The sequence below is a fragment of the Streptomyces sp. NPDC046303 genome, assembly GCF_055588085.1.
Genome location: NZ_JBVJFA010000026.1, coordinates 55,983 through 107,392, shown reverse-complemented (window position 1 = coordinate 107,392; position 51,410 = coordinate 55,983). Strand labels below are relative to the sequence as shown.

Sequence of the window (51,410 nt, the reverse complement as noted above, 5' to 3'; positions counted from 1 at the left end):
AAACGCTCGGCTGGGAAACCCCAGCCGAGCGCCTGCATAAACTCCTCGCGGCCTAAACAACCGACCACGTGTTGCAACGACCGCTAGAAACCGCCTGAGGGGGGCCCGGCCCTTCGTGCGGGGAGGTGCGGGAGCCGCTCCTGCGCGGGCTACGCCCCGGCCAGGATTTCCGCTGCGGCGCGGCCGCAGGCGGCGGAGGCGCCGTGCGTCGCGATGTACAGGCGGCCCCGCGGCTCGGCCCTCGGGAGGCCCATCTCGACCACGACCGTGTCGGCCCGCGCCGCGACCAGCTCGTCGAGCACCTCCGTCATCCACGGGTGCCGGTGCGCGTCGCGCACCACCGCGACGACCGTACGGTCCCCCGCCGCCGCCAGGACGTCGCCCGCCGACGCACCCTGCGGGTACACGCCCGAGGCCGTACCGGGCACCAGCGCGGCCAGTTCGGCGGCCACGCCCCACGGGGTCTCGTCGCCCACCGCGATGTTCGCGACCGGGGCCAGCGTGGCCACGTAAGGGGCAGCCCCGGCAGCCCCCAGCGGGCTCGCCGCACCGGTGACGGCCACCGCCCGGCGGGCCGCCTCCAGGCCGATGCCGGACGCGCGGCCCCCCTCCGGTCGCGCGTCCGGCCTGGCCCGGCGGGTCCACTCGGCCAGCGCGCGGACCCGGGCGGCGGCCTCGGCCAGCCGCTCCTCCGGCAGCACGCCCTCCCGTACGGCCGCGACCAGCGCGTCCCGCAGCCGGAGCACGGTCGCCTCGTCGGCGAGCCCGCCGCCGACGCAGATCGCGTCGGCGCCGGCCGCGACGGCCAGGACCGAGCCGCGCTCGATCCCGTACGTCCCGGCGATGGCGTTCATCTCCATGCCGTCGGTGACGATCAGCCCCTCGTAGCCGAGCTCCTTGCGCAGCAGACCGGTCAGGATCTGCGGGCTGAGGGTGGCCGGGCGGGTCGGGTCCAGGGCGGGCACCAGGATGTGCGCGCTCATCACCGCCTTGGTGCCGGCCTCGATCGCCGCCCTGAACGGCACGAGCTCGCGGGCCTGGAGGGTGTCCAGGTCCACGTCGATGCGCGGCAGCGCGTGGTGCGAGTCGACGTTGGTGTCGCCGTGGCCGGGGAAGTGCTTGGTGCACGCGGCGACGCCGGCGGCCTGGAGGCCCTCGACGTACGCGGCGGTGTGCCGGGCCGTGAGGTGGGTGTCGGCGCCGAAGGACCGTACGCCGATCACCGGATTGTCCGGATTGGAGTTGACGTCCGCGGACGGGGCCCAGTTGAGGTTGACCCCGCACTCGGCGAGGCGCCGGCCCAGCTCGCGGGCCACGTCCCGGGTGAGGGAGGTGTCGTCGACGGCGCCGAGTGCCAGGTTCCCGGGGAAGGACGAGCCGCCGCGGACCTCCAGGCGGGTGACGTCGCCGCCCTCCTCGTCGATGGCGACCAGCACGTCCTCGCGCTCCGCGCGCAGCTGCGCGGTCAGCGCGGCGAGCTGCTCGGGCGAGGCGATGTTGCGGCCGAACAGGCCGACGGCGGTGAGGCCTTCGGAGACCTGGCGGAGCAGCCAGGCGGGGGCGGTGGTGCCCTCGAAGCCGGGCTGGAGGACGGCGAGGGCGTCGCGGGTGACGGTATCGGCCTTGTGCGCAAGGACAGTCATGGGCCGTTATCCCTTCACGGCGCCGGCGGTCATGCCGCCGACGGCCTTGCGCTGGAGGAAGATGAAGATCAGCAGGACCGGTACGGCGAACAGCGAGGACGCGGCCATGGTGGCGCCCCAGTCGTTGCCGAAGGCGGTCTGGAACTCGGTGAGCCAGAGCGGCAGGGTCTGCGCGGACTTGTCCTTGTTCAGGATCAGGACCATCGCGAACTCGTTCCAGGCGGTGATGAAGCCGAAGAGCGAGGTGGACATCAGGCCGGGGGCCAGCAACGGGAAGATCACCTTGCGGAAGGCCTGGCCGCGGGTGCAGCCGTCGATCTGGGCGGCCTCCTCCAGGGTCACCGGGACGGCGGCGATGAAGCCGCGCAGGGTCCAGATGGTGAAGGGGAGGACCATCACGAAGTAGATCGCGGTGAGCAGCGGCAGGCTGTTCAGCATCTCGCTGTCGCGGGCGATCATGTACATCGCGATGACCATGACCTCCCAGGGGGCCATCTGCGCCATCATCACGGCGAGTACGAGGCCCTTGCGGCCCTTGAACTTCATGCGGGCGATGGCGAAGCTCGCGGCGAGGGCGACGATCAGGGCCAGCAGGACGGCGCCGACGGTGACCAGGACGCTGTTGGTGACGTACGTCCAGAACTGGTCGACCCCGGTGGCCTTGGTGAAGTTGTCCAGCGTCGGGGTGAAGACGAAGACCGGGTCCTTGGTGAGGATCTCGCTCGACGGCTTGAGCGCCGAGGAGAACATCCAGTACACGGGGAAGACGAAGACGAGGGCCAGGAGGAGGGCGCCGAGGTTCTTGGCGACGGCTCCGGGGCGGAGCGGCCGGCGCGTACGGAGCTTCTGCGCGGGCTTCGCTGTCGGCGCGGACGAGCCGGACGAGCCGGACGGGCCGGACGGCGCGGGCTTCGGGGCGGTGGTCGTGCTCACTGCTCCTCCTCCTGCTTCAGGATCAGGCGGAAGTAGAAGGACATGACGATCACGAGGATGACGATCGTCAGGACGGAGATCGCGGCGGCGAGGCCGTAGTGGGCCTGGCTCTGGCCCTCGACGTAGGCGAAGACCGGCAGGATCTCGGAGGCGCGGTCGGGGCCGCCCTTGTTCATCGCGTAGACCTGGGTGAAGGCCTTGAAGACCCAGATCACCTCGAGGAACGTGGTGACGAGGAAGAACGGCTTGAGGTTCGGGAAGACGATCTTCCAGAAGGTCTGCCAGCCGTTGGCACCGTCCATCCGGGCGGCCTCGTACAGCTCGGAGCTGACGGTGGTCAGGCCGGCGTACATGTTGAGCGCGACGAAGGGGATGGAGCCCCAGACCACCAGGATCGTGACGATCACCAGGGTGGAGAGGCCGGTCTCCATCCAGTTGTGTTGTTCGTAGCCGGCGAACCCGGCGGTGCGCATGAGCCAGTTCATGACGCCGAACTGCTCGTCGAACAGCCACTTGAAGACCTGGACCGAGGCGACGATCGGCATGGCCCAGGCCATCACCAGCGCCATGGACAGGACCAGGCGCATCTTCGTGCCGAGCTTGTTCAGCAGGATGCCGATGAGGCTGCCGAGCACCATGATCAGCGCGACGTTGGCCAGGGTGAAGCCGAAGCTCCGGACGACCACGGTCCAGAAGTTCGCGTCCGCGAGCAGCTCGGTGTAGTTCCCGAATCCGGCGAAGGGGTACTTCCGCTGGATGAACTCGATCTTGTTGATGTCCTGGAAGGACAGGATCACGTTCTTGATCAGCGGATACAGCAGGAGGGTCGCGAGGCTGAGCACCGCGGGCCCGATCAGCAGGTAGGGAAGCCACCCCGACGGGAGCGGCCTTCCGGCTCCGCGAGGAGACCTACGGCCGCGGTCGTCGCTTGCGCCGGCCGGTGCCTTCGGCGGCGGCACGGCGGACTTCATCGGTGCGTCCTGTGGAGCGCTGGTCGCCGCCCCCTGGGAGTGCACAGTCATGGTCTTCGTTTCCTCGCGGTTGACTGTGGAGTCACATGCGCGACCGGGGGCGCGGCGGGCGCTGCGGGCGCCTGCCGCACCCCCCGGTGCGTTCACACTGCTGGGTACTGCGTGTGCTGCGTGTGCTGCGCGTGCTGCGCGTGCAGCCGGTACTGCGGGGTGGGCTACTTGTTGATGCGGTTCGCGATTTCCTTGTCCGCGTCCGCGCCCGCCTTGGCGGCGTCCTCACCCTTCAGGACCTTGGTCATGAACTCCTTGATGGGGTTCGGCTCGGTCTCCACGTTCGCCCAGCCCGGGGTGACCGGGGTGATCTTGCCGTTGACGCCGGCCTTGCCCATGGCCTCCGCGAAGGAGCCCGCGGCGGGGGTGAAGTTGGCGCCGGCCTGGTTCGGGAGCAGCGCACCCTTGGTCTCGGCGGCGTACTTGGTCATCTGGTCCTTGCCTGCGGCGAGGGCCAGCCACTCCTTGGCGAGCTCCTTGTTCTTCGAGCGCTCGGCCACCGCGAGGTTCGAGCCGCCGAGGAAGACGGTGCTGGTCTTGTCAGCGGTCTTGCCGGGGATCGGGAAGTAGCCGAAGTCGGCCTCCTTGCCCGCGTCCTTCAGGGCCTTCTCGGCGCCGCCGGCCTCCCAGCCGAGACCGATCCAGGAGGACACGCCGCCCTTGGGAACGATGTCGGTGGACTGCTGCGGGTTGGCCTCGTCCTTGTCCTTGGGGGCGGTGGAGAAGGACTGGAGCTTCTTGTAGAACTCCATGGCGGAGGCGGCCTGCGGGGTGCCCAGGGCGCCCTTCCACTTGTCGCCGTCCTTGACGGCGAGGTCGCCGCCCTCGTCCCAGATCAGGCCGGCGAGGACGTACCAGCTCTGGCCGGGCAGGTAGATCGGCTGCGAGGCCGGGTCGGCCGCCTTCAGCTTCTCGAGGCCGGCGATCCACTCGTCGCGGGTCTTCGGCGGGGTGACGCCCGCCTTCTCGAAGGCCTTCTTGTCGTAGATGACGACGCGGTTGGCGGCGTACCACGGGGCGGAGTAGAGCTTGCCGTCGACCTCGGCCGAGGCGAGCATGCTCTTCTGCCAGGCATCGGCGCCGAGCTTGGCCTTGTCCTTGGTCAGGTCGGCGAGGCCGCCGGTGACCGCGTAGCCGGCGGTCTGGGTGTTGCCGAGCTCAAGGACGTCCGGAGGGTTGTTCTCGGAGAGCGCCGTGGTGACCTTCTCCTGGATGCCGGTCCACTTCTGCTCCTCGACCTTGACCGTGACACCGGGGTGCTTGGCCGAGAACTCCTTGTTGACCTCGTCGATCCAGGCCTTCGGCGCGGAGCCGTCCATCACCCAGACGATGATCTCCTTGGGGCCCGCGTCGGCCTTGGCCTTGCCGTCGTCGCCGTTGCCGCACGCCGCGACACCCGCCAACATGCCCGCGACACTGACCGCCACGATGAGCTTGCGCTTCACGCCACCCTCCTCAGGGATGCCTGCCTGCACTTCCCTTGCCCGCCGCGGTGACATACGCGAAGTACTGCCGTGGGGCCGGGATCTGATCCATATTGGTTTAGACCAGTAGCTGGAGCTTGGCCTAGACCTTTAGGGGTGTCAAGGGTCTAATGAGCGGGTGCTCGGTCCGTTATCGGACCGACACCTGGGGAGAGAGAAGGCCTGTCCCCCCGCACGTGTCACGATGTGACCGCACATATCGGAGGAGCCGGTGACGGCAGCGAAACTGGAGTCGGGAAGGCGGGCGGCGATGGCCACCGAAGGGGCGATCACGGAGCCGGAAGGCGGGGCGGCCACCCGCACGGCGCGTGTACCCAAGTACTACCGACTCAAGCGGCACTTGCTCGACATGACCGAAACCCTGCCGCCCGGCACCCCGGTGCCGCCGGAGCGCACGCTCGCGGCCGAATTCGACACCTCGCGGACCACCGTCCGGCAGGCCCTGCAGGAGCTCGTCGTCGAGGGACGGCTGGAGCGGATCCAGGGCAAGGGCACCTTCGTCGCCAAGCCCAAGGTCTCCCAGGCCCTCCAACTCACCTCGTACACCGAGGACATGCGCGCCCAGGGACTGGAACCGACCTCCCAGCTGCTGGACATCGGGTACGTGACGGCCGACGACACCCTGGCCGGGCTCCTCAAGATCAACACCGGTGGGCGGGTCCTGCGCATCGAGCGGCTGCGGCTGGCCAGCGGTGAACCGATGGCCATCGAGACCACCCACCTGTCGGCGAAGCGCTTCCCCGCCCTGCGCCGTTCGCTCGTCAAGTACACCTCCCTGTACACCGCCCTCGCCGAGGTCTACGACGTCCACCTCGCCGAGGCCGAGGAGACGATCGAGACCTCGCTGGCCACCCCGCGCGAGGCCGGCCTGCTCGGCACCGACGTCGGCCTGCCGATGCTGATGCTCTCCCGGCACTCGCTCGACGCGGACGGGGAGCCCGTGGAGTGGGTGCGGTCGGTGTACCGCGGCGACCGGTACAAGTTCGTCGCCCGGCTCAAGCGGCCCGCGGTCTGAGAGCGGGCTCGTCCCTATATACCGGCAACCGGAATACCGGAATACGGACGGGGTCTTACGTTTACCAGGCAATCCCCCGTAGATTCCCTGCGCTTACGCAGATGATCGACGAGGGGACGAGGGTCATGCCTGAACCGGAAGCAACTGGGACACAAGGGAACACGGCGGGTCCGGGCAGCAGGCCGGGCTCGCCCTCTCCGAAGTCCATCGCCGCATGGGTGCTCGTCGGACTCGTCGGGGCCATCGGCTGGGGCGTTCTGGCCCTTTCGCGCGGCGAGGAGATCTCCGCCGCGTGGCTGCTCGCCGCCGCGCTGGGCTCGTACGCGATCGGCTACCGCTTCTACTCGCGGTTCATCGCCCACCGCGTACTGAAGGTGGACAAGACGCGGGCCACCCCCGCCGAACGCCTTGACAACGGTGTCGACTTCCACCCGACCGACCGGCGGGTTCTTTTCGGCCATCACTTCGCCGCCGTCGCCGGCGCCGGACCGCTCGTCGGGCCGGTGCTCGCCGCGCAGATGGGTTACCTGCCCGGCACCATCTGGATCGTCGTCGGCGTGATCTTCGCCGGCGCCGTGCAGGACATGGTGACGCTGTTCTTCTCCACCCGGCGCGACGGCCGTTCGCTCGGCCAGATGGCCCGGGACGAGATCGGCCCCGTGGGCGGAGCCGCCGCCCTCATCGCCGTGTTCGCCATCATGATCATCCTCCTGGCCGTGCTCGCGCTGGTCATCGTCAACGCCCTGGCACACTCCCCCTGGGGTGTCTTCTCCATCGGCATGACCATCCCGATCGCCCTCTTCATGGGCTTCTACCTGCGCGTCCTGCGACCCGGCCGGGTCACCGAGGTCTCGCTGATCGGTGTGGCCCTGCTGCTCCTCGCCATCGTCGCGGGCGGCTGGGTCGCGGAGTCCTCCCTCGCCGACACCTTCACCCTGGAGAAGGAGACGCTGGTCCTCTGGATGATCGCGTACGGCTTCCTGGCCTCGGTGCTGCCGGTCTGGATGCTGCTCGCACCGCGCGACTACCTCTCCACCTTCATGAAGGTCGGCACCATCGCGATGCTGGCCCTCGGCGTGTTCATCGCGATGCCCACCCTGAAGATGCCCGCGGTCACCGACTTCGCCTCGCGCGGCGACGGCCCGGTCTTCGCCGGCTCGATGTTCCCGTTCGTGTTCATCACGATCGCCTGCGGCGCCCTGTCGGGCTTCCACGCACTGGTCTCCTCGGGCACCACCCCGAAGATGATCCAGAAGGAGACCCAGGTCCGGATGATCGGCTACGGGGCGATGCTCACGGAGTCCTTCGTCGCCGTCATGGCCGTGATCACGGCCTGCATCCTGGAGCCCGGCCTCTACTTCGCCATCAACTCCCCCGGCGGCGTGATCGGCACCACGGTCGAGTCGGCCTCGCAGGCGGTCACGAACTTCGGCTTCGCCATCTCCCCCGAGGCCCTGGCCCAGGCCGCTAAGGACGTGGAGGAGACGAGCCTGCTCTCCCGCACGGGTGGCGCGCCGACCTTCGCCCTGGGAATGTCCGAGATCTTCGCCTCGGTGATCGGCGGAGGCTCGATGAAGGCCTTCTGGTACCACTTCGCGATCATGTTCGAGGCGCTGTTCATCCTCACCACGGTGGACGCGGGGACCCGGGTCGGCCGGTTCATGCTCCAGGACACCCTCGGCAACGTGCACAAGTCCTTCAAGGACGTCAGCTGGAAGCCGGGCGTGTGGCTCGCCAGCGCCGTCGTGGTCGGCGGCTGGGGCTACTTCCTGTGGGTCGGCGTGAAGGACCCGCTGGGCGGCATCAACCAGCTGTTCCCGCTGTTCGGCATCGCGAACCAGCTGCTGGCCGCAGTCGCCCTGGCGGTCTGCACCACACTGCTGGTGAAGTCGGGGCGGCTCAAGTGGGCCTGGGTGACGGCGGTTCCGCTGGCCTGGGACGCCACGGTGACGCTCACCGCCAGCTACCAGAAGATCTTCTCCGAGGACGTCCGGGTCGGCTTCTTCGCCCAGCGCGACAAGTACCAGGCCGGCATCGACGCGGACAAGGTGCTGCCGCCCGCCAAGAACATGGACGAGATGCACACGGTGGTCACCAACGCCACGGTGGACGGCGTCCTGTGCGCCCTCTTCGCAGTGCTGATCATCATCGTGCTGGCCGACGCGGCCCGCACCTGCTTCAAGGCGATCAGCAACCCGGAGTCGGCGAAGCTGGCCGAGGTCCCGTGGACGCAGTCGAAGATCATCGCTCCCGCGGGGCTGATCCCGACCGCCGAGGAGAAGGCCGAGCTCGCCGCGGCGGGCCTGGACTCGGGCGGCGGGCAGGTCAAGGAGCCGGTGGCCTGATGAGCCTGCGCAGCGCACTGGCGAGGGCGCGGTACTTCGTACGGGAGTTCTCGGGGGAGGCGGCCTACGACCGGTACGTCGCCCACGCCCGCGGCCACGACCCGGACGCGCAGGTCATGACCCGCCGCGCCTTCGAACGCGCCCGCACGGACGCCCGCGAGGCGGACCCGCGCGAGGGCTTCGGCTGCTGCTGAGCCCGTGACGGCCCGAAGGGTCCTACCGCCTGGCGGTAGGACCCTTCGGCTTGCTCAGCGCACCCAGTCCTTGAGGGGCTCGGTCTGGAGCGTGATGCCGACGGGGTCGGGAAGCTTGACTTCCTTGCCGAAGGGAACGGTGCGCACAGTCTCGTAGCCGACGCCATCCGGGTCGCTGTGGACGAGAACCTGGCACTTGAGCCGGTCAATGAGCAAGTACACGGGGATACCGGTCTGCGCATATGCCCGCGGCTTCTCGATCCGGTCGCGCCGCTCGGTATCGGAGTCCCACGAGGTCACCTCGACGGCCATCAGGATCGGGCTCGGATCCACCCAGTCGCCCTGCCCTACGAACGCGTCCTCGTGCGCCAGAACCCCGTCCGGAATAGCGCGGCCCTCCCGGTACTGCTCCGCCTTGATCCCCTGCCCTGCGTGCAGCCAGAGCTCCGGGTGGTGCTGCATGCAGATCCGCGTCAACCACTGGATGATCCGCCCGTGGTCCCCGTCTGGCATGGCCTTGCTCCTCAGCACCCCACCGATGAATTCCAGTCGCAGCCCCTCCTCCTCGCGGGCCGCTATGCGGGCCAGGGACTCGAACCGTTCGATCGTCATGTGGGGCCGGTCGGTCATCACGGTCATGCCTCACTCACCTTCATCGACGGTGCTGTCTCCGACGATAGCGCCGGGCACCGACACCCGTCCTGCACACTCGACCCCATGGACATCGTGATCAGGGAAGCACTGCCTGCGGAGTACGAGGCGCTCGGGGAGATCACCGCGCAGGCCTATCTCGGGGACGGGCTGCTCACCTTCGGCGAGGCGGACCCCTACCTCGCCCGGCTGCGGGACGTGGCCGGGCGGGCCGCGGACAGCGAGATACTCGTCGCCGCCCACAGCGACGGGCAGCTGCTCGGGGGTGTGGCCTTCGCCCCGCCGGGAAGTTCGTTCCGCGACATCGCGGGGTCCGACGAGGCCGAGTTCCGGATGCTGGCCGTCGCCCGGGAGGGCCGCGGGCAGGGGATCGGCGAGGCGCTCGTACGGGCCTGCATCGACCGCGCCCGCGCCCTGGAAGGCGTCCGGCGCCTCGTGCTGTCCACGTCCGACGACATGCCGACCGCCCACCGGCTCTACGAACGCCTCGGCTTCGTACGGACTCCCGCGCGGGACTGGGAGCCCTTCCCCGGCCTCACTCTGCGCACGTACGGTCTCGAACTGTAGCCGCGGCGACACAACATCTAGGGGGTCGCACACGAGGCGGCCCCCACATGTATGCTCATGCCTGCTGTCGCCGCAGGGGAATCCGGTGCGAATCCGGAACTGTCCCGCAACGGTATGAAAAGTCCGAGGACCTGCCGACGGTGCGCCCGGGTCGACCGAACCGGGTGCCGATACGTCCGGGCCTCGCGGTTGGGCCGGTGGACGCCATGCGGTGTACGCGTTCCTGCCACGCCCGCATGCGCCTCCCCGTGCCCGTCCGCCGAAGACCGGGCCGAGCGAGGGAGAGCTCCCGCCGTGACCATCGCGCCTTCCGCACCGCGCGCCGAGTCCGTTTCTGGCGACACCACCGAGGGCCCGGGGGCCACGCTGCTGCGTACCCTCACCGAACTGACGGCGGACCTCCCCGACACCGACCCCGGCCGGGTCGCCGCCGCCGCGCTGCGCGGCCGCAGCTCCGCCGCCGACGAGGCCGAACTGCGGGGGCTGGCCACCGAGGCCGCCGCCGGCCTGATCTCCGAGGACCCGGCGTACTCCAAGCTCGCCGCCCGGCTGCTGACGCTGGCCGTCCGCGACGAGGCCGCCGGCCAGGGCGCCACCTCCTTCTCCGCGTCCGTCGAGGTGGGTTACCGCGAAGGGCTCATCGCCGACCGCACGGCCGCGTTCGTCCGGGCCCACGCGGCCCGCCTGGACGCGCTGGTGGAGCACACCCTCGCCGAGGGCGCCGACGACCGCTTCGGCTTCTTCGGCCTGCGCACCCTGCACAGCCGCTACCTGCTGCGCCACCCGATCACCCGCCAGGTCATCGAGACCCCGCAGTACTTCATGCTGCGCGTGGCCTGCGGTCTCGCCGAGGACGAGAGCGTCCAGGCCGTCGAGGAAGTGGCCTCGCTCTACCGGCTGATGAGCCGCCTCGACTACCTGCCGTCCTCCCCCACGCTCTTCAACTCCGGCACCCGGCACCCGCAGATGTCCTCCTGCTACCTGCTGGACTCCCCGCTGGACGAGCTGGACTCGATCTACGACCGCTACCACCAGGTCGCCCGCCTGTCCAAGCACGCCGGCGGCATCGGCCTCTCGTACTCCCGCATCCGTGCGCGGGGTTCGCTGATCCGCGGCACCAACGGCCACTCCAACGGCATCGTGCCGTTCCTGAAGACCCTCGACGCCTCCGTGGCCGCCGTGAACCAGGGCGGCCGCCGCAAGGGCGCCGCCGCCGTCTACCTGGAGACCTGGCACGCGGACATCGAGGAGTTCCTGGAGCTGCGCGACAACACCGGTGAGGACCAGCGCCGCACGCACAACCTGAACCTCGCCCACTGGGTGCCGGACGAGTTCATGCGCCGCGTGAACGCCGACGCCGACTGGTCGCTGTTCTCCCCGGCCGACGTGCCCGAGCTCGTCGACCTGTGGGGCGACGCGTTCGACGCCGCCTACCGCAAGGCCGAGGAGGCGGGCCTCGCCCGCAAGACCATGCCCGCCCGCGACCTGTACGGCCGGATGATGCGCACCCTCGCGCAGACCGGCCAGGGCTGGATGACCTTCAAGGACGCCTCCAACCGCACGGCGAACCAGACCGCCGAGCCGGGCACCGTCGTCCACTCCTCCAACCTGTGCACCGAGATCATCGAGGTCACCAACGACGGCGAGACGGCCGTCTGCAACCTCGGCTCGGTCAACCTCGGCGCGTTCGTGGTCAACGGCGAGATCGACTGGGAGCGGATCGACGAGACCGTCCGCACCGCCGTGACCTTCCTCGACCGCGTGGTGGACATCAACTTCTACCCGACCGAGCAGGCCGGCCGCTCCAACGCCCGCTGGCGCCCGGTGGGCCTGGGCGCGATGGGTCTCCAGGACGTCTTCTTCAAGCTCAAGCTGCCCTTCGACTCCCCCGAGGCGAAGGCCCTGTCCACCAAGCTGTCCGAGCGCATCATGCTGGCCGCGTACGAGGCCTCCTGCGACCTCGCCGAGCGCAGCGGCCCGCTGCCGGCCTGGGAGCAGACCCGCACCGCCCGCGGCGTCCTGCACCCGGACCACTACGACGTGGAGCTGAACTGGCCGGAGCGGTGGGAGGCGCTGCGCGCCCGGGTCGCGACGACCGGCATGCGCAACTCGCTGCTGCTGGCCATCGCCCCGACGGCCACGATCGCCTCCATCGCCGGCGTGTACGAGTGCATCGAGCCGCAGGTCTCCAACCTCTTCAAGCGCGAGACGCTGAGCGGTGAGTTCCTCCAGGTCAACGCGTACCTGGTGGACGAGCTGAAGCAGCTGGGCGTGTGGGACGCGCAGACCCGCGAGGCGCTGCGCGAGTCCAGCGGCTCCGTGCAGGGCTTCGGCTGGATCCCGGCCGAGGTGCGCGAGCTGTACCGCACGGCGTGGGAGATCCCGCAGCGCGGTCTGATCGACATGGCGGCGGCCCGTACCCCGTTCCTCGACCAGTCGCAGTCGCTGAACCTGTTCCTGGAGACGCCCACCATCGGCAAGCTCAGCTCGATGTACGCGTACGCCTGGAAGCAGGGCCTGAAGACCACCTACTACCTGCGCTCGCGCCCGGCGACGAAGATCGCCCGCGCCGCGTCCGGCTCCGCCGTCCCGGCCGCCGTGACCCCGCTCCCGCAGGCCGTCGACGCCGACGCGCTGGCCTGCTCCCTTGAGAACCCCGAGTCCTGCGAGGCCTGCCAGTAATGAGCTCCACCGACACCAAGAACCTCCTGGACCCGGGCTTCGAGCTCACGCTGCGGCCCATGCGCTACCCGGACTTCTACGAGCGCTACCGGGATGCGATCAAGAACACGTGGACGGTCGAGGAGGTCGACCTCCACTCGGACGTCGCGGACCTGGCGAAGCTGACGCCGGCCGAGCAGCACATGATCGGCCGTCTGGTCGCGTTCTTCGCGACGGGCGACTCGATCGTCTCGAACAACCTGGTGCTGACGCTGTACAAGCACATCAACTCCCCGGAGGCGCGCCTGTACCTGTCGCGCCAGCTGTTCGAGGAGGCCGTGCACGTCCAGTTCTACCTGACGCTGCTCGACACCTACCTGCCCGACCCGGACGACCGGGCGGCCGCCTTCGACGCGGTCGAGGAGATCCCCTCCATCCGCGAGAAGGCCCAGTTCTGCTTCAAGTGGATGGACTCGGTCGAGAAGATCGAGCGGCTGGAGACGCAGGCCGACCGCCGCCGCTTCCTGCTGAACCTGATCTGCTTCGCCGCGTGCATCGAGGGCCTGTTCTTCTACGGCGCCTTCGCGTACGTGTACTGGTTCCGCTCCCGCGGCCTCCTGCACGGCCTGGCCACCGGCACCAACTGGGTGTTCCGCGACGAGACCATGCACATGAACTTCGCCTTCGAGGTCGTGGACACGGTCCGCAAGGAGGAGCCGGAGCTCTTCGACGACGCCCTCCAGCAGCAGGTCACCGACATGCTGAAGGAGGCCGTGGAGGCGGAGCTGCAGTTCGGCCGCGACCTGTGCGGTGACGGCCTGCCGGGCATGAACACCGAGTCGATGCGCGAGTACCTGGAGTGCGTCGCGGACCAGCGCCTGGTCCGCCTCGGCTTCCCGGCCGTGTACGGCTCGCAGAACCCGTTCTCCTTCATGGAGCTGCAGGGCGTCCAGGAGCTGACCAACTTCTTCGAGCGCCGGCCGTCGGCGTATCAGGTCGCCGTCGAGGGCACGGTCGACCTGGACGAGGACTTCTGAGCCGTGTGAACCGTTGATCGGCCGGCAGCCGCCTTGTGCAGCTGCCGGTCGATTCTGCGTTCCCGGGCCATGCCGTACAGGGAGGGACCGAGGAGCAGGGCGGCGAGGGCGAGGACGGTGAGGTAGTTCAGGAAGGTGCTCATGGGTCCACTCTCGCCAGAGTCGATCACACCGGACAGTGGCAGGACTGTCATCAAAGAGCGAATTACTGCCACACTGGGGTCATGCTCACCAACGTGGCCGTGGCCCTCGTCGACGGAGTGGCGCCCTTCGAGTTCGGGATCTTCTGCGAGGTGTTCGGGATCGACCGCAGCGCGCAGGGTCTGCCGGTGTACGACTTCGCCGTGTGCGCGGCCGAGGAAGGCCCGCTGAACATGGCCGACGTCGGCTTCGCCATCGCCCCCGCGCACGGACTGGAGCGACTGGAGGAGGCGGACCTGATCTGCCTGCCCGCCGACCGGCGGGCACCCGTACGGGAGTACCCCGAGCCGTTCCTCGACGCCCTGCGCCGGGCCGTTGACCGGGGCGCGCGCGTGCTGAGCGTGTGCAGCGGGGCCTTCGTGCTGGGCGCGGCCGGGCTGCTCGACGGCCGCCGCTGCACCACGCACTGGATGCACGCCCCCGCCCTGTCCCGCCGCTACCCGCGGGCCGTCGTCGACCCCGACGTGCTGTACGTGGACGAAGGCCGGGTGATCACCTCCGCGGGGACCGCTTCGGGCATCGACGCGTGCCTGCACCTCGTACGGCAGGAGCAGGGTGCCGAGGTGGCCAACACCATCGCGCGGCGGATGGTCGTACCGCCCCACCGGGACGGCGGGCAGGCCCAGTTCATCCAGCGGCCGCTGCCGCGCACGGCGTGCGACACGGTGGGCGAGGTGATCGGATGGATGGCCCGCCACCTGGAGGACGAGATCACCGTCGAGCAGCTCGCCGAGCGCGCGCACATGTCACCGCGCACCTTCGCCCGCCGCTTCCTCCAGGAGACCGGCACCACCCCCTACCAGTGGGTGCTGCGCCAGCGGGTCCTGCTCGCGCAGGAGTTGCTGGAGACCACCGACCACACCGTCGACACGATCGCCGGCCGCTGCGGCTTCGGGACCGCGGCCGCGCTGCGACACCACTTCCTGCGCACGCTCGGCACCACCCCGAACGCCTTCAGGCGGACCTTCCGGGGGCCACGGGCCGTGGCCTGAACCGCCCGGGCCGCCGACGCCCTGGCCGAGAACGCGCCTTGGCCGAGAACCGGCAGCCTTTGGCCCAAACCAGCCGCCTGTGTAGTCAGGCGGTGTCGTACCGTGATGATGCCCGGTCAGCGCTCCCGCACAGCGCCCGGCGGGGCACCGCTCATCACAGCTCAGGAGGACCCGTATGTCCCGTACCGACAGCGGCTGGACCGCCGTACCGGCCGACAGCGGCTGGGGCTGCGCGCAGAAGTAGCTGCGGACCACACAGCAGTCCCACGCGGCAGGGCCCCGCTCCCTCACGGGAAGCGGGGCCCTGCCGCGTGCGCGCAGCGAGTGCGGAACGCATGCGGAGCGCATGCGGAGCGCTGCGGAAGATCAGTCGTTGGGGACCGTCTCGTAGCGCGGGGTGCCCTCCGCCATCTGCCGCAGGGCGTCCTTGCGGTCGCGCTTCGAGAGCCGGTCGATGTACAGGTAGCCGTACAGGTGGTCGGTCTCGTGCTGGAGGCAGCGCGCGAAGTAGCCGGTGCCGCGCACCTTGATCGGGTTGCCCTGCGCGTCCTGGCCCTCGACCTCCGCGTAGTCCGGGCGGGCCAGCGAGGCGTACGCGGTGGGGACCGACAGGCAGCCCTCGTTGGAGTCGTCCAGCACCCGCGCGCCGGCCGGCAGCTCGACGAGCTTCGGGTTGACGACCACACCGGTGTGCCGCACGCCCTCGTCGTCCGGGCAGTCGTAGACGAAGACCTTGGCGTCCACGCCGATCTGGTTCGCGGCCAGGCCCACGCCCTCGGCGGCCCGCTGGCTGGCGAACATGTCGTCGATCAGCTGGGCCAGCTCGTCGCCGAACTCGGTGACGTCCTTGCACTCCCGGTGCAGGACCGGGTTGCCGACCACCGTGATGGGGCGGGCGGTGCCGCGCTCGCGGTGGGCGAGCTCGCGCTCCGCACAGTCCACGGTGTCCACGACGTACCCGTCGCCGTGCACCTCGGGGTGGGCCTCGCCCGCGACCTCGACAACCTCGTTCTCCTGCTGCGCCATGTCCGCCGTACGCCTTCCGTAAGTCACCGATGTGCCCGTACAGCCTACGGCCCCCGGCTCAGCAGACTTCCTCGAGATCCCGCCACTCCCGGGTGTCCGGACTGTCGGCGACCCAGCCGTCCAGCAGCCCGCGCACCAGACCCGCCGGGGCCGCGATGCCGCACTCCCGCTCGGGCACCCACAGCGAACCGGAGCCGGCCGTACGGTGCCCCAGCGGCCCGGGGTGCCCCGGCTCGCTGTGGTCGTGCGGATCCAGGTGCTCCCCGTCGCCCTCGTCGCTCGGCATCTCGCTCTCCGAGCAGGTCCGGCACAACAGCCGCACCGACGAGGACCAGTCCTCCGCGGCGAAACCCGCGTCCGAGGCCAGCTGCTCCAGCGCGTTGCGGTCCGCCTCGCCGGCCGCCTCCAGGAGCACCACCCACGTCGGTACGGGCGACGGCGCCCACAGCTCGATCTCGTCGAAGACGGGGTACGAGGGCCCGGCCGCGGTGACCCGCTCGCCGTGCGGGACCCCGTCGTGGAGCACCACCTCGCCCCAGCGGCGCCCCGAGGAGGGCAGCGGGATCGAGAGGACCTCGATCCGGGCCGGATCCAGCCGGCGGCCCCAGACCACCTCGGCCTCGCCCTCGGGTGAGAGGCGTACGGCGGCGCTGCCGAGCTCCATGCCCACCGGTTCGCCGCTGTTCTTCCCGTTCACGCCCGCGCCGTGCGCGTCTCCTGGCACCTTCAGCCCGTACGCCTGCCAGGCCCGCCGCGCCAGCGGCCAGTCCTGGAGGGCGGTCGCTGCGATCCCGACGTTCCACCAGTCCGGGGCGCCCGTCTCGCGGTCCAGCAGGGCCACGGCGCGCAGTCCGGCGGCCCGTGCCTGCTCCCAGTCGTGCCGGAACTTGTGCAGCAGGGCCAGGTTGAACCAGGACTCGGACAGCCAGGGCTCCAGATCCGCGGCTCTGGTCAGGAGCGCGCCCGCGTCCTCGTACCGCCCGTCCCCGATCAGCGTGAACGCGCGGTCGGTGGCCTGCCGCCACGAGGCGGAGGGCCGATGCCGTACCTTCCCGAAGATCCTCACGATTCCCGCCTGCTTTGGGGGCACCACCCAGCGGTAGCCGGGGGACAACGGTGCAGCCTTGCGGACACTCTCTATCCCACTCTTACTGGCATCCAACCATGCCCGCTCGGACGGCCGCTCATTACCCATGGGTTACCCACGTGGGACGGGAACAACTCTGTCACGTCCGCCCCTGGCCAGAACCCTCGCCAGACACTCCACGACCTCCGGCTGGTAGTCGTGCCCGGTCCCCAGGCGGAGCTCTTCCAGGGCGGCCAGTGAGCCGCTCGGGTGACGGTCCCGGCCCACCAGGTCGTCGTACGCGTTCACCGCGCGCACGATGCGGGCGGCGACGGGCTGCTCCCGGTACGGATCCGCCTGCCGCTCCACGACCACGGCGACCTCGGCGGGCACCCCGGTCTGGCGGGCCACCTCCCCGCCGAGCTCGGCGATCCGGCGGGCCTCGGCGGCGGGCAGCACCGCCGTGGCCCCGTCCGGGACCGGGTCGACGAGGGAGAGCTGCCCGATGTCGTGCATCAGCGCCGCGTACTCCAGGACCGTCAGCTCGCGCTCCGAGAGACCCAGCTCCCGGCCGACGGCGCAGCTGAGGGCGGCGACCCGGCGGGAGTGGCCGGGCGGGGTGTAGCCGGCGATCTCCGTGGCCCGGGCCAGGGAGGTGATCGTCTGGCGGTAGGTGGTGCGGATCGCGGTGATCCGGTGGAAGGACATCTGGGTCAGCAGCAGGGGCACGCTGAAGACGGGCAGGGCCCACAGCCCGGCTCCCGCGACGCCGAGGGCCATCACCACGCCGGTGGCGCAGATCGCCGCGCCGATGCCGAGCTGCGCGCGCAGCTCGTCGCGCAGCAGGGGTCCGTACGGCCAGCCGGTGCGGGCCCCGGCGAGGACGGCGGCGAGGACGGCCTCGCACAGGGCGGTCAGGCCGAGGAGGCAGAGCAGGAACAGGACGAGGTACGGGCCCTGCCCGACCCGTTCCCCGAGCCGGCCGGAGTTGTAGAGCGGCTGGAAGCAGACGGCGGCGAAGGCGACGGTGAGGACCCGGCGGGCGACGTGGTCCACGGCCGGGCCGCGGCCCCGGGCGATGTGCGGGACGCTCCCGGCGAGGGCGGCCGCGACGACCACGGCGACGATCTGGAACACCCCGTGGTGGGTGGGCTGCCCGGCGTTCTGGCCCAGCAGGGCATAGGCGAGGGCTCCGGCGGAGCCGAGGGGGGCGGGCCGGCGGTCGGTGGGGGCGTGGTGGTCGCGGTGGTCGCGGCGGGCGAGCTCGCCGATGGTGATCAGGATGCCGAAGGCCAGGGCGATACCGGGCTCGACGAGGCCGTTCCACAGGGTGTGGCCGAGCCCGGCGGCGGTGAGCGCGCCGGCCGCGCCGCGCACGGTCCACACGGCCCAGGCCCTCACTGCGCCCCCCTGGCTCGCGCGCCGCCGTCGGCGGCGCCGGGCCGTGAGCCCTGGGCCGGGAGCGCGGGCAGCTCCGGCGCGGGTGGACCGGCGGGCAGGACGGCCGTCCGGGGCGGGAGGCCGGAGTCCGGGCCCGCCCCCGCGGCAGCGGCAGCGGCAGCGGCAGCGGCGTGGGCGGGGATCACCTGGAGGTCCTCGTCGGAGGTGACCGTCGGGTGCCAGCCGTGGCGGCCGATGGCGGCCGTCAGGGCGCGGACCATCGCGGGGTCGAACTGGCCGCCCGCACACCGCTCCAGCTCGGCGAGGGCGGTCGGCACCGGCCGGGCCCGGCTGTAGGACCGGGTCGAGGTCATCGCGTCGAAGGCGTCGGCCACGGCCACCACGCGCGCCAGCACCGGGATCTGTTCGCCGCTCAGCCCGTACGGGTATCCGGAGCCGTCGACCCGCTCGTGGTGGTGCAGGATCGCTGCCCGCGCCTCCCCGAGGAAGCCGATGCCGCGCACCATCTCGTGCCCGTACTCGGGGTGCAGTTCGATGATCCGGCGCTCTTCCGGGGTGAGCGGCCCGTCCTTGCGCAGCAGCCGGGTCGGGACGCCGAGCTTGCCGACGTCGTGCAGGATCCCGGCGATCCGGACGACCTCGAGGCGGTCCTCGGACATGCCCAGCTCGCGGGCGATCATCGCGGAGGCCTGGCCGACCCGTTCGCTGTGGCCCCGCGTGTAGCGGTCCTTGATGTCGACGGCCTGGACGAGAGCGCGGATGGTGGCCTGGTGGGCGGCGCGTTCGCGGTGGTACTGGGCGAAGACCCAGCAGGAGATGTACATCGGCAGCAGCACGAGCAGCGCGGCCGGGAGTCCGTACGGGCTGCGCCACATGACGGCCATCATCAGTCCGGCGAGGCCGTGGACGCAGTGCGGGGCGAGGGACCGGGTGAACAGTCCGCGCCAGGCGGTGGCCGCGGGCCGGCGTTCCGCGGCGGCCAGGATGCCCCCGTCGAGGGCGGTGAGGACCAGGCAGAAGGCGACGGCCGCGGCCGCCGCGGGGAGCAGCACGTACGGGAAGTCGGCCACCCAGACGGGCGGGTCCGCCGATCCCGGGGGCCCGGACTGCGCGGAGGAGCCCAGCGCGGCCGGGCCGCGCAGCAGCCGGAACGTTTGCCCTGCGACCCAGGCGGCGATCGCCTGCTGCGCTCCGTGCCACACCCGGCGCACCCAGGCGGGCCGCTGGACCACGGTCCCCGCGAGCCCGCCGGGCAGCGCCACGAGCGCGGCGGCGGGCGGCGGCAGCAGGAGGACGGCGGCGAGGACCACGGGGAAGAAGGAGCCGATGCCCTCGGGCACCCGGCTGCCCAGCAGCGGGCAGATCTTCACGAGCTCGCAGCCGAGGTAGAGCACGGCGAGGACGGCGACGGCGGCCCAGGGCGTACCGGAACCGGCGAGGGCGGGCGCGGCGCACGCGAGGGCCGCGAGGACGGCGCACAGGATGGAGGCGCGCGCCGCCGGCGGAAGTACCCGCATGGCGCTCTCCTCCCGTGCGTGCAAAGCAAGCCAGGTACCGAATCAAACCAGCACCGAATGGGGAGAATAAGTGGGGCCCCTTGAGAAGTGGGCCACATTGTCGGATTGCGGCATACGGACGCCCCCGGATTAGCACCTTCGGGTGAACGAAGTGCCGTTCCGGGGGCGGTTGTTGAATCGGTCGGCCGAACGGGCCGCAGAGGTGTCAGCCGGTGGCGGGGTTCTCCGCGGTGACGTCGGCCGCGACGTCGGCGGTGACGTCGTGATCGGGAACGGCCTGTCCCGACCGGATCAGTTCGATCCGTCCCATCACCTTGGAGCGCAGGTCAGTGGGCACGTCGTCGGATCCGCAGCAGCGCTTCACCAGCTTCTTCACGGCCTGTTCCAGGCCGTACTTCTCCAGACAGGGGCTGCACTCGCCGAAGTGTGTTTCGAACTTCGTGCAGTCGCTGTCGGGCATCTCCCGGTCGAGGAACTCGTAAAGGTGGTCCAGGACCTCAGAGCACTCCGTCTCGTGCGGCTCTCCGCAACTCATGAGCCCGAGCCTTTCCGGTCGTTCGACTCTCCCGCGCCCGCGGGAACCAACCCGCGTTCACGGGCATAGTCCTCCAGCATTCCGCGGAGTTGACGGCGGCCACGGTGCAGTCGCGACATGACCGTACCGATGGGTGTACCCATGATGTCGGCGATCTCCTTGTACGCAAAGCCCTCTACGTCGGCAAGGTAGACCGCGATGCGGAACTCCTCCGGAATGGCCTGGAGCGCTTCCTTCACATCCGAATCGGGCAGGTGGTCGAGCGCCTGCGACTCGGCGGAGCGCAGCCCGGTCGACATGTGCGACTCGGCGCGCGCCAGCTGCCAGTCCTCGATCTCCTCCGCGGCGCTGCGCTGGGGTTCGCGCTGCTTCTTGCGGTAGGAGTTGATGAACGTGTTGGTCAGAATGCGGTACAGCCACGCCTTCAGGTTGGTGCCCTCGCGGAACTGGTGGAAGGACGCGTACGCCTTCGCGTACGTCTCCTGGACCAGGTCCTCGGCGTCGGCCGGATTGCGCGTCATGCGCAGTGCGGCCGAGTACATCTGGTCGAGGTAGCCGAGGGCGTCCCGCTCGAAGCGCGCATTGCGCTCCGGGGTCGTCTCCTCCGCGTGGCCTTCGTCGGTCCCAGCGACAGGACCCACCTCCTCCGACTGCGTGGCGATTCCGAAAGCGGAGCCGCTCGAATCGGAGAATAGTCGACCATCCCGGCCCTCCGCCGCCCGAAGCGTGCTGCGCTTGGGGCTGGGGAGAACCGTCCAGTCCAGGTCAGCGGCCTGCCGACGGTTCTGACTGATGACCTGGGTCATGCGCTCCCTCTCCTCCGACAAGTTCCCGTACGTACCGACACCCGGCACAACAGACGGTGAGGGCGGCGCATTCCCCCGTGGGGGCGCGGTTTCGGGCCCGCGCCGGGGCCTGCGCAGGAGGGGTGATCCGGGGGTGATCCGGATCACGCCGGGATCTGCCGGGCCTCGATCAGACCTCGAGTGCGGAGAGCCATTCGGCGACCGATCCGGTGATCAGGGCGAGGGCCGCCTCCTGGGTGACGCCGGCCTTCTTGGGCACGGCGAAGCCGTGGTCCCCGTGCGGGATCTCCACCAGCGTGTACGCGCCGCCCTGCGGGAACTCCTCCGGGCGCCCGAAGGGGTCCCGGCCGCCCTGGACCACGAGCGCGGGCAGACCGGCGCCCAGCAGCTCCTCGGCCCGGGACTTCTCCGGCTTGCCCGGCGGGTGCAGCGGGAACGCCAGCGCCAGCACCCCGGCCGCGCCCAGTGCGGCGGCGGTCCGGCAGGCCACCCGGGCGCCGGCGCTGCGGCCGCCCGCGACCACGGGCGGGCCGGGCTCCGCCAGGGCCGGCCACAGGCCGCGCCATCCCTCGTCGAGCACCTTGGGCGCGGCGGCGACCTTCTTCCCGGCGACCCGCCAGGGCTGTTCGACGAGGGCCACGGTGATCCCGTGGGCGGGCAGGGCGGCGGCCAGCGCCTGGAGGTCTCGGGCCTCGATGCCGCCGCCGGCGCCGTGGCTCACGGCGAGCACCAGCCGGGCCGTGCGGGCGGGGTGCCAGGTGATGCGGGCCTCGCCCGCCGGGGTGTCGACGCTCTGCGTGCGCGTGCTCATGCTCCCCATCCTGCCCGGGTCAGAAGAGGGTGCCCTCTTCCGGCGCGGCCAGTTCCGCGAGCAGCTCCGGCGCGTTGTTGCGTACGTTGCTCACGGCGGTGGACACCGGGTAGGCCCGCATCAGGCCGCCCGGCGGCGCGGACAGCAGCTCCCGCAGCGAGCCCTCGGTGTCGGTGTCGGCGGGGTCCAGCCAGGCGTCCCAGCGGTCGGGGGTCAGCATGAGCGGCATCCGCGGGTGGATCTCGGACAGCGAGCGCGGCCCCTCGGCGGGTGCCACTCCCAGCGGCCCGGTCTCGGCCTCGGTGGTGATCACCGAGCAGGTGACCCACCAGGCGAGCGGGTGCGCGTCGGGCAGGGTCCGGTCGCGCCAGAACTCGTATATCCCGGCCATGGCGAAGACGGAGCCGTCGGCGGGGAGCACGAAGTAGGGCTGCTTGCGGGCCCGCTTCTTCTTCCCCTCCACCTCCAGCTGCCGCTCGTCGTGGGCGGTGACCCACTCGTAGTAGCCGTCGGCGGGGACGATGCAGCGGCGCTGCGCGAAGGGGCGGCGGAAGGAGGGCTTCTCGGCGAGGGTCTCCGACCGTGCGTTGATCATCCGGGCGGCGCCGTCGGGGTTCGCGGCCCAGGACGGCACGAGCCCCCATTTCAGCGTGCGCAGCTGGCGAACCGGACGCGGGTCGGAGGCGTCTTTCAGGGGGCGGTCGAGGACGACGTGGACCTGCTTGGTCGGCGCCACGTTGAAATCGGGGGCCAGGGTCTCCTCGGGCTCCCACTTCTCGATGCCGAAGGCCTCCACCAGGTCCTCGGGCTTACGACTCGCTGCAAACCGTCCGCACATGCCTGCCACACTGCCATGTCACCAACACCCCACCGCAAGGAGTCCGCCCCTCCATGGACAGCAGCACGACGGCCGGCCTGTGGGACCGGCTCACGGGTATACAGACCGCGCCCGCCCTCTGGCTGGTGGTCGGGACCGGCGTGGCCGCCCTGGCCGCCGTGGGCCCGCGCCCGCTGTGGCGGCTGTCGCGCAACGCCGTGACCATCGCGCACGAGGGCGGGCACGGCCTGCTGGCGCTGCTGACCGGGCGGCGCCTCGACGGCATACGGCTGCACTCCGACACCAGCGGGGTCACCGTCAGCCGGGGCAAGCCGACCGGCCTGGGCATGATCCTGACCGCCGCGGCCGGTTACACCGCGCCCTCGCTGCTGGGGCTCGGCGGGGCCGCGCTGCTGTCCGCGCACCGGATCACGCTGCTGCTGTGGGCGGCCACCGCCCTGCTGGTGGCGATGCTGGTGATGATCCGCAACGCGTACGGGGCGCTGACCGTGGTGCTGACCGGCGGCACCTTCCTGCTGGTGTCCTGGCTGGCCCCGTCCGAGGTCCAGGCCGTCTTCGCGTACGCCGTGGTGTGGTTCCTGCTGCTCGGCGGCGTCCGGCCGGTCTTCGAGCTGGGGGCCAAGCGCCGGCACGGCGGAGCGCCGGATTCGGACGCCGACCAGCTCGGCCGGCTCACCCACGTGCACCCGGTGGTGTGGCTGCTCCTCTTCCACGTCGTCGCGCTGTGCTCCCTGGTGGGCGGCGGGCGCTGGCTTCTCGCCCTCTGAGACGGCTCAGCGATCAAGATCCGGGGCCGGGGGGAGCCACTAAAGTGGGGGCCATGACCGAGACCCCCGCGCTCCCCGCCCTCTGGCCCGCCCCGATCGCCGACGCTGCCGTCCACGCCACCGTCACCGTGCCGGGGTCCAAGTCGGTCACCAACCGCGCCCTGGTGCTCGCCGCGCTCGCCGCCGAGCCGGGCTGGGTGCGCCGGCCGCTTCGCTCGCGCGACTCCCAGCTGATGGCGGACGCCCTGCGTGCGATGGGCGTGGGCATCGAGGAGACCGTCTCCTCCAGCTCCGCCGGGGCCGGCGCCGGGGGCGAGGCCTGGCGGGTCATCCCGGCCGCCCTGCACGGCCCGGCCACGGTCGACGTCGGCAACGCGGGCACGGTCATGCGCTTCCTGCCGCCGGTCGCCACCCTGGCCGACGGCGACATCCGCTTCGACGGCGACCCGCGCTCCTACGAGCGCCCGCTGGGCCAGGTCATCGACGCCCTGCGCACCCTCGGTGCCCGGATCGACGACGACGGCCGGGGCGCGCTGCCGCTGACCGTGCAGGGCGGCGGGGCCCTGGAGGGCGGGGTCGTGGAGATCGACGCCACCAACTCCTCGCAGTTCGTCTCCGCGCTGCTGCTGTCCGCCCCGCGGTTCAACCAGGGCGTCGAGGTGCGGCACGTGGGCACGAACCTGCCGTCGATGCCGCACATCCGGATGACGGTGGAGATGCTGCGCGCGGCCGGCGCCCAGGTCGACACCCCGGAGTCGGGCGGCGAGAAGAACGTGTGGCGGGTCGCCCCCGGCGCCGTGCTCGGCCGGGACCTGGTGGTGGAGCCGGACCTGTCCAATGCCCAGCCGTTCCTGGCCGCGGCGCTGATCACCGGCGGTACGGTCACCATCCCGGACTGGCCGCGCCGCACCACGCAGCCCGGCGACGCGCTGCGCCGGATCTTCACGGAGATGGGCGGCTCCTGCGAGCTGACCGACGCGGGCCTGGTCTTCACCGGCACCGGCAAGATCCACGGCATCGACGTGGACCTGGGCGAGGTGGGCGAGCTCACCCCGGGCATCGCGGCGGTGGCGGCGCTGGCCGACTCGGAGTCGGTCCTGCGCGGGGTCCAGCACCTGCGCCTGCACGAGACGGACCGGCTGGCCGCTCTCACCAAGGAGATCAACGCGCTCGGCGGCGACGTCACCGAGACGGCGGACGGTCTGCACATCCGGCCGCGCCCGCTGCACGGCGGCACCTTCCACACGTACGACGACCACCGGATGGCCACCGCGGGCGCGGTGATCGGCCTGGCCGTGGAGGGCGTGCTGATCGAGAACGTGGCGACGACCGCGAAGACCCTGCCGGACTTCCCGAAGATGTGGACGGACATGCTCGCAGGAGATTCCGCAGCGGGAGCGGGAGCGTAGGGCCGGTCATGCGCAGGTACGGCAAGCACACCGACGAGGACGACATCCGCCAGCGCCCCAACCCCAAGGGCAACCGGCCGCGGACGAGCATCCGGCCCAAGCACGAGGACGCCTCCGAGGGCTTCGTCCTCACCGTCGACCGCGGGCGGCTGACCTGCCTGGTCGAGGACCGCACGGTCCACGCGATGAAGTCCAGGGAACTGGGCCGCAAGGCGGCGGTGGTCGGCGACCGGGTCTGGATCGTCGGTGACCTGTCCGGCAAGAAGGACACCCTCGCCCGGATCGTGCGCATCGAGGAGCGCAAGTCCGTCCTGCGGCGCACCGCCGACGACGACGACCCGTACGAGCGGGTGGTCGTGGCCAACGCCGACCAGCTGGCCATCGTGACGGCGCTGGCCGACCCGGAGCCGCGGCCCCGGATGATCGACCGCTGCCTGGTGGCGGCGTACGACGCCGGGCTGGAGCCGCTGCTGGTGCTCACCAAGTCCGATCTGACCTCCGCCGACAAGATCCTGGAGATCTACTCGACGCTCGGCGTGAACTACGTCGTCACCAACCGCGAGGAGCTCGCGACGGGCGACGCCGCCGACAAGGTGCGCGAGCGCCTGGAGGGCCGGATCACCGCGTTCGTGGGGCACTCGGGCGTCGGCAAGACCACCCTGGTCAACTCGCTGGTGGCGCCGGACCGCAAGCGGGCGACCGGCGTGGTCAACGCGGTCACCGGGCGCGGCCGCCACACCACCACCTCGGCCCTGGCGCTGCCGCTGCCCGGGATGGACGGCTGGGTCATCGACACCCCGGGCGTGCGGTCCTTCGGCCTGCACCACGTGGACCCGTCGCGGGTGATCCTGGCCTTCCCGGACCTGGTGCCGGGCACCGAGGAGTGTCCGCGCGCGTGCAGCCACGACGAGCCGGACTGCGCGCTCGACAAGTGGGTGGAGGACGGCCACGCGGACCCGGCGCGGCTGTATTCGCTGCGGCGGCTGCTGGAGACGCGGGAGCGCCGCGAAGGCGACTGACACGTCGTCGGGTTTGCCGAAGATCGCGTCTGGACAAATGCATAATCGCACCAAGTGACGAGAATTCACGTGACGCGGGGAGGCATACGACATGGCGTGGCTGCTCGTCGTGGTTGCGGGAATCCTGGAGACCGGGTTCGCGGTCTGCCTCAAGCTGTCGCACGGCTTCACCCGGCTGTGGCCGACCATCGCCTTCGCGTGTTTCGCCCTCGGCAGTTTCGGCCTGCTCACGCTGGCCCTCAAGAAGCTGGACGTGGGTCCGGCGTACGCGGTGTGGACCGGGATCGGCGCCGCCGGGACGGCCATCTACGGCATGGTCTTCCTCGGCGACCTGGTCTCCACCCTCAAGCTCGTCTCGATCTCGCTGGTGATCATCGGGGTCATCGGGCTCCAGCTGTCCGGTTCTGGGCACTGAGCAGCCGGAGCAGCTCCCCCGCTCCCGGCTCCTCCCCGGGGGCCACCACGTAGGAGAGCGCGAGCCGTACCGCGAGCTCGCACCGCTGGACGTCCTCCGCGGGCATGAGCGCTGCCGCCGCCCGGTCCCGTACGGCCCGCGCCAGCTCCCCGGGCCCGGGTGCGCGGCCCGCGGCGGGCAGGTCCGGATCCCAGAACCCGGTCAGCAGGGCCCGTACGAGGGGGTGCGCGCGGGCCGCCCGTACGGTCCACTCCGCGACCGCGGCGAGCCGCTGGGCGGTCGGGGCCGGGGTGGACAGGGCCCGCTCCACCCCGTCGAGGTACCACTGGCCCTCGCGCCGGATCAGGGCGCGGCCCAGGCCGCCCTTGCCGCCGAACTCGTTGTAGAGGGTCTGCCGGGACACCCCGGCGGCCGCCGCCACGTCGACCATCCGCACGGCCGGCCAGGGGCGCGCGGAGAGCGCCGCTCCCGCCGCCTCCAGCAAGGCCTCCCGGGCTGCCGGCATCGTCGCCTCCACTGGGCCGTTCCCGCTGGGCTCCCCGGCCAGAGTTGACGGGCCGACAGATCCTGTCAAGGGCGCGTCCCGGCCGCCGGGGCCGCCGCGATACTGTTCGGCCATGTCCGAGTATGACGATGACCTGCGCCTTGCCCTCGAACTCGCCGACGCGGCCGACGCCGCGACGATGGAGCGGTTCCGTGCCCTCGACCTCAAGGTCGAGACGAAGCCGGACATGACCCCGGTGAGCGAGGCGGACCAGGCCGCCGAGGAGATCATCCGGGCCGGCATCGAAGCCGCGCGGCCCGACGACGCGATCCTCGGCGAGGAGTACGGCCTGAAGGGCAGCGGCCCGCGGCGCTGGGTCGTCGACCCGATCGACGGTACGAAGAACTACGTCCGGGGGGTCCCGGTCTGGGCGACCCTGATCTCCCTGATGACGCAGGACGCGGACGGCGTCTTCCGCCCCGTGGTGGGCGTGGTGTCCGCGCCCGCGCTGGGCCGCCGCTGGTGGGCGGTGCGGGGCGGCGGCGCGTACGCGGGCGGCGCGCTCGGCGAGACCGCGCCGATCGGCGTGTCGAAGGTGGCCTCGCTGGGCGACGCCTCGTTCGCGTACTCCTCGCTGAGCGGCTGGGAGGAGCAGGGCCGCCTCGCCGGCTTCCTGGACCTGACCCGCGCCTGCTGGCGGACGCGCGGCTACGGCGACTTCTGGCCGTACATGATGGTCGCGGAAGGCTCGCTGGACCTGTGCGCCGAACCGGAGCTGAACCTGTGGGACATGGCGGCCATCGCGGTCGTGGTCCAGGAGGCGGGCGGCCGGTTCACCAGCCTGGACGGGGTGGACGGGGTGGACGGCGGGAACGCGGCGGCCTCGAACGGCCTGCTCCACGAGGAGATGCTGGAGCTGTTGCGCCCGCGCTCCTGAGTGCGCCCGAGCGCCGGGCCGCGTCCTGTGCGTACCCCCTTGTTGACGGTGCGTGTCCGTGGGAATCTGAAAATCCCGCCGCTTGTGCGCTTGTGAATCCTTTCTCTAGGATTCCCCGGCGCACCACACCCAAGCGGAGGGATTCACCCCAGGAGGTGGCTCTCTTCATGCTCGTCCGTGACGCAATGAGCACCGTGATCCTCACCCTCGGACCAGCGCACACCCTGCGCCAGGCGGCCTGCCTGATGTCGGGGCGGCGCGTCGGCGCGGCCGTCGTACTCGACCCGGACCACAGCGGGATCGGCATCCTGACCGAGCGGGACATCCTCAACTCGATCGGCGCGGGACACGATCCCGACCAGGAGACCGTGGGCGCGCACACCACCAACAACGTGGTGTTCTGCACCCCGGAGGCCTCGCTGCAGGAGGCCGCCGAGGCCATGGCCCACGGCGGCTTCCGGCACCTGATCGTGCTGGAGCACGGCGGCCCGGTGGGCATCGTCTCCGTGCGCGACATCATCCGCTGCTGGGTGCCCGCGCGGCGCACCGTCGCGGCATAGCGCGACGACGGGCCGGAACCCGTGGGGGTTCCGGCCCGTCACCCTGCCTCGGCAAGCGGTCCCCGCCGGCCGCGGAGGGCCTGGACCGCGGCGTCGAGCCGCTTGCCGAAGTCTCCGGCCGCTGGATTTTGTCTAAGTCAAGTCAATATCCAAGTCCATATTGGTTCGGGAGTTACACCCGATACCCCTCGCTGTTAGGCTGGCGTCCATGAGTGACCTGCTGGAACGACTTCGCGGACGCGGATGGCGCATGACCGCACAGCGGCGTGTCGTGGCCGAGGTGCTCGACGGTGACCACGTTCACCTGACGGCCGACGAGGTGCACGCGCGCGCCGTGGCGAAACTGCCGGAGATCTCCCGGGCGACGGTCTACAACACGCTGGGCGAGCTGGTGACGCTCGGCGAGGTGCTGGAGGTCTCCACGGACCGCCGCGCCAAGCGGTACGACCCGAACGCCCACCGGCCCCACCAGCATCTGGTGTGCGCCCAGTGCGGCGCGATCCGCGACGTCCACCCGGCGGGCGACCCGCTGAGCGACCTGCCCGACACCGAGCGCTTCGGCTTCGTGGTCTCGGCGGTCGAGGTGACGTACCGCGGGATCTGCCCGAACTGCGCGGCCGCCTGAACCAGAAAAGCAGCAGGGCCCGGACTCCCCCACGGGAGCCCGGGCCCTGCTGCTTCTCACCTGAGAAACGACTCAGGGCCCGGATCCATGGATCCGGGCCCTGAGTCTTCAGTAGCGGGGACAGGATTTGAACCTGCGACCTCTGGGTTATGAGCCCAGCGAGCTACCGAGCTGCTCCACCCCGCGTCGGTAAACACGACTTTACGTGAGGCCGCACGACAGATGCAAATCGGTTAACCGACGACGGCCGGAGCCTCGGCCCGGGATCAGGCCGAGAGCTCCTCGGCGAGGGCGTCGCGGAGCCGGGCCGCGCGCTCAGAGACCTCCGCCGGGCCCAGTTCCATGGCGCGCACGCACCACTTCTGCCCCTCGGCGAGGTCCCCGTGGCGCGCCGCCAGGAGCCCGAGCCGCAGCGCCGCCCGGCCGTGGCCCGCCACCGCGGCGCGGGTCCACCACAGGGCGGCCTCCGGCTCGCTCCCCTCGCGGGCCAGCAGCAGCCCGAGGTTGAACGCGCCGTTGCGGGATCCGGCCTCGGCCGCTTCCCGGTACCAGCGCGCGGCGGCCGTCAGGTCCCCCCGGGCGGCGGCCAGCATGCCGACGCGCACCTGCGCCCTGCGGTGCCCCAGCTCGGCGGCCCGCTCGTACCACTCCTCGCTCTCGGTCCGCGGTGCGCTGCCCACCGGCTCGCCCAGCGCCACCGGCTCCGGCGGCGGAGCCAGCGACTCCAGCAGCGAGGCCAGCCGGAAGGCCGCCTCCGCGCTGCCGCCGCCCGCCGCGCACCGCAGGTGCCGCTCGGCCGCCCGCTCTTCGCCGTCGCGCACCAGCGCGATGCCGACCTGGAGCGCGGCGTCGGTGTGACCCGCCGACGCGGCCCGCTCGTACCACTTCAGCGCCGTACGGTCCTCGTCGCGGCTGGCGAAGAGGATCCCGAGGTTGAAGGCGGCGTCCACGCTGCCCGCTTCGGCCGCCTTCGAGAACCACGGCTCCGCGCCCGCCGCGTCCCCGCCCTGCAGCAGCAGGATGGCGAGCGCGTTGGCCGCCTCGCGGTGGCCGGCGTAGGCCGCCCGCCGGTACCACTGCTCGGCCTGCGCGGTGCGGTCCTGTGCGACGCACAGCAAAGCAAGGTTGTACGCCCCGTTCTGGTCGCCCGCGTCCATGGCGGCGCGGTACCAGCGCTCCGCGGTCTGGGTCTCGCCGCGGGCGGCGTGCAGGGCGCCCAGCGCGTTCGCCGCGTTGCCGTCGCCGTCCTGGGCGGCGCGGTGCCACCACGCGGCGGCGCTGTCCTCGTCCCCGGCGTCGCGCAGCAGGAAGCCCAGCGCGCAGGCCGCGCGGGCCTCGCCCTGCTTGGCGGAGGTCAGGTACCAGCGCCCGGCCTCCTTGAGCTCACCGCGCGCCTCCAGCAGGGCGCCCAGGTGCAGGGCGGCCCGGCGGTGCCCGCGTGCGGCGGCCTGCCGGTACCACTGCTCGGCCTCGGCGGGGTCGCCCTTGCGCAGGTGCCGTGCCAGCCGGTACGCGGCTTCGCGGTGCCCCTGTTCCGCCGCGGCGCGGAACCACCGCTCCACGCCCTTGTCCCCGCGGTGCTCGAGGAGGTCGGCCAGACCGTACGCCCCCAGCGCGTGGCCGGATTCGGCCGCCTGGCGGAGCCAGTACTCGGCGGCGGGCTCGTCCCCGCGCTCGCGGAAGTGGCGTCCCAGGGCGTGCGCGGCCGGAGCGGAACCGGCCACGGCCGCGACCCGCCACCAGCCGGCCGCCTCCTCGGGATAGCCCCGCTGGTGCAGCAGTACGCCCAGGTTGTTCGCGGCGGCGCGGTCCCCTTCCCCCGTGGCGCCGCGCAGGTACGGCTCAGCCGCGTCCAGGTCCCCGCGGCGCAGCAGCAGCGCGCCGAGCACGCTCATGGCGCCGGGGTCGCCCTTGTCGGCGGCCACCCGGTGCCGGGCCTCGAGCTCGGCGTCGCTCGCCGTGTCGGTCTCGGCGAACATTTCCTCCGTACTGTGCTTGTCCAAGAATTCCGCATCGGTCAGCGCGGTCTGCGCGTTGACAACGGGAGCCGAGTCACCGGCTCCCGTACCCGGCTCGGCATCCGTCCTCGCAAACCGCCCTGTCTCCAGCAGAGTTGACCTGTCCCCCATAAATCCCATCGTCGCATCACCTGCTACCCGCGTACACCTGGTATGTCGCAGCCAGTGAGGTCACTACAGCGTTTTGTCGACATGCCCATAGAGAGTCAAGTCAAACACGCTCCTACCCCAACTCACCCGTCTCAGCTACCGCGTGTCCACCGCGGACATGACGAAGGCCCGGATCCCATGGATCCGGGCCTTCGTCTTCAGTAGCGGGGACAGGATTTGAACCTGCGACCTCTGGGTTATGAGCCCAGCGAGCTACCGAGCTGCTCCACCCCGCGTCGGTGAAACCACAGTATCACGACGCGGGACGGAGCCATTACCGGTTTTGCCCGGTCAGCCGCCAGGCTTGGGGGCCGTCAGCTTCGCCTCCGCGTCGATCGCCCGCTTCAGCGCCGCCTTGATGTCCTCCTGGGCCTTGCCGAACGCCGCCCAGTCGCCCGCCTGCCGGGCCTTCTCGGCGTCCTCGATGGCCTTCTGGGCATCGGCGAGCGCCGCCTTGACCGTTGGGTCCTGGCCGGTGGCCGGGGGCGTCGTGGTGCCCTCGCCCGGGGGCTGGGCCGGCGGCACGGGGGTGGTCGGCGCCTCGGCCCCGAAGACCACGTTCAACGCCTTCTCCAGCGTGTCCTCGAACGCGGTCTGCCCGCCGTACGTCACCAGCACCTTGCGCAGCAGCGGGTACTTCAGCCCCGAACTGCGCACGTACACCGGCTCCACGTAGAGCATTCCGCCGTCGAGCGGGACCGTGAGCAGGTTTCCGTACTCGACCTCCGAGTCACCACCGCGCAGCAGGCGGATCGACTCGGCGATCTTCGGTTCGGACTGGAACTTGCTCTGGACCTGCTTGGGGCCGTCGACCGGCTTGCTCGTCGGCAGCTTCAGGACGCTGATCTTGCCGTAGTCGGGGGTGCCCGGATCGGCGTTGACCGCCATGAAGGCGCTCAGGTTGTCCCGCTCGTTCGGCGTGAACGTCGTGGTGAGTGAGAAGACCTGGTCCTTCTCCGTCTGGCCCGGCAGCTTCATCGACAGGTAGAACGGCGGAACCGCCGTGCCGGCCTTGGTGGTCGGGTCGTCGGGGACGGCCCAGGCCTCACTGCCGCTGAGGAAGGTCTGCGGGTCGGTGACGTGGTAGCGGGTCAGCAGCTCGCGCTGGACCTTGAATAGGTCCTGCGGGTAGCGCAGGTGGTCCATGAGCGGCTTGGAGATGTCGCTCTTGGGCTTCACCGTGCCCGGGAACGCCTTCATCCAGGTCTTCAGGACCGGGTCCTGGGTGTCCCACTGGTACAGGTTGACCGTGCCGTCGTACGCGTCGACGGTGGCCTTCACCGAGTTCCGGATGTAGTTGACCTGGTTCTCCTGCGCCACGACCGCGCGCTGGCTGTTGGTCAGCGAGTCCGCGGTGCTCTGCCCGAGAGTGGTGCGCGAGGCGTACGGGTAGCCGTTGGTGGTCGTGTAGGCGTCCACGATCCACTTGACCCGGCCCTCGACGACCGCCGGGTACGGGGCGCCGTCGATGGTCAGCCAGGGGGCGACGGCCTCGACGCGCTCCTTGGGCGTGCGGTTGTACAGGATCCGCGAACCGTCGCCGATGGCGCCGGAGTAGAGGATCTGCGGCTCGCTGAAGGTCAGCGCGTACGCCGCCCGGTTGATCGGGTTGTCGAGGCTGACGCCGGACTTCCCGGTGTAGCTCGTCTCCTTCTCGCCCTTGTCGTCGGAGTAGTCGAGCTCCTTCTGCGGTCCGCCGACGATCGAGTACTGCTTCGTCTGCTCGCCGTAGTAGATGCGCTGCTCGAAGTCCGTGCCGAACATGCCCTTGGAAGGCAGGTCGGACTGGGTGAAGTCCGGAGCGCCCTGGTCCCCGACGGTGGTTCCCTTGGCGGCGACCACGCCGTAGCCGTGCGTGTACTTGAAGTGGTCGTTGATCCAGTTGTTCTTCGGGATGCCGGCGATGTTCAGCTCGCGCAGCCCGATGACGGTGTCCTGGCCGTTGTACCGGTCCACGGCGAGCGTGGACGGGAACGCGTAGTAGCCCTTGACCTGCTGGAGCTGCTGGAAGGCCGGCGAGACGATGTTCGGGTCGAGGAGGCGGACGCTGGCGGTCGTGTCGGCCGCCTTGCGCAGCTGGTTCTTGTCCGTCCCCGCGGCCGGGACGCCCGGGTAGTCCTTGACCTCGGAGCCGGCGATCCCGTAGGCGTCGCGCGTGGCCTTGATGTTCTTCTCGACGTACGGCGATTCCTTGGCCTGCTCGTTGGGCTGGACCTGGAACTTCTGCACGATCGCCGGATACAGCCCGCCGATCAGGATCGCCGAGAGCACCATCAGGCCGAAGCCGATGACCGGCAGCTGCCAGGTGCGGCGCCACAGCGTCGCGAAGAACAGCGCGGCGCAGATCGCGGCGATGGCGACGAGGATCGTCTTCGCCGGGAGGTACGCGTTCGCGTCGACGTAGCGCAGGCCGGTCCAGTTGTCCGCGGCCTTGAAGTCACTGGACTTCACGGCGAGGCCGTACCGGTCGAGCCAGTAGGCGACCGCCTTGAGCGTGACGAAGAGGCCGAGCAGCACCGACAGGTGGCCGGTGGCCGCGGCGGTGGCCCGGGCGCCCGGGCTGGTCACGCGCAGTCCGCCGTACAGGTAGTGCACGACGGCCGCGGCGATCACGGACAGCACGACCGCGGCGAAGCCGAAGCCGAGGAGGAAGCGGTACCAGGGCAGGTCGAAGGTGTAGAACGACACGTCCAGGCCGAACTCGGGGTCCTTCCGGCCGAAGGGCACCCCGTTCACGTACATCAGCCAGGTCTTCCACTGGCCGGCCGCCGAGGCTCCCGCGATCAGGCCGACGAGCACGGAGATGCCCAGCAGCAGCCACTTCTTGTACGGGGCGACGCTCATCCGGTACCGGTCGAGGCTCTGCTGCTCCATCGACATCGCGCTGAGCGGCGGCCGCAGCCGGTGGGCCAGCCAGATGTTGAGGCCGACGGCACCCGCCATCAGCAGGCCGAAGACGGCGAAGAGGCCGACCCTGGTCCACAGCGTGGTGGTGAAGACGGTGGAGTACTTCACGGAGCGGAACCAGAGCCAGTCCGTCCAGAAGCCCGCGAACATGATGAAGAGCATGAGCAGGACGGCCAGCACGCCCAAGGTCATGAGGAGAGTGCGGGCCCGCCGGGACGGGCGGCCGACTCTCATCCGTGGCCCCGAAGGGCCTCCGCCGCGGTCCGGCATCTGGAAAGCCAAGGTGCGCACCTCTGAAAGTCTGGGGTCCCCCCGGACGGAGCCCGGAGAGGTCTGGTATTGAACGGGCCCCCGATCGTAGAGCCCACTCATGCAACTTACTGAGGCTTTAGTCAGTTCCCGGTATCCGGGGGAAAGGAGGCAGGATGTTGTCCATGTCCAACCTTTCGCCTTCCCCCGGCACGCCGATGGCGGCCAGCCCGCTCACCCGTGCCTGCCTCGAGATCGACGAGTACGCGGCCGGCCTCGGCTGGGACCAGCCCGCCCGGCTGTTCGCCCTGGTCGACACCGCCAAGCTCAAGAAGCAGGAACCGCGCCTCGCCGGCCAGCTCGGCCTGGACCAGGACGACGCCGGCAAGACCTCCCTCACCCCGATCGAGCAGGACGAGCTGCCCGCCGGGACGCCCCTCGACAAGTTCCTGGGCACCATCGCCTGGCCCGACGCCGTCGTCGGCTGCGCGCTGACGGTGGAGCGGCTGATGCTGCCGCCGTCCGCGGAGGCCTCCGTACCGGAGGGGCTGAACGACAAGCAGCTGGCGAAGTGGGTCGCCGGCCACCCGGAGCGGCAGGAGGTCCGGCTGACCGTGGCCGTGCTGCGCGACGGGTCGCGGGAGTCGGCCGTACGGCTGCGCGAGAAGGACTCCTCGACCGAGGTCCTCACGGGCGGCGGCCTGGTGCCCGGCCTGGCGGAGGCCCTGGCGGCGACCTTCTCCTAGGACTGTCGGGGGTTCGGGGACCGGCCGGTCAGGGCGTGGCCGCGCACTGCGGCAGCCCGGCCGTGTCCCCCTTGCTGATCTTCTCCAGCGACTGCGTGGCGTCGCCGATGGTGGATACCTTCACCAGGGTCAGCCCGTCGGGCACGTGGGCGGCCGCGGCGGCGCAGTTCTCGGCGGGCGTCAGGAAGTAGCGGGCGCCGGCCTGCCGGGCGCCGATGGTCTTCATCTGGATGCCGCCGATCGGGCCGACCTTGCCCGCGGAGTCGATGGTGCCGGTGCCCGCGACGAACTTTCCGCCGGTCAGGTCCTCCGGGGTGAGCTTGTCGACGATGCCGAGGGCGAACATCAGACCGGCGCTGGGACCGCCGACGTCGGCGAGCTTGATGTCGATCGTGAACGGGAAGGTGTGGTCGGTCCCGGCCCGGATGCCGACGATGGCGTGGCCGTCGCCCTCCGCCTTGCCGGCCGTGATGGTGACCTTGGTGGAGCCGGTGGACTCACGGTTCGCCTTCGCCGCCTCGGCCGCCTCGGCGGCGGGCACGATGGTGAATTCGACCGGCTCGCCGGGCTTGTGCTTGGTGACGAGCTTCGCCACGTCCTCGGGGGCGGTGACGGGGGTGCCGTCGACCGCCTTGATGACGTCACCGGCGTGCAGCGTGCCGTCAGAGGGGCTCGCCTTGACCACGGAGGCGACGATGACGCGGGCGGAGACCGGGATGCCGAGCTGCTTGAGGGCCGCCACCTTGGCGGTCTGCTGGGACTGGCTGAACTCCTCGGCGTTCTCCTGCGTGGACTCCTCGTCCGTCTTGCCGTTCGGGTAGAGGTTCTCGTGCGGCACGACGATGTTGTCGTCGGCCAGCCACCCGTACACCGCTTCCAGCAGGTTCATGTCGTAGTCGGCGCCGGTGACGCGGACCGTCGTCATGTTGAGGTGACCGCTGGTGGGGTACGTCTTGCGCCCCGAGATGTTGAGGACGGGCTCGCCGTGGGAGTCCCCGAGCGTGTTGACGGTCGGGCCGGGGCTCATCTCGGAGTACGGGACCTTGATGAACACCCCTGCGCAGAGCAGCGCGAACAGCACCAGGGTGGAAGCGAGCATCGTCGCAGTGCGGCGTGGCATGGATCCGACAGTACGGGACGGTCCTGACGGGCGGCCGCCGGGGCCGGTCCGTACGGGGTCCGTGCGCGGAACTCTCAGGGGAATCTCAGACGGCGTCGGAGCCGGAGTGGGCCTGTGCCTTCGCCTTGGCCTGTTCGGTGCTGCCCATGGCCTCGCGGAACCGTGCGTAGCCCGCGAGCTCGGATATGTCGCCTTGAGTGCGGTCGCGTGCCGCCCAGCTGCCCCATATGCCCGCGCCGATCGCGGCGAACAGCGGAATCAGCAACCACGCCAGAGACGCCATGGGCCTGCCTCCCTACCCCGAAGTACGTGTTCGTTGGTGGCTTCAACGCTCATGCCCGGGAGGGGGTTACGCAAATCGAGGGCGTGTTGCGCGGCCGAACGGGTGCGAGGCTACCCCCTTCCGGGTGTCGCCCCGCGACCGGGGGTTCAGCAGGCTCCGACCCACTCCTCGGTGCCGTCGGCGAAGGTCTGGTGCTTCCAGATCGGGACCTCGTGCTTGAGGTCGTCGATCAGCATCCGGCAGGCCTCGAAGGCCTCGCCGCGGTGCGGGCAGGACACGGCGACGACCACCGCGAGGTCGCCTACGGACAGGTCGCCCACGCGGTGCACGGCGGCGAGGGCGCGGACCGGGTACTTGGCCACGACCCGCTCGGCGACCCGGCGCATCTCGGCCTCGGCCGTCGGGTGGCAGGAGTAGCCGAGCGAGTCGACGTCCGCGCCGCTGTCGTGGTTGCGCACCGTGCCGACGAAGAGCGTCGTGCCGCCCGTCGCGTCGTCGCCGACGGCCTGGAAGACCTCGTCGATCGACAGGGGGGTCTCACGGATCGCGAGCAGCCGGATCGGGTCCTGAGCGGCCTGCTCGCCGGGGTGATCGAAGTGCGGTGCCATGTCTTCATCGTGCCCTAGCCGCTGACGCGGCGAAATAGCTGATTCGCCCGTGCCGCCCCGGACCCCTTGGGAGCCTCCTACAGAAACCCCCTGGTGCCGGCGCCCCCAGCCCACCCCGAAGCCCCCACATTCAGCCCCGCCGGCGTGTGAGGCGCTGGCGGGAGGGTCCGGGGGCAGTGCCCCCGGCGCCCGGCGGGGGTCAGATCCCGCGCCGCTTGCGGGCCCGCCGCACCGCCGCCGCCGCACCCAGCAGCGCCACGGTCGCCCCCGCCGCGCCGGCCGCAGTGGCGGCGTCCTTGCGCCCCAGCCGGCGCCCCGCGACGGTGTGCCGGCCCGCGACCTCCTGGAGGAGCTCCGCCAGCACCTCCTCGTTGGTCCAGCGCGGCCGCCAGCCCGCCGCGTGCAGCCCGCTGACGCTGACCACCCACGGGTGCATCGTGTAGGCGAGGTCCCCGGCCGGGGACGGGGTGAGGCCGATGCGGTGCAGCCGGGCCGCGGCCCCCAGGGCGACCGCCGAGGGGAGCTCCATGCGGCGGATGCCGCTGAGCTCCTCCACCTCCTCCTGCTCCAGCCAGCCCTCGCAGCCCACCGCGAGCTCGCCCTCGACCTTCTCCAGGGCCGCGTACTCCAGGGCGCTCACCAGGTCCTCCACGTGGCAGAACTGCCACGTGGGGCGGGACCCGGCGACCACCAGCAGGCGCGGGGACTCGAAGTACCGGGTCAGGGCGGTGTCCGTACCGCCGACCAGGACCGCCGGGCGGATCACCGTGACGTTCAGGCCGGGGTGCGCCCGCGGTGCCCGCCGCCCCAGCCGCTCGATCTCCAGCAGGTCGCCGACGCCGGTCGCCTCGGCGGTGGCCCGCAGCTCGGAGTCCTCCGAGAGGGGGATGTCGTTGTCGGGCAGGGCCCCGTAGACCATGGCGGAGGTGCACAGCACGACCCGGTGCACCCCGGCCGCCGCGGCGGCCGTCAGGACCGTCTGCGTGCCGCGCACGTTGTACGCCGTGCGGGCCGCCGGGTCGGTCTCCAGGTCCAGGTCGAGGGCGAGGTGCACGACCACGTCCGCGCCGCGCAGCTTCTCGGCGATGGCGGGGTCCCGTACGTCCAGGACGTGCCACTGCGCGGCCGCGCAGTCCCCGCGCCGCTCGTCGATGGCCACGACCTGCTTGACCTCGTCGGAGGCGGCCAGGCGGCTCACCAGGGCCGCGCCGACGCCCGACGCGGCGCCGGTCACGGCGATCACCGGGCTGCGCCGGGACGGGCCGGCCTGGTTTCGCGGCTGGCGAACGTCCGAGACGTCCTCGCCGTGCTCGGCGCGGATTTCGGCGTCGTGCGGCGCGCGGCCGGGCTTTCCCGAGCTGTGTTTGCCCAAAGCGTGCGGATCCGGGGAACTCACCAGGCGTCTCCAGCGGTTGTCTTCAGTAGGTGCGCGCCGTGACGCGTACCTACCAGGTGACGTCCATCCTGCCGCAGCCCAGGAGTCGGCGGAGCACCGAGCCCCGAAGCGGGGTGTGGTGTCTACGCTGGGTGGTGTTGTCGGGACCATTGTCCGCCGGCCCCCGCCGGCGGCCCTACGAGCCGAGGAAACCCGTGAGTGACACCCCATTCGGATTCGGCCTTCCGCCGGAGGAGCCGGAGAACGGCGACGAGGGCAAGAAGAAGGGCAATCAGGGCGGTCAGGGCGGCCCGAATCCGTTCGGGTTCCCGGGCATGGGCCTGCCGGGCGGCGCCGGCGGCCCGGGCGGAGCGGACAATCCGTTCGCCGCGATGTTCGGTTCGATGAACCCGAACGACCTGGGTGCGGCCTTCCAGCAGCTGGGCCAGATGCTCAGCTACGAGGGCGGTCCCGTGAACTGGGACATGGCCAAGGACATCGCCCGCCAGACCGTCGCGCAGGGCACGGCGGACGGCGTGAAGGACGCCAGCGTCGGCGTCGCCGAGAAGTCCGCCGTGGAGGAGGCCGTGCGCCTCGCCGACCACTGGCTGGACGGTGTGACCTCGCTGCCCTCGGGCGCGACCACGGCCGTGGCGTGGAGCCGCGCCGAGTGGGTCGAGGCGACCCTCCCGGTGTGGAAGGAGCTGGTGGATCCGGTCGCCGAGCGGGTCGGCGCGGCCATGGGCGGGGTCCTCCCCGAGGAGATGCAGGCCATGGCGGGCCCGCTGCTCGGCATGATGCGCTCCATGGGCGGAGCCATGTTCGGCCAGCAGATCGGGCAGGCCGTGGGCGTGCTCGCGGGTGAGGTCGTCGGCTCCACCGACATCGGGCTGCCGCTGGGTCCGGCCGGCAAGGCCGCGCTGCTGCCGCTGAACATCGAGGGCTTCGGCAAGGACCTGGGCGTCCCCTCCGAGGAGGTGCGGCTGTACCTGGCCCTGCGCGAGGCGGCCCACGCCCGGCTGTTCGCGCACGTGCCGTGGCTGCGCTCGCACCTGTTCGGCGCGGTCGAGGGCTACGCGCGCGGCATCAAGGTCGACACCTCGAAGCTGGAGGACGTGGTCGGGCAGCTGGACCCGTCCAACCCGGAGCAGCTGCAGGAGGCGCTCCAGGGCGGCATGTTCCAGCCGCAGGACACCCCCGAGCAGAAGGCCGCCCTGGCCCGCCTGGAGACGGCGCTCGCGCTGGTCGAGGGCTGGGTCGACGCGGTGGTGCACGAGGCGGCGACGCCCCGGCTGACCTCGGCGGACGCGATGCGCGAGACCATGCGCCGGCGGCGTGCCTCCGGCGGTCCGGCAGAGCAGACCTTCGCGACGCTGATCGGCCTGGAGCTGCGCCCGCGCCGGCTGCGCGACGCCGCGCGGCTGTGGGCCTCGCTCACCGACGCGCGGGGTGTGGACGGCCGCGACGGCCTGTGGGAGCACCCCGACATGCTGCCGACGGCCTCCGACCTGGACGACCCGGACGGGTTCGTCCACCGGGAGCAGCTGGACTTCTCCGAGATCGACAAGATGCTCGGCGAGGCCGCCGAGAAGCGCGGCAAGGACGGCAAGGACGGCGACGAGAAGAAGTGAGCCTGCACGAAGACGCGGTCCTCGTACTGAAGGGCTACGAGGACCAGCCCGAGCTGCGCGATGTCTACCTGGAGCACCTGTCCGCGCATCCGGACGGGGTGTACAAGCCGTGCCGTGCCGGGCATGTGACGGGCAGCGCGCTGGTGATCGACCCGCAGCGGGGGCGCGTCCTGCTGACCCTGCACAAGAAGCTGGGCATGTGGCTGCAGATGGGCGGCCACTGCGAGCCCGGTGACGCCACCCTCGCGGACGCGGCGCTGCGCGAGGCCCGCGAGGAGTCGGGCATCGTGTCCGGGCTGAGCCTGCTGCCGGGCGGTCCGGTGCGCCTGGACCGGCATCCGATCCCGGCGCCCTGCAACTGGCACCTCGACGTGCAGTACGCGGCACTGGCGCCGGCCGGGGCGGTGGCGGAGATCAGCGAGGAGTCCCTGGACCTGCGCTGGTTCCCGTACGAGGAGGTGGCGGCGGTGGCCGACACCTCGGTCGTGCGTCTGATGGAGGCGACCTTGGCCCGGCTGTGAGCCCGGCATGGCGAAGGGGCGGTCCCGGCTCGGGGCCGCCCCTTGGCCGTACCTGCTGGAAGGTCTAGTTCCAGGCGTTGTTCTGGTTCTGCGCGTGCGCGCCGTGCTGGCCCACTCCGAACTGCGCGGCGACGCCCTGTCCGATCTGGGCGTTCTGCGGGGGCAGCACCTCGCTGGGCTGCACGAGGGCGTATCCGGTGCCGAGGAAGCTCAGCTCCCATCCCTCGCCGGTGTTGCCGCGCCGCCGCCAGACGCCGGTGGAGTGCGTCTGGGCCTGCATCTGCACCCGCAGCGAGGTGGACCAGGCGACGATCGCGTCCGCGTCGGCGTTGACGTACTTGTCGGGCGTGACCTGAAGCATCAGCGGCTGCCCGGAGGTCATCAGGGCGACCTTGCCGCGGCCGGAGATGTTGAGCTGGTACTTGCCGGATCCGGAGATTCCGTACTGGCTGTCCACCGCGATGACCTCGGTGTGCAGGGTGGAGTCCAGGGCCAGGACGTAGCTGCTGTCGACGGTGAGCCCGTCCTGGTCGACGTCCACGACGTGCACGTACTGGGCCAGGTTGGCGAGGTAGACGGTGCCCTGCCCGGAGCAGCGCATGAGGTCGAGGCCCTCGCCGGTGCGGCGGCGGGCGTTGCGCTGGCTGCTGCTCTGGTACTCGCCGTCGAAGTCGATGATCCCCTGGTAGGCGACCATGGCGCCCTTGCGGGCGAGTACGTCGTCGGAGCCGGTCAGCGAGACCCGCAGCAGCTGCGGGTTCTGGACGGTGTACCGGTCCTGGGACTGTGCCTCGGCGTGGGCGAAAAGTGCGCTCTGCATGATGTGTCCGCTCCCCCTCAGCCCCGGACCCGGAGCCGGTCGGTGCTGTCCTCGCTGGGCTGTACGACGACGATGCCCTGGCCGGAGAAGGCCATCTGGTAGGCCTCCCCGCTGCCCCGGCCGATCATCGACGAGGCCTTGAAGCTGCGCTTGCCCTTGACCTTGAGATTCGGCGACCAGGCGACGAGCGCGTCCGGGTCGACGTACGTCTCGTCGTCGCCGCGGCCGCAGTCGACGACGATCGGCGTGCCGCGCGAGGTGATCGCGACCCAGCCGGTACCGGCGATCTGCACGTTGAACAGGCCCTGGCCGGCGAACTTGGCCATGCCCTTGACCCGCTCGACGCCCCACTGGAGGTGGGCGTCGAAGGCGAGCAGGTTGGTGCCGTTCACGGACAGGGAGTCGTTGTTGAGGTTGATGACGACCACGTCCGCGCCGTAGTCGGCGAGGTAGAGCAGGCCGTCGCCGGTGCACTTCATCAGCGGGGCGCCTTCGCCGGTGAGCCACTGCGAGGCCATCTGGCGCACGGCCGGCGGGTTGGGCTCGTACTGGACGAAGCCCTCGTAGGCGACCATCGAGCCGGTGCGGGCGAAGAGGTCCTGGCCGCTCTGCATGGCGACCTTGAGCATGGCCCGGCCGTGGTTTTCCATGCGGGCCGTGACGGGGGTCGGGGCGTAGCCCGCGAGCTGCTGGTTCATTGCGTTCATGTCGGGCTCCCTCAGACCTCGTACGGCTGGACGACGATGAAGTTGCCGGGAGCGCCGCGGAACTGGAGGTTCACGGTCTCCCCGCTGTGGCCGGGGTAGGCGTTGCGCCGGAGCCGGACCTGGCTGGAAATGATCACCTGCGAGGCGGAGGACCACGCCACGATGGCGTTGCTGTCCGCGAAGGTGGTCGGGGTGACGGGCAGGACGACCGGGACGCCGCGCGTCTTGACGATGACCGTGCCGGTGCCCTGGAACTGCATGGTGAACAGGGCGCCGCCGGGGATGCCGTGGCCTTCGATGCGGCGGACCTCGTGCTGGAGCGACTCGTCGAAGGCGAGGACGCTCTCGGCGGAGACGCAGATTCCGTCGCCCTGGAGCTCGATGGCGTGCAGGTGGGCGCCGTTCTCGGCGAGGAAGACCTGGCCGCGTCCGGTGCAGCGCATCAGCTGCATCTCCTGGCCGGTGGCGTTGCCGACGATGCGGCCGGCGAAGCCCGCTCCCTTGTAGCTGAAGTCGACCTTGCCCTGGTACAGCACCATGCTGCCCTGGCGGGCGAGGACGGCCTGGCCGCCCATCGAGAGGTCGACGCGCATGAGCTGCTGGTTCTGCGGGGTCCAGCGGGCGCCGGTCGGGGCTTCCTTGTACGGCTGGAGGGCGGCGGCGAGACCGGCTCCGGCGGGCGCGGCGGCCTGCGGGGCGTAGCCGTGCTGCTGGCCGGGGACCTGGCCGTAGGCCGGCGGCTGCTGACCGGGGACCTGCCCGTAGGCGGGCGGCTGCTGGCCCGGGGCCTGGCCGTAGCCGGGCTGCTGCCCGTAGGGGGCGGGGGCCGGAGCGGGCGGGGGGACCTGGCCGTAGGAGGGCTGCTGGGGCGGCTGTCCGTACGGCGCGGGGGCCGGCGGGGCGGCGATCGGCGCGGCCATGGTGGGCGCGGTGTGCTGCGGGTACGCCTGCGGCTGCGGGGCAGGGGCCGGCGCCGGGGCCTGCGGGGCCGGGGCGGGTACGGGCGGCGCGCCGAAGGAGGGCGCGGGAGCCGGGGCCTGCGGGGCCGGGGCGCCGAACGACGGGGCCGGGGCCGGGGCGGCCGCCTGCGGCGGCGGGGCGAACCCGGGTGCGGCGCCCGCCTGGGCGGCCGGTGCCTGCTGCTGCGGCTGCTCTTCGGCGACCTCGCCGCCGAAGTTGCGGAGCAGCGCGTCGAGTCCGCCGTCGAAGCCCTGGCCGACGGCGGCGAAGCGCCACACGTCCTTCAGGTAGAAGTCGCCGAGCATCACGGCCCGCTCGGTGGTGAACTCCGAGCCGTTGAAGGCGTACCGGACGACCTCTTCGCCGCCCGCCACGATCCGGATGTAGCCCGGGCCGATCTGCGACATCTGGCCGGCACCGTCGAGGGTGGCGGTGAAGGACAGCTTGTGGATGGACGGCGGCACGCGGTCCAGGGTCACCCGGAAGGATTCCGTGTCACCGGCCTGGGCGCCGAGCTGCTGGATGGACTCCTCGGGCGACTTCGGCTGGTTGAAGAAGACGAAGTAGCGGTCGTCCGAGAGCTGTTCGTTGGCGTCGAGGCCGAAGCAGCTGATGTCGAAGGTGAGTCCGGGCCCGGCGATCTGGACACCCACGTACAGATCGGTGCCCGCCGTCAGATCACTGATCTTGGCCTTGTGGCCCCGTTGGAATTCCCTTGCCATACGTAACGACCGTCCCCCATCCCGACTGTGAATGCGTGCCGCTCAGGCTATCGGCAACGGCCGACATCCGGCCAAGTCGGTACCGACCCGGTACATATCACGGTGCACGGCAGTCCGAATCGGTCGCTTTGCGCCGTGCCGGGCTATTCGTCCCGCCCGGCGGGAACCTTCGGGAGGCGCTCGGCGGCGACGATCCCCTCCAGATATCCGCGGGCCCGCTCGGTCCGGGGGTACGCCTCCAGCAGCTCCCAGAAGCGGGGGCCGTGGCCGGGCACGAGGAGGTGCGCCAGCTCGTGCAGGAGGACGTAGTCGACGACGTACTCCGGCATGCCCTGGAGGCGGTGCGAGAGCCGGATGCTGCCCTCGGCCGGGGTGCAGGAGCCCCAGCGGGTGTTCTGATTGGTGACCCAGCGGACGGAGCGGGGGCGGGCCCGGCCGTCGAAGTACTGCTCGGACAAACGCTCGGCGCGCTCCGTCAGTTCCGCGTCGCCGAGGGTGCGCTTGCTCTCCTGGGCGGCCAGCTTGTCGAGCATGACGCCCACCCAGCGCTGCTCCTCGGCCTCCGACATCCGGGCAGGGATCAGGACGACCGTACGGTCACCCTCTCGGTAGGCGGATACGGTCCTGCGGCGGCGCGCGCTCCGGCGGACTTCGACGGCGCGCTGCGGGGGGTCGGCGGACACGCCACGACGGTACCCGGAACCCGTCGGGGAAATCCCGCGCGTCCGGGGTTCGAACGTGATCGATGCCCGGCCGGTATCCGCGGCACCCATCAATTCATCTCATATGCCTAATAGGCCCTGCCTGTGGACAAATTCGTGCACGGAATGCGGCGGACGGGCAGGGTTGCGGAGGAAGGGAAACGGGGGCGCTGGGAGTGCCCCACGGGGAATCGAGGGGGATGGCCATGTATCCGAAGGTGAAGCCGGCGCTGGCACGGGCCTGGCGGGATCTGCAGACGGTGCAGTTCGGGGTGACCCCCGCCCACGCGGTGGTGCTCGCCCCGGTGGACACGGCGACGGGCGCGCTCATCGACCGGATCGACGGGACGCGGCGGATGGAGCTGCTGCGGGCCGAGGCCTCGGGAATGGGGCTGCCGGACGGCCAGGCGGACGAGCTGGTGCGGCGACTGGCCGGGGCCGGGCTGATCGATGACGCCACGGCGGGCGGCCCGCGCGCCCAGGCCGTCCGCACGCGGCCGGAGACCCTGGAGCGGCTGGGACCGGATCTGGGCTCGCTCTCCCTGGTCCACCGTGAACCGGGCGGGGACTTACGGGGCATCGCCGCGCGCCGGGCGATACGGGTCCAGGTGCGCGGGAGCGGCCGGGTGGGTGCGTTGATCGCCTCGGTCCTGGCGGGTGCCGGCGTGGGCGGGGTCGATGTGCTCGACGGCGGCCGGGTGGAGCCGGGGGACGTGGCCCCGGGCGGGCTCGGGGCCGGGAGCGTGGGCCGGCTGCGGGCCGAGGCGGCGGGCGGGCTGGTGCGCGCGTCGGCCCCGGGCCGCGGGCCGCGCGCCGGGGAGGGCGAGGGCCCGGAGCCGGGGCTCGCGCTGGTGGTGGTCGCGCCGCGGGACGGACTGCACGCCTGGGCCCCGGATCCGGACACCGCGGCAGGCTGGGTCGCCACGGGCATTCCGCACCTGTACGCGGGGGTGTTGGAGGGCACCGGGCTGGTGGGGCCGCTGGTGCTGCCCGGGGCGACGGCCTGCGCGGGGTGCATGGAGCGCGACCGTGTGGACCGGGATCCGGCCTGGCCGCGGATGCTGGTGCAGTGGCGGTCGGCCCACCGCCGCCGGACGGGCGCCGCCTGCGACCTGGGACTGTCCACGGCGGTGGCCGGCCTGGCCGCGGCCCACGCGCTGTCCTTCCTCGACGGCGAACTCCCCGCCTCCACGGCCTCCCGCTGGGAGGCCGCGCTCCCTGGCCTGCACTGGCAGCACACCTCGCTGCGACCCCATCCCGACTGCCCTTGCGGTGCGAGCGCCGGCCGCCCGTCGGTGTCCCGGGGCGCCGGGGAAGGATCGGGCGGCGTCCCGCTGGGAGGGCCATGACAGGATGCCTGCGTGGGAGGGGATTCCCGAACCGCCGCTTGCGGCGCAGCTGTCTGGGACATGGAGGGGCGTATGTCTGATCTTCCCCGGAAGGCGGTCACCCGTACCGTCAAGCTGGCCGCGCTGCCGCTCGGCATCGCGGGTCGGGCCACTTGGGGGCTCGGCAAGCGGATCGGCGGCAAGTCGGCGGAGATCGTGGCGCGCGAGCTCCAGCAGCGCACCGCCGAGCAGTTGTTCCGCACCCTCGGGGAGCTGAAGGGCGGTGCCATGAAGTTCGGGCAGGCCCTGTCGGTCTTCGAGTCGGCCCTGCCCGAGGAGGTCGCGGGGCCCTACCGGGCCGCGCTGACCAAGCTTCAGGAGGCGGCCCCGCCGCTGCCCGCGGCCACGGTGCACCAGGTGCTCGCGGAGCGGCTGGGTGCGGACTGGCGGGACCTGTTCGAGGAGTTCGAGGACAAGCCGGCCGCGGCGGCCTCGATCGGGCAGGTGCACCGGGCGGTGTGGCACGACGGCCGGCAGGTGGCGGTCAAGGTCCAGTACCCGGGGGCCGGAGAGGCCTTGCTGTCGGACTTGAAGCAGCTGAGCCGGTTCGCGGGGCTGTTGGGCCCGCTGATCCCCGGCATGGAGATCAAGCCGCTGATCAAGGAGTTGCGCGACCGGGTCGCGGAGGAGCTCGACTACGAGCTGGAAGCCGAGGCGCAGCGGACGCACGCGGACGCGTTCGTGGACGATCCCGATGTGGTCGTGCCGGACGTCGTGCACCAGGGCGATCAAGTGCTGGTGACCGAGTGGCTGGAGGGGACTCCGCTGTCGGAGGTGATAGCCGACGGCACGCAGGAGGAGCGCGACCGCGCCGGGCAGTTGCTGGCCCGGTTCCTCTTCTCGGGGCCCGCGCGCACCGGGCTGCTGCACGCGGACCCGCACCCGGGCAACTTCCGGCTGATATCGGGGGCGGACGGCCGGATGCAGCTGGGCGTCCTGGACTTCGGCACGGTGGACCGGCTGCCCGGCGGCTGGCCCAAGCCCATCGGCCGGTCGCTGCGGCTGACGCTGGACGGCGATGCCGAGGGGGTCTACGGGCACCTGTGCGCCGAGGGGTTCGTGAAGGAGTCCATCGAACTGGACCCCGACGCGGTGCTGGACTACCTCAAGCCGATCATCGAGCCCGCCGAGGCCGAGGAGTTCACCTTCACCCGGCCGTGGCTGCGCGGTCAGGCGGCGCGGATCGCCGATCCCCGGTCCCCCGCGCACCAGTTGGGCCGGCAGATCAACCTGCCGCCCTCATACCTGCTGATCCACCGGGTGACGCTGAGCACCATCGGCGTGCTGTGCCAGCTGGGCGCGACCGTGCGACTGCGTGACGAACTCGACACCTGGCTGCCGGGGTTCGCCTCCGAGGAGTGACGGGCGGGGCCATCACCCGTCATCGGTCACCGGTCACCACCAGGAGGAGTCGAGCCTGCCCTCGATCGACCGGAGGTGGGCGCGCGCGCAGTCGACGCAGAAGTACTGTCTGGTCCCGTTCTCCACCGAGCAGGTCCAGGTGATCGGGGCGCCGTCGGGAGAGCGGGCACCGCAGCGCGCGCAGACGACGGGCTGGGGCTCTGGTCCCGGCTGGGCGGGGTGGGGAGTCGGCTGGTCCACCTCCAGACGATATCGCCGTGGGGGTGGACGGCCCCTCGCAACGCACCGGGGGGACCGGTCCGTTCGGACCGGTCCCCCCGGGACTGATGGTCTGCCGCTACCGCATGCCTCTTAGTGCATGACGGCCATGGCCAGCGCACGCCGGGCGCGCAGCGAGACGCGCTCGGCTCGCCGCTGCATGCGGCGGGCGGCGACCAGGCGCAGGGCGTGACGCTCGGCGTCGGCCTCACGCATGCGGTCGTCCATATGGGCACGAGCCAGGGCTTCTGGGATGAGTTGCATTTCGCGGGTCCTGTTCTGACGCGAGGTGATCGCGCCGGCGGTGATGAAGTCTGCGTGGGCGGCGCCGTGCGGCTGCTCGCTCGTGGAGTGGGCGGTCATGAGGGCCTGCTTCAGGGGGTCGTGCGTGAGGGGGCGGTCGATGGTTCCGATGGCGGTCATGCCGCGACAACCGGGTTCTTGCGCGGGCGGCCACGCGGACGCTTCCGGGCTACGACGACACCCTGGACGAAGAGCTCGCCACCCCAGACACCCCAGGGCTCGCGGCGCTCGGTCGCCCCGGCGAGGCAGGCCTCGACCAGCGGGCAGGTCCGGCACAGGGACTTGGCGTACTCGACGTCGGCCGGGGACTCGGCGAAGAAGACCTCGGGGTCGAAGGTACGGCACGGAACGGGTACGCCCAGGTTCTCGATGGCGTCGTCGAGCGCGGTCAGCGCGGTGAGCGGGGTCAAGGTGTGGTCCTCCGGGACTGCGGGCGGGGAGATCGTTTGGGTCTGCGGTACGGACGGGGCGTGCGCTTCGAGTTGCACGGTGATGTCTTCCTCGTCTTGTTCGGCTAGTCGTTCCGGCCGGTCGGCCGGGTTCGGCTGGGCTGTCCTCACACCGACTGGCTCTGCCAGTCCCGAGGCACCTTCGCCGTGTCGCCCCCGTTCGGGGACAAACAGAAGGGCCGCGGATCCCGGGTGGGGTTCCGCGGCCCTGAAGGCGCCGGCCAGATCATGCGATCAGGCTGGATCACTCCAGGGTTCGAGCCCGCGGAAGGCCCACATCAGGTGGTGCTGCTGCTTCGTCTGCTTCGTCTGCTTCGACTCGGATCCGGCACCGGCTGCGGCGGCGAAGCCATAGGCGCCATGCGCCTGCGCTTCTGCTGCCAGTACTGCCACCGGTGCCTGGGTCGGTCGCTCATTGCGCTCGCTGACGCTGCCCCGAAGGGTCGCCAGCGGGGCGGGGGCGGCCGCGGAAATCGCGGACACACCGGCACCCGGGAAGGAGACGGAACCGAGCAGGCAGGAGGCGTCGACGGAGCGATCGGTCATTTTGGTGAAGGTCATGAAGCTGGTCACTGGTCTCGCCTCCTCTCGGCGTCTCGGGGACGGGGGCCCGGGGGCCTGTCCCATGCGTATTCGGATAAGTACAGCACGGATCCAGGGCTTCTGAGAAGCCACCGTTTCCGTTGCTAAGAACCTATGGGGCTGCGCCGGGCATGTGCAAACTATTTTTCCGACGAGTTTCTACGCGTCGTCAGACTCCGCAGCCCCAGGCTCCTGACCTGCACAGATGGCCAACACGTCGGCTCCGTACCGCTCGAGCTTCCGTCCACCCACGCCGGAGATCATCGAGAGCTCCCCGGCCTCGGACGGCGCGGCCTCCGCGATCGCCATCAGGGTCTTGTCCGTGAAGACGCAGTAGGCGGGCAGGCCCTGCTCCTTCGACTGGACCGCGCGCCAGTCGCGGAGCCGCTCGTAGAGCCCTTCGTCCATGTCGGACGGGCAGTCTTCGCAGCGCATCAGCTTCATCTCGCCGGCCTCGGTCAGGGTCTTGCCGCAGACCCGGCAGAGCGCCGGCCCGCGGCGGCCGCGCTGACGGGCGGCCGCCGCCCGCTCGGCCGCCCCGCCGGACGCGCTCCCCGAGGCCGCGGAGCCCGGCCGGAGGCCGTTCAGGAAGCGGCTGGGGCGCCGGGAGGCCCGGCCGCCCGGAGCCCGGGAGAGCGCCCAGGACAGGCCCAGGTGCAGCCGCGCCCGGGTGACGCCGACGTAGAGCAGCCGGCGCTCCTCCTCGACCTGCTCGTCGGTCTTGGCGTAGGTGATCGGCATCATGCCGTCGGTGAGCCCGACGAGGAACACCGCGTCCCACTCCAGGCCCTTCGCCGCGTGCAGCGAGGCCAAGGTGACGCCCTGGACGGTCGGCGCGTGCTGGGCGGCCTTGCGCTCCTCCAGCTCGATCGTGAGATCGGCCAGGGTGGCGCCGGCGCGGGCGCGGGCGAAGTCCTCGGCGAGCCGGACCAGCGCGGCCAGCGATTCCCACTGGTCGCGCACGGCGCCGGAGCCGGCCGGCGGCTCGGCGGTCCAGCCGAGGGAGCTGAGCACGGCGCGGACCTGCGAGCCGAGCTCGACGACGTCGTCGAGCAGCGGATCGTTCCCGCCGGACCGGGCGGCCCCGCGCAGCGCGAGGATCGCCTTCTGGACCTCCTGCCGCTCGAAGAAGCGCTCGGCCCCGCGCAGCTGGTACGGCACCCCCGCGTCGGCGAGGGCCTGTTCGTAGACCTCGGACTGGGCGTTGATGCGGAAGAGCACGGCGATCTCGCCGGCCGGGACTCCCGCCGCGATCAGGTCCCGGATCCGGTGGGCGACGCCCTCGGCCTCGGCCGGCTCGTCCGGGTACTCCGCGTACACCGGGTCGGGGCCGGGCTCCCGCTGGGAGACCAGCTCGAGCCGGTGCTCGGCGGCCCGCCCCCTGGCCTGGTTCAGGAGCCCGTTCGCGAGGTGGACGACCTGGGGCGTGGACCGGTAGTCGCGGACCAGCTTGACGACGGTGGCCTGCGGGTAGCGGGTGCGGAAGTTCAGCAGGTGGTCGGGGGTGGCGCCGGTGAAGGAGTAGATCGTCTGGCTGGCGTCGCCGACGACGCACAGGCTGTCGCGCTCGCCGAGCCACAGGTCCAGCAGCCGCTGCTGGAGGGGGCTGACGTCCTGGTACTCGTCGACGACGAAGTGCTGGTACTGGGCGCGGATCTGCTCGGCGATGTCGTGGCGGTCCTGGAGGATGCCGACGGTCAGCAGCAGCACGTCCTCGAAGTCGATCATGCCGCGGTCGCGCTTGAGCTGCTCGTATGTCCCGTAGATCTGGGCGATTTCGGCCAGGTCGCGCGGTGCCTCGCGGCCGGCCTTGAGGGCGGCCGCCGGGTAGTCGGCGGGCACGGTCTGGGTGACCTTGGCCCACTCGATCTCGCCGGTGACGTCGCGCAGCTCACCCCGGTCGAGGCGGATGCGGCAGCGCGCGCCGGCCTCGGCCACGAACTGGATCTTGCGCTCCAGCAGCCGGGGCACGTCCCCGCCGACCGCCTTGGGCCAGAAGTACTGGAGCTGGCGCAGGGCGGCGGAGTGGAAGGTGCGGGCCTGGACCCCGCCCGCGCCGAGGGCGCGCAGCCGGCCGCGCATCTCTCCCGCGGCCCGGTTGGTGAACGTGACGGCCAGCACACTGGCCGGCATGAGCTGGCCGGACTGGACCCCGTAGGCGATGCGGTGGGTGATCGCGCGGGTCTTGCCGGTACCGGCGCCGGCCAGCACGCACACGGGCCCGCGCAGGGTCGTCGCGACCTCGCGCTGCTCCGGGTCCAGGCCCAGGAGCACCGCGTCGGCCGAGTCGACGGAACCGGCGAAGGATGAGGAGTGCGTTGCTGCTGTCACCCCGCCATGCTGCCAGGTCTGGTGGGTCGGGCGGGAAATCTGTCCACAGGCCGCCCCTATCCGTAGGACGGTCGGATGGTCGGACTTGTCGGCAGCGGCACGCGTGAGCGGCTGCGGGAATGGCCGGGGCGTGCCGTACGTTCGACTACTCGGACCACCGAGACCCCACGAAGGAGAGCGCAGGATGCAGGACACGGGCACCGTCACGATGTACAGCACGACCTGGTGCGGCTACTGCCGCCGGCTGAAGACCCAGCT

At 71.4% G+C, this 51,410-nt stretch carries 50 protein-coding genes, 2 tRNA genes and 1 riboswitch (1 of these 53 only partly in view); of the genes, 20 read left to right on the top strand and 32 right to left on the bottom strand.

Features of this window, described 5'->3' with window-relative positions; translation table 11 throughout:
• Positions 1–149 precede the first annotated feature (149 nt).
• The 4 genes from ACZ6I1_RS25480 to ACZ6I1_RS25465 form a co-directional block, all read right to left on the bottom strand.
• On the bottom strand, positions 150–1,643 hold the full coding sequence (locus tag ACZ6I1_RS25480; RefSeq protein ID WP_469290823.1) for a glycoside hydrolase family 3 protein: 1,494 nt from the start codon (positions 1,641–1,643) through the stop codon (positions 150–152).
• A gap of 6 nt (positions 1,644–1,649) precedes the next feature.
• Complete coding sequence (locus ACZ6I1_RS25475) at positions 1,650–2,426, bottom strand: carbohydrate ABC transporter permease (protein ID WP_469290837.1); 777 nt, start codon at positions 2,424–2,426, stop codon at positions 1,650–1,652.
• Between the two features lie 146 nt (positions 2,427–2,572).
• Positions 2,573–3,598, bottom strand: a complete 1,026-nt coding sequence (locus ACZ6I1_RS25470) for a carbohydrate ABC transporter permease (RefSeq protein ID WP_469290821.1) — start codon at positions 3,596–3,598, stop codon at positions 2,573–2,575.
• A 164-nt stretch (positions 3,599–3,762) separates the two neighbouring features.
• Positions 3,763–5,043 (bottom strand): extracellular solute-binding protein, encoded by a 1,281-nt coding sequence (locus ACZ6I1_RS25465; protein WP_469290819.1) that lies wholly within the window; start codon positions 5,041–5,043, stop codon positions 3,763–3,765.
• A 289-nt stretch (positions 5,044–5,332) separates the two neighbouring features.
• On the opposite strand from ACZ6I1_RS25465, the gene ACZ6I1_RS25460 reads away from it, so the two are divergent.
• From ACZ6I1_RS25460 to ACZ6I1_RS25450, 3 genes are all read left to right on the top strand, one after another.
• A complete protein-coding gene (locus ACZ6I1_RS25460; RefSeq protein WP_362393062.1) occupies positions 5,333–6,097 on the top strand; it encodes a GntR family transcriptional regulator in 765 nt (254 codons plus the stop codon).
• Positions 6,098–6,198: 101 nt separating this feature from the next.
• Positions 6,199–8,442, top strand: coding sequence for a carbon starvation CstA family protein (locus ACZ6I1_RS25455; protein WP_469290817.1), 2,244 nt, complete (start codon positions 6,199–6,201; stop codon positions 8,440–8,442).
• Entirely contained in the window at positions 8,442–8,636 is a 195-nt protein-coding gene (locus tag ACZ6I1_RS25450; RefSeq protein WP_469290815.1) for a CstA-like transporter-associated (seleno)protein, read from the top strand. The genes ACZ6I1_RS25455 and ACZ6I1_RS25450 overlap by 1 nt, the downstream gene beginning before the upstream one ends.
• A 54-nt stretch (positions 8,637–8,690) precedes the next feature.
• Here ACZ6I1_RS25450 and ACZ6I1_RS25445 read toward each other — a convergent pair whose 3' ends face one another.
• Positions 8,691–9,275 (bottom strand): Uma2 family endonuclease, encoded by a 585-nt coding sequence (locus ACZ6I1_RS25445; RefSeq protein WP_469290813.1) that lies wholly within the window; start codon positions 9,273–9,275, stop codon positions 8,691–8,693.
• Between the two features lie 78 nt (positions 9,276–9,353).
• On the opposite strand from ACZ6I1_RS25445, the gene ACZ6I1_RS25440 reads away from it, so the two are divergent.
• The 3 genes from ACZ6I1_RS25440 (at position 9,354) to ACZ6I1_RS25430 (ending at position 13,552) form a co-directional block, all read left to right on the top strand.
• Complete coding sequence (locus tag ACZ6I1_RS25440) at positions 9,354–9,854, top strand: GNAT family N-acetyltransferase (protein ID WP_469290811.1); 501 nt, start codon at positions 9,354–9,356, stop codon at positions 9,852–9,854.
• Positions 9,855–9,918: 64 nt separating this feature from the next.
• A riboswitch (adenosylcobalamin-variant (AdoCbl-variant) riboswitch) is annotated at positions 9,919–9,995 on the top strand.
• Between the two features lie 153 nt (positions 9,996–10,148).
• Complete coding sequence (locus tag ACZ6I1_RS25435) at positions 10,149–12,536, top strand: ribonucleoside-diphosphate reductase subunit alpha (protein WP_469290809.1); 2,388 nt, start codon at positions 10,149–10,151, stop codon at positions 12,534–12,536.
• Entirely contained in the window at positions 12,536–13,552 is a 1,017-nt protein-coding gene (locus tag ACZ6I1_RS25430; RefSeq protein WP_469290807.1) for a ribonucleotide-diphosphate reductase subunit beta, read from the top strand. Before ACZ6I1_RS25435 ends, ACZ6I1_RS25430 begins: the two co-directional genes overlap by 1 nt.
• Here the strand turns inward: ACZ6I1_RS25430 and ACZ6I1_RS25425 are convergent.
• Positions 13,507–13,695, bottom strand: coding sequence for a hypothetical protein (locus ACZ6I1_RS25425; RefSeq protein WP_469290805.1), 189 nt, complete (start codon positions 13,693–13,695; stop codon positions 13,507–13,509). The genes ACZ6I1_RS25430 and ACZ6I1_RS25425 overlap by 46 nt on opposite strands.
• An 81-nt stretch (positions 13,696–13,776) precedes the next feature.
• On the opposite strand from ACZ6I1_RS25425, the gene ACZ6I1_RS25420 reads away from it, so the two are divergent.
• The gene (locus ACZ6I1_RS25420) at positions 13,777–14,745 is read left to right on the top strand and encodes a helix-turn-helix domain-containing protein (protein ID WP_469290803.1); all 969 of its coding nucleotides are present in this window, start codon (positions 13,777–13,779) and stop codon (positions 14,743–14,745) included.
• A gap of 366 nt (positions 14,746–15,111) precedes the next feature.
• Here the strand turns inward: ACZ6I1_RS25420 and def are convergent, their stop codons facing one another.
• From def to ACZ6I1_RS25380, 8 genes are all read right to left on the bottom strand, one after another.
• Positions 15,112–15,771: a peptide deformylase gene (gene def / locus ACZ6I1_RS25415; RefSeq protein WP_469290801.1), complete on the bottom strand. Its 660-nt coding sequence runs from the start codon at positions 15,769–15,771 to the stop codon at positions 15,112–15,114.
• Between the two features lie 58 nt (positions 15,772–15,829).
• The gene (locus ACZ6I1_RS25410; protein ID WP_469290799.1) at positions 15,830–16,837 is read right to left on the bottom strand and encodes a tetratricopeptide repeat protein; all 1,008 of its coding nucleotides are present in this window, start codon (positions 16,835–16,837) and stop codon (positions 15,830–15,832) included.
• A gap of 132 nt (positions 16,838–16,969) precedes the next feature.
• A complete protein-coding gene (locus tag ACZ6I1_RS25405) occupies positions 16,970–18,238 on the bottom strand; it encodes an HD-GYP domain-containing protein (protein ID WP_469290797.1) in 1,269 nt (422 codons plus the stop codon).
• Complete coding sequence (locus ACZ6I1_RS25400) at positions 18,235–19,755, bottom strand: HD-GYP domain-containing protein (protein ID WP_469290795.1); 1,521 nt, start codon at positions 19,753–19,755, stop codon at positions 18,235–18,237. The genes ACZ6I1_RS25405 and ACZ6I1_RS25400 overlap by 4 nt, the downstream gene beginning before the upstream one ends.
• Positions 19,756–19,960: 205 nt before the next feature.
• Positions 19,961–20,290, bottom strand: coding sequence for a mycothiol system anti-sigma-R factor (gene rsrA / locus ACZ6I1_RS25395; protein ID WP_469290793.1), 330 nt, complete (start codon positions 20,288–20,290; stop codon positions 19,961–19,963).
• Positions 20,287–20,931, bottom strand: coding sequence for a sigma-70 family RNA polymerase sigma factor (locus tag ACZ6I1_RS25390; protein WP_030709911.1), 645 nt, complete (start codon positions 20,929–20,931; stop codon positions 20,287–20,289). Before ACZ6I1_RS25390 ends, rsrA begins: the two co-directional genes overlap by 4 nt.
• A gap of 334 nt (positions 20,932–21,265) precedes the next feature.
• Positions 21,266–21,907 carry an alpha/beta hydrolase family protein gene (locus tag ACZ6I1_RS25385; RefSeq protein ID WP_469290791.1) on the bottom strand — a complete coding sequence of 214 codons (642 nt, stop codon included), beginning with the start codon at positions 21,905–21,907 and terminating at the stop codon, positions 21,266–21,268.
• Between the two features lie 19 nt (positions 21,908–21,926).
• Complete coding sequence (locus tag ACZ6I1_RS25380) at positions 21,927–22,745, bottom strand: SOS response-associated peptidase (protein WP_469290789.1); 819 nt, start codon at positions 22,743–22,745, stop codon at positions 21,927–21,929.
• A 53-nt stretch (positions 22,746–22,798) separates the two neighbouring features.
• On the opposite strand from ACZ6I1_RS25380, the gene ACZ6I1_RS25375 reads away from it, so the two are divergent.
• The 4 genes from ACZ6I1_RS25375 (at position 22,799) to ACZ6I1_RS25360 (ending at position 26,355) form a co-directional block, all read left to right on the top strand.
• Positions 22,799–23,512, top strand: coding sequence for a M50 family metallopeptidase (locus ACZ6I1_RS25375; RefSeq protein WP_469290787.1), 714 nt, complete (start codon positions 22,799–22,801; stop codon positions 23,510–23,512).
• A gap of 53 nt (positions 23,513–23,565) precedes the next feature.
• A complete protein-coding gene (gene aroA / locus ACZ6I1_RS25370; RefSeq protein WP_469290785.1) occupies positions 23,566–24,921 on the top strand; it encodes a 3-phosphoshikimate 1-carboxyvinyltransferase in 1,356 nt (451 codons plus the stop codon).
• An 8-nt stretch (positions 24,922–24,929) separates the two neighbouring features.
• Positions 24,930–25,940 (top strand): ribosome small subunit-dependent GTPase A, encoded by a 1,011-nt coding sequence (rsgA, locus tag ACZ6I1_RS25365; protein ID WP_446591460.1) that lies wholly within the window; start codon positions 24,930–24,932, stop codon positions 25,938–25,940.
• Positions 25,941–26,031: 91 nt separating this feature from the next.
• Positions 26,032–26,355, top strand: a complete 324-nt coding sequence (locus tag ACZ6I1_RS25360) for a DMT family transporter (protein WP_469290783.1) — start codon at positions 26,032–26,034, stop codon at positions 26,353–26,355.
• On the opposite strand, the gene ACZ6I1_RS25355 is transcribed toward ACZ6I1_RS25360, so the two are convergent.
• On the bottom strand, positions 26,321–26,860 hold the full coding sequence (locus ACZ6I1_RS25355; protein ID WP_469290781.1) for a TetR/AcrR family transcriptional regulator: 540 nt from the start codon (positions 26,858–26,860) through the stop codon (positions 26,321–26,323). The genes ACZ6I1_RS25360 and ACZ6I1_RS25355 overlap by 35 nt on opposite strands.
• Positions 26,861–26,972: 112 nt before the next feature.
• Between ACZ6I1_RS25355 and hisN the strand changes: the two genes are divergently transcribed.
• The 3 genes from hisN (at position 26,973) to ACZ6I1_RS25340 (ending at position 28,961) form a co-directional block, all read left to right on the top strand.
• Positions 26,973–27,776, top strand: coding sequence for a histidinol-phosphatase (hisN, locus tag ACZ6I1_RS25350; RefSeq protein WP_469290779.1), 804 nt, complete (start codon positions 26,973–26,975; stop codon positions 27,774–27,776).
• A gap of 167 nt (positions 27,777–27,943) precedes the next feature.
• Positions 27,944–28,336, top strand: coding sequence for a CBS domain-containing protein (locus tag ACZ6I1_RS25345; protein ID WP_469290777.1), 393 nt, complete (start codon positions 27,944–27,946; stop codon positions 28,334–28,336).
• 208 nt (positions 28,337–28,544) lie between these two features.
• On the top strand, positions 28,545–28,961 hold the full coding sequence (locus tag ACZ6I1_RS25340) for a Fur family transcriptional regulator (protein WP_469290775.1): 417 nt from the start codon (positions 28,545–28,547) through the stop codon (positions 28,959–28,961).
• 112 nt (positions 28,962–29,073) lie between these two features.
• Here ACZ6I1_RS25340 and ACZ6I1_RS25335 read toward each other — a convergent pair.
• From ACZ6I1_RS25335 to ACZ6I1_RS25320, 4 genes are all read right to left on the bottom strand, one after another.
• Positions 29,074–29,147 (bottom strand) — tRNA-Met (locus tag ACZ6I1_RS25335).
• An 80-nt stretch (positions 29,148–29,227) separates the two neighbouring features.
• A complete protein-coding gene (locus ACZ6I1_RS25330) occupies positions 29,228–31,090 on the bottom strand; it encodes a tetratricopeptide repeat protein (RefSeq protein WP_469290773.1) in 1,863 nt (620 codons plus the stop codon).
• A 201-nt stretch (positions 31,091–31,291) separates the two neighbouring features.
• Positions 31,292–31,365 (bottom strand) — tRNA-Met (locus ACZ6I1_RS25325).
• A 55-nt stretch (positions 31,366–31,420) separates the two neighbouring features.
• The gene (locus ACZ6I1_RS25320; RefSeq protein ID WP_469290835.1) at positions 31,421–34,306 is read right to left on the bottom strand and encodes a UPF0182 family membrane protein; all 2,886 of its coding nucleotides are present in this window, start codon (positions 34,304–34,306) and stop codon (positions 31,421–31,423) included.
• A 155-nt stretch (positions 34,307–34,461) separates the two neighbouring features.
• Here ACZ6I1_RS25320 and ACZ6I1_RS25315 point away from each other — a divergent pair, with 155 nt between their 5' ends.
• The gene (locus ACZ6I1_RS25315; protein WP_446591448.1) at positions 34,462–35,031 is read left to right on the top strand and encodes a PPA1309 family protein; all 570 of its coding nucleotides are present in this window, start codon (positions 34,462–34,464) and stop codon (positions 35,029–35,031) included.
• A 28-nt stretch (positions 35,032–35,059) separates the two neighbouring features.
• On the opposite strand, the gene ACZ6I1_RS25310 is transcribed toward ACZ6I1_RS25315, so the two are convergent.
• The 4 genes from ACZ6I1_RS25310 to ACZ6I1_RS25295 all read right to left on the bottom strand — a co-directional run bounded on the left by ACZ6I1_RS25310 (position 35,060) and on the right by ACZ6I1_RS25295 (position 38,363).
• On the bottom strand, positions 35,060–36,151 hold the full coding sequence (locus ACZ6I1_RS25310) for a YlbL family protein (RefSeq protein WP_469290771.1): 1,092 nt from the start codon (positions 36,149–36,151) through the stop codon (positions 35,060–35,062).
• Positions 36,152–36,236: 85 nt separating this feature from the next.
• Complete coding sequence (locus ACZ6I1_RS25305; RefSeq protein WP_469290769.1) at positions 36,237–36,434, bottom strand: hypothetical protein; 198 nt, start codon at positions 36,432–36,434, stop codon at positions 36,237–36,239.
• Between the two features lie 146 nt (positions 36,435–36,580).
• Positions 36,581–37,042, bottom strand: a complete 462-nt coding sequence (locus tag ACZ6I1_RS25300) for a molybdenum cofactor biosynthesis protein MoaE (protein ID WP_469290767.1) — start codon at positions 37,040–37,042, stop codon at positions 36,581–36,583.
• A 199-nt stretch (positions 37,043–37,241) separates the two neighbouring features.
• The gene (locus ACZ6I1_RS25295) at positions 37,242–38,363 is read right to left on the bottom strand and encodes an SDR family oxidoreductase (RefSeq protein ID WP_469290833.1); all 1,122 of its coding nucleotides are present in this window, start codon (positions 38,361–38,363) and stop codon (positions 37,242–37,244) included.
• A gap of 269 nt (positions 38,364–38,632) precedes the next feature.
• Here ACZ6I1_RS25295 and ACZ6I1_RS25290 point away from each other — a divergent pair, with 269 nt between their 5' ends.
• Together ACZ6I1_RS25290 and ACZ6I1_RS25285 are read left to right on the top strand one after the other, a co-directional pair.
• The gene (locus ACZ6I1_RS25290; protein WP_469290765.1) at positions 38,633–40,048 is read left to right on the top strand and encodes a zinc-dependent metalloprotease; all 1,416 of its coding nucleotides are present in this window, start codon (positions 38,633–38,635) and stop codon (positions 40,046–40,048) included.
• A complete protein-coding gene (locus ACZ6I1_RS25285) occupies positions 40,045–40,569 on the top strand; it encodes an NUDIX hydrolase (RefSeq protein ID WP_469290763.1) in 525 nt (174 codons plus the stop codon). Before ACZ6I1_RS25290 ends, ACZ6I1_RS25285 begins: the two co-directional genes overlap by 4 nt.
• Before the next feature lie 64 nt (positions 40,570–40,633).
• Here ACZ6I1_RS25285 and ACZ6I1_RS25280 read toward each other — a convergent pair whose 3' ends face one another.
• The 4 genes from ACZ6I1_RS25280 to ACZ6I1_RS25265 all read right to left on the bottom strand — a co-directional run bounded on the left by ACZ6I1_RS25280 (position 40,634) and on the right by ACZ6I1_RS25265 (position 44,551).
• Positions 40,634–41,389 (bottom strand): AIM24 family protein, encoded by a 756-nt coding sequence (locus tag ACZ6I1_RS25280; RefSeq protein ID WP_469290761.1) that lies wholly within the window; start codon positions 41,387–41,389, stop codon positions 40,634–40,636.
• Between the two features lie 17 nt (positions 41,390–41,406).
• A complete protein-coding gene (locus tag ACZ6I1_RS25275) occupies positions 41,407–42,087 on the bottom strand; it encodes an AIM24 family protein (protein ID WP_469290831.1) in 681 nt (226 codons plus the stop codon).
• A 20-nt stretch (positions 42,088–42,107) separates the two neighbouring features.
• On the bottom strand, positions 42,108–43,778 hold the full coding sequence (locus tag ACZ6I1_RS25270) for a TerD family protein (protein ID WP_469290759.1): 1,671 nt from the start codon (positions 43,776–43,778) through the stop codon (positions 42,108–42,110).
• 143 nt (positions 43,779–43,921) lie between these two features.
• Positions 43,922–44,551 (bottom strand): M48 metallopeptidase family protein, encoded by a 630-nt coding sequence (locus ACZ6I1_RS25265; protein ID WP_469290757.1) that lies wholly within the window; start codon positions 44,549–44,551, stop codon positions 43,922–43,924.
• 134 nt (positions 44,552–44,685) lie between these two features.
• On the opposite strand from ACZ6I1_RS25265, the gene ACZ6I1_RS25260 reads away from it, so the two are divergent.
• Positions 44,686–45,828, top strand: a complete 1,143-nt coding sequence (locus ACZ6I1_RS25260; protein WP_469290755.1) for a ThiF family adenylyltransferase — start codon at positions 44,686–44,688, stop codon at positions 45,826–45,828.
• A 72-nt stretch (positions 45,829–45,900) separates the two neighbouring features.
• Entirely contained in the window at positions 45,901–47,229 is a 1,329-nt protein-coding gene (locus ACZ6I1_RS25255; RefSeq protein ID WP_469290752.1) for an ABC1 kinase family protein, read from the top strand.
• 33 nt (positions 47,230–47,262) lie between these two features.
• On the opposite strand, the gene ACZ6I1_RS25250 is transcribed toward ACZ6I1_RS25255, so the two are convergent.
• The 5 genes from ACZ6I1_RS25250 to ACZ6I1_RS25230 all read right to left on the bottom strand — a co-directional run bounded on the left by ACZ6I1_RS25250 (position 47,263) and on the right by ACZ6I1_RS25230 (position 51,152).
• Entirely contained in the window at positions 47,263–47,469 is a 207-nt protein-coding gene (locus ACZ6I1_RS25250; protein ID WP_469290750.1) for a hypothetical protein, read from the bottom strand.
• 111 nt (positions 47,470–47,580) lie between these two features.
• On the bottom strand, positions 47,581–47,910 hold the full coding sequence (locus ACZ6I1_RS25245) for a hypothetical protein (RefSeq protein ID WP_469290748.1): 330 nt from the start codon (positions 47,908–47,910) through the stop codon (positions 47,581–47,583).
• The gene (locus ACZ6I1_RS25240) at positions 47,907–48,278 is read right to left on the bottom strand and encodes a WhiB family transcriptional regulator (RefSeq protein ID WP_328927527.1); all 372 of its coding nucleotides are present in this window, start codon (positions 48,276–48,278) and stop codon (positions 47,907–47,909) included. The genes ACZ6I1_RS25245 and ACZ6I1_RS25240 overlap by 4 nt, the downstream gene beginning before the upstream one ends.
• 195 nt (positions 48,279–48,473) lie before the next feature.
• Complete coding sequence (locus ACZ6I1_RS25235) at positions 48,474–48,812, bottom strand: hypothetical protein (protein ID WP_469290746.1); 339 nt, start codon at positions 48,810–48,812, stop codon at positions 48,474–48,476.
• Between the two features lie 168 nt (positions 48,813–48,980).
• Positions 48,981–51,152, bottom strand: coding sequence for an ATP-dependent DNA helicase UvrD2 (locus ACZ6I1_RS25230; RefSeq protein ID WP_469290744.1), 2,172 nt, complete (start codon positions 51,150–51,152; stop codon positions 48,981–48,983).
• 184 nt (positions 51,153–51,336) lie between these two features.
• Between ACZ6I1_RS25230 and ACZ6I1_RS25225 the strand changes: the two genes are divergently transcribed.
• Positions 51,337–51,410 carry the beginning of a mycoredoxin gene (locus ACZ6I1_RS25225; protein ID WP_362295934.1) on the top strand. 187 nt of this gene lie beyond the right edge of the window, so 74 of the gene's 261 nt are visible here — the first part of the coding sequence; the start codon lies at positions 51,337–51,339; the stop codon falls past the right edge of the window.

Coding starts and splice junctions, on each gene's coding strand:
- ACZ6I1_RS25300 (WP_469290767.1), bottom strand. CDS start 37,042: ATGGCACCGCACTTCGATCACCCCGGCGAGCAGGCCGCTCAGGACCCG.
- ACZ6I1_RS25450 (WP_469290815.1), top strand. CDS start 8,442: ATGAGCCTGCGCAGCGCACTGGCGAGGGCGCGGTACTTCGTACGGGAG.
- def (WP_469290801.1), bottom strand. CDS start 15,771: ATGGCGCAGCAGGAGAACGAGGTTGTCGAGGTCGCGGGCGAGGCCCAC.
- ACZ6I1_RS25385 (WP_469290791.1), bottom strand. CDS start 21,907: ATGAGCACGCGCACGCAGAGCGTCGACACCCCGGCGGGCGAGGCCCGC.
- ACZ6I1_RS25270 (WP_469290759.1), bottom strand. CDS start 43,778: ATGGCAAGGGAATTCCAACGGGGCCACAAGGCCAAGATCAGTGATCTG.
- ACZ6I1_RS25245 (WP_469290748.1), bottom strand. CDS start 47,910: ATGACCGCCATCGGAACCATCGACCGCCCCCTCACGCACGACCCCCTG.
- ACZ6I1_RS25360 (WP_469290783.1), top strand. CDS start 26,032: ATGGCGTGGCTGCTCGTCGTGGTTGCGGGAATCCTGGAGACCGGGTTC.
- ACZ6I1_RS25430 (WP_469290807.1), top strand. CDS start 12,536: ATGAGCTCCACCGACACCAAGAACCTCCTGGACCCGGGCTTCGAGCTC.
- ACZ6I1_RS25280 (WP_469290761.1), bottom strand. CDS start 41,389: ATGCAGAGCGCACTTTTCGCCCACGCCGAGGCACAGTCCCAGGACCGG.
- ACZ6I1_RS25455 (WP_469290817.1), top strand. CDS start 6,199: ATGATCGACGAGGGGACGAGGGTCATGCCTGAACCGGAAGCAACTGGG.
- ACZ6I1_RS25400 (WP_469290795.1), bottom strand. CDS start 19,755: ATGCGGGTACTTCCGCCGGCGGCGCGCGCCTCCATCCTGTGCGCCGTC.
- ACZ6I1_RS25460 (WP_362393062.1), top strand. CDS start 5,333: ATGGCCACCGAAGGGGCGATCACGGAGCCGGAAGGCGGGGCGGCCACC.
- ACZ6I1_RS25315 (WP_446591448.1), top strand. CDS start 34,462: ATGTTGTCCATGTCCAACCTTTCGCCTTCCCCCGGCACGCCGATGGCG.
- aroA (WP_469290785.1), top strand. CDS start 23,566: ATGACCGAGACCCCCGCGCTCCCCGCCCTCTGGCCCGCCCCGATCGCC.
- ACZ6I1_RS25375 (WP_469290787.1), top strand. CDS start 22,799: ATGGACAGCAGCACGACGGCCGGCCTGTGGGACCGGCTCACGGGTATA.
- hisN (WP_469290779.1), top strand. CDS start 26,973: ATGTCCGAGTATGACGATGACCTGCGCCTTGCCCTCGAACTCGCCGAC.
- ACZ6I1_RS25320 (WP_469290835.1), bottom strand. CDS start 34,306: ATGCCGGACCGCGGCGGAGGCCCTTCGGGGCCACGGATGAGAGTCGGC.
- ACZ6I1_RS25355 (WP_469290781.1), bottom strand. CDS start 26,860: ATGCCGGCAGCCCGGGAGGCCTTGCTGGAGGCGGCGGGAGCGGCGCTC.
- ACZ6I1_RS25265 (WP_469290757.1), bottom strand. CDS start 44,551: ATGGGTGCCGCGGATACCGGCCGGGCATCGATCACGTTCGAACCCCGG.
- ACZ6I1_RS25310 (WP_469290771.1), bottom strand. CDS start 36,151: ATGCCACGCCGCACTGCGACGATGCTCGCTTCCACCCTGGTGCTGTTC.
- ACZ6I1_RS25440 (WP_469290811.1), top strand. CDS start 9,354: ATGGACATCGTGATCAGGGAAGCACTGCCTGCGGAGTACGAGGCGCTC.
- ACZ6I1_RS25255 (WP_469290752.1), top strand. CDS start 45,901: ATGTCTGATCTTCCCCGGAAGGCGGTCACCCGTACCGTCAAGCTGGCC.
- ACZ6I1_RS25420 (WP_469290803.1), top strand. CDS start 13,777: ATGCTCACCAACGTGGCCGTGGCCCTCGTCGACGGAGTGGCGCCCTTC.
- ACZ6I1_RS25340 (WP_469290775.1), top strand. CDS start 28,545: ATGAGTGACCTGCTGGAACGACTTCGCGGACGCGGATGGCGCATGACC.
- ACZ6I1_RS25425 (WP_469290805.1), bottom strand. CDS start 13,695: ATGAGCACCTTCCTGAACTACCTCACCGTCCTCGCCCTCGCCGCCCTG.
- ACZ6I1_RS25260 (WP_469290755.1), top strand. CDS start 44,686: ATGTATCCGAAGGTGAAGCCGGCGCTGGCACGGGCCTGGCGGGATCTG.
- ACZ6I1_RS25445 (WP_469290813.1), bottom strand. CDS start 9,275: ATGACCGTGATGACCGACCGGCCCCACATGACGATCGAACGGTTCGAG.
- ACZ6I1_RS25345 (WP_469290777.1), top strand. CDS start 27,944: ATGCTCGTCCGTGACGCAATGAGCACCGTGATCCTCACCCTCGGACCA.
- ACZ6I1_RS25380 (WP_469290789.1), bottom strand. CDS start 22,745: ATGTGCGGACGGTTTGCAGCGAGTCGTAAGCCCGAGGACCTGGTGGAG.
- ACZ6I1_RS25480 (WP_469290823.1), bottom strand. CDS start 1,643: ATGACTGTCCTTGCGCACAAGGCCGATACCGTCACCCGCGACGCCCTC.
- ACZ6I1_RS25275 (WP_469290831.1), bottom strand. CDS start 42,087: ATGAACCAGCAGCTCGCGGGCTACGCCCCGACCCCCGTCACGGCCCGC.
- rsrA (WP_469290793.1), bottom strand. CDS start 20,290: ATGAGTTGCGGAGAGCCGCACGAGACGGAGTGCTCTGAGGTCCTGGAC.
- ACZ6I1_RS25305 (WP_469290769.1), bottom strand. CDS start 36,434: ATGGCGTCTCTGGCGTGGTTGCTGATTCCGCTGTTCGCCGCGATCGGC.
- ACZ6I1_RS25330 (WP_469290773.1), bottom strand. CDS start 31,090: ATGGGGGACAGGTCAACTCTGCTGGAGACAGGGCGGTTTGCGAGGACG.
- rsgA (WP_446591460.1), top strand. CDS start 24,930: ATGCGCAGGTACGGCAAGCACACCGACGAGGACGACATCCGCCAGCGC.
- ACZ6I1_RS25470 (WP_469290821.1), bottom strand. CDS start 3,598: ATGACTGTGCACTCCCAGGGGGCGGCGACCAGCGCTCCACAGGACGCA.